Below are 55,190 nucleotides of genomic sequence, written 5' to 3'. Positions count from 1 at the left end.
GCAGCCGGACCGGCCGGGGGTCGGGCCTGCCGCCGATCCAGTCCTGAACGGCGCGGCGCGGCCGGGCCCAGCGGCGGTCGTGGTGGTAGGCCCGCAGCGCGGCCCTGGCGCGGGCACGGGGGCGGCGGCCGTAGAAGCGGCGGGCCCACAGCGAGCCGGGGCGGGCCAGCCGGACCGCGCCGAAGAGCGCCACCAGCGGCACGACGGCCCCGAAGATCGCGATCCGGGCCTTGCCCTTGCCCAGGGCGACGAGCGCGAAGAGGAAGTTCACGGCGATGGTGCCGAGGGCGCCGCCGCGGTCCTGCAGTTCGTCCTGGGTCAGGTCGTTCACCCCGAACGGCGAGAAGCCGGCCAGCAGCAGCCCGACCAGGGCGACGGTGAGCACGACGACCTCGACGCTCTTGCGGCCCTCCTCGCTCCAGTAGACGTCGTCCAGGTGCAGGATCAGCGCGAACTCGTCCATGACGAGACCCGCGCCCATGCCGAAGACGACGGCGGCGATCGCCCCGCCGGCGCCGTGCCGGTCGCTGGCGACCGCGCCGAAGCCGCCGACGACGGTGAGGATGACCCCGGGGACGACGTGGTGGATGTGCAGGCCGCCCGCCTTGACGTTGCCGAACGGGCCCTTGCCGGCCCGGATCAGACGGGTGATGACCCGGGTGACGACGAAGGCCAGCACGAAGGCGCTGAGGGCGAGCAGCAGCGGGAGCTTGCCCGGTTCGACGATGTTCCGCTCCCACCAGTGCCCCATATGCGCACTTTAGCCCTGGGGGCGGGAGGCGGCCTCGTGAGCGCCGGGTAACCTGCGCCGGTGCTCAAGTCCTCCCCTCTCGACGGTCTCCGCTTCGCCTTCGGCACGCTCACCGTGCTGCCCGTCCGGGTGCGCCGGTGGGACCGGGGGGCGGCGCGCGGCGGCATGCTCGCCGCCCCGGTGGCCGGTCTGGTCGTCGGCGGCTGCGCGGCCGGGCTGGGGGTGCTGCTGCTGTTCCTGGGCGCCGGTGCGCCGCTCGCCGCCGTCGCCTCCGTCGCCGTACCGGCCGCGCTGACCCGCGGGCTGCACCTGGACGGGCTCGCCGACACCGCCGACGGGCTGGGCAGCGGCAAGCCGGCCGAGGACGCGCTCAGGATCATGAAGCAGTCGGACATCGGACCGTTCGGGGTGCTCACCCTCGTACTGGTGCTGCTGGCCCAGGCGGCCGTGCTGGGCCGGCTCTACGACGTCTCGTGGGCACGGGGCGCGCTGGCCGCCGTCGTCTCGGCGACCGCCGCCCGTCTCGTGCTCACCCTGGCCGCGCGCCCCGGGGTACCGGCCGCGCGTCCGGAGGGGCTGGGTGCGGCGGTGGCCGGGGTGGTGCCGAGGGGTGCGGCAGCGGTCGTGGCGATCGTGGTGGTGGCGGCGGCCGGGGCGGCGGGCGCGGGGCTGGGCGCGTACGACGGCGCGCGCGCCGCTCTCGCGGTGGTCGCCGCCGTCGCCGTCGCCGAACTGCTGCTGCGCCGCTGCGTCCGGCGCTTCGGCGGGGTCACCGGCGATGTGTTCGGCGCGCTGGCGGAGACGGCGGCGACGGCCGTGCTCGTGGTGCTCTCCCTGGGCCGCTAGGTCTCGCACCACCGGCCGTCCCGGCGTCTCACGCCGGCCGGCCGCTCAGCCCGGGCGGGGGCGGTCGGCGGTGGTGTCCAGGCCGTGGGGCAGCGTGCCCCAGGGGTGGGCGCCCGTGCCCGGCACCGCGCAGTGCACGGCGGCGCCCCGCTCGCGCGCCGCGGCCGCCACGTCGGCGCCGGCCGGGGCGCCGTACACCAGGTGGCACTGGCGGACCCCGGGCGGATGGGGGTGGGGCCGTGCGGGTGTGCGACGGTACGCCGACCAGGGGCCCTCGAAGGTGACCGACAGGTCGGCGAGCGGAGCGTACGCGGGATGCGGCGAGGTGCCGTGGTTCAGGGCGAGCGTGCCGCAGCCGAGCAGACGGGCGACGGCGGCCAGCCGCTTGTAGTGCCCGAACTCTGCGATCCCGGTGCTCACTTGGTCCAGGAAGGCACCCTGGGTGCCGTACCAGGCGCGGTGCCGGGTCAGGTCGCTCACGACGTCCGCGTAGGGCCTGCGCGCGTAACCGGTGTCGACGTAGCCGAGCACGGTCACGCCCGCCGTCCGCAGCCGGGCGGCCGCCTCGGCGAAGGCCGGGTCCGGGCGGTCGCCCGGGCCGCTCGCGGGGTTCAGGACGACGCCGTACACCCGGGGCGCGGCGGCGAGGACGGCCGCCCAGGCGGCGGGGCGGGCGGCCGGGTGCTCGTAGAACGGGATCAGCAGGTTCCTCATCGGTGGGCGGTGGCCTTTCCCAGGGTCACGCGGACCAGCACGGTCTGGGCCACGGCCGCCACCGCGCAGACGACGAGGGCGACCGTGTGCGGGTGGCCCGTGTGGGCGAGCAGCGCGAGGGTCTGGGCGAGGGCGGCGGCGCAGCACACGGCGGTGGCGCCGAGCACGGCCCCGAAGCACTGCAGCAGCAGCCCGGTCCACAGCACGACGCCGAGCGCGAGCAGCCCGGCCAGGCGTACGGCGCCCGGGGTGGGGGCGCCCGGCCAGAGCGCGGTGGTGGCCGGCACGAGGGCGAGCAGGGCCGCCAGGTAGCCGGTGAGGCAGCGGGCCAGGGTACGGGCGGTGGCCCGGCGGAAGTCCCGCGATGTGCCGCTGGACCGCAGGGCGGCCAGGCTGCCGCCGCGGAAGCGGTACAGCAGCCACTCGGCGGGACCCATGCTGAGTGTCAGCGCCACGGCGGCCGGAGCGGCGAGCGTGCCGCGCCCGGCACCGGCGAGGACGTCTCCGAGCGCCACGAACAGCACCAGCACCCCGCTGCCGAGCCCGAACACGGCGTAGGGCAGGGAGGCGGCCAGCCGGGGCCCGGCGGCCGGCGCCGTGCCGGGGCCGACGCCGAGCCGGGTGGCGAGCCGTGGTGACCGGGGCTTCGTGAGGGCGGTGGGCGCGGCCGGGTGCGGGGAGCGGTGTGCGCGGCCGGGCACGGCTCGCAGGCGGTGGACCGCACAGCCGGCGAGCCGTCGGAGGCCTTGGCGGCCGGTGAGGTCCTTCAGCGCCGGGGCGACTTCGAGGAGGGCCAGGATCGTGACCGCGGTGAGCGAGGCCGACAGCAGGAGCAGGCGGGCCGGCGCGGGGAGCGGGTGGAGCGGCACGAGGAGGGCGCCGGCGGTCATCGGCAGCAGGGCGGCGAACAGCAGGCGCTCGCGGCCCATCACCAGCAGGGCACCGGACGCGCCCAGATAGCAGGACTGGCCGGCCGCGAACGCCACGGCCGCCGGGTGTCCGGGGCCGGTGACGGCGAGCGCGACCAGGGTGCCGAGCAGCATGCCTGCGGGGGTGCCGGTCAGCAGGCAGCGGCGGGCCGCCGAGCGGTCGCCGAGGCCCAGCCAGGAGTAGGCGCGGTGGGCGAGTCCCTGGTTCCAGGCCCAGCCGAACAAGGCGCCCGCCAGCAGGGTGCGGGTGCCGGCCGGTAGCCCGGAGGCGCCCGGCGGCCCGCCCGGGAGCGGGGCGCCGAGCACGTAGGCGAAGCCCGGCAGCGCGAAGACGAGCCCGCGCAGGAGACAGCCGGCGAGGTTGGCCCGCCACGGGTCGGGCGGTGGACCGACCGGTTCGGGGTGGCGGCGCGGGGTGCGGTCGTAGAGGCGTTCGGCGAGCGCGAAGGAGTCCGGGACGCCGTACCGTTCGCGTATCTGTTCGTCGGAGAGGCCGTCGGACTCCAGCAGGGCGGCTATCTCGTCGGGGTGGACGGCGGCGGCCACGAACTCGTCCAGTTCGCGGGCGAGTTCGTCGATCGGGCCGGGCTGGGCCCAGCCGGGCCGGTGACGCTGGAGCGGGATGCCGGGCAGGACGCGGACGTCGTCGGGGGTGTGGTCGCTCACCAGTCGGTCCCGTCCGTCGCGACGGCCGCGTACCACGGGTCGCGCAGCTCCACGGTCCAGTCGGCGACCGTCTCCACCGTGGGCTCGTAGCGCTCGGGCCGGCCGGCGAGTTCCTGGTAGATGGTGCGGAAGTTGTCGACCGAGCGGCGCAGGGTGAACCGGTCGACGACCCGCTGCCGGGCCGACTCCCCCAGCGCCAGGCGCCGTTCGTCGTCCCTGAGCAGGGTGAGCGCGGCGGCGGCCATCTTCTCCGGTTCGCGGGGCGGTACGACCAGGCCCGTGTCGCCGACGGCCTCGCGCACGCCGCCGACGTCCGTGGAGACCGTCGGGCGGCCGCAGGACATGGCCTCGATGATGGAGAACGGGAAGCCCTCGGAGATGGAGGAGAGCATCACGAGGTGCCCGGCCGCGTAGGCGCGCCAGACCTCGGTGATGCGGCCCTCGAAGGTGAGGCCGTCGGTGACGCCCAGTTCGGCGGCGAGTTTCTCCAGGCGGGTCCGGTAGGCCTCGCCGCCGGGCGGGACCGGGCCGAAGAGCCGCAGCCTGGTCTCGGGGAGTTCGGCGCGGACGAGGGCGTAGGCGCGCAGCAGGGTCTCCAGGTCCTTGATGGGATCGACGCGGCCGCACCAGGTGAGGGTCGGGGTGTCGGGTTCGGGGCCGGCGTGCGGGAAGGCGTGCGGGTCGACGCCGTTGTAGACCGTGCGGATGCGGCCGGTGTCGGCGCCGCCGCGCTCCTCCCAGCGCCGGTTGTACTGGTTGCACGGCGTGATCAGATCGGCCGAGCGATACCCGTGTGCGTTCAGTTCCCGGTAGAAGCCGAGCAGGAAGGCCTTCACCGGCCAGCGATGCGGCTGGCCCCGGTGCCCGAGGTAGCGTTCGCGCAGATAGATACCGTGCTCGGTGAGCAGGAACGGCACTCCGTCGAGACGGTGGGCGGCGAGCGCGGGCAGGGTCGCCAGACCACTGCTGACGGCGTGCGCCACCGAGTTCCCGGGGATGCGCACACCCAGCGGGCGCAGGGCGTGTTCCAGCAGGTCGGTGGCGGTCAGCGCGTCATGCACGGTGGGTCCGGCGGCCGCGGTCGGCAGATGCGGCATGGTCCAGATCCACTGGAGCGAGCGCAGGGCGGTCTCGGTGCGCAGGGCCGCCGTCAGCCACCCCTCGCGGGCGATGACGGTCAGTTCGTCCAGGGCCTCGCCGAAGTCGCAGCGGGCCGCCGGATCGAGGAAGGACAGCAGCAGACGCTCGTAGGCGTCGGTGAAGCGGCGCCTGGCCCTGCCGTGCGGGGCGCGGGCTCGGCCGGGGCGCGGGCCCCAGGTGGGCACGGTCAGGTGCCGGCGGACGTTCGGCGGCAGTTCCCAGGCCACGGGTTCGCGGCCGCTGCCGGTGAGCGAGACGAGATGGAAGTCGACCTCCGGCATGCCCTTGACGAGTTGGTCGCACCAGGTGCTGACCCCGCCGTGGACATGCGGATAGGTGCCTTCGGTGAGCATGGTGACGTGACGGCCGGTGCGCATCGCCGCGCGGTACCCCCCTGTTGTGCGGACACGTGGGGGAACTGCGTCCCCGGACCCGGCTTCGGGTCGGCCTGGCCGGTCGCGCAGTTCCCCGCGCCCCTCGGGGCGCTGTTCCCCCCTTGTTCGAGGGGCGTCCCGCTACGGCAGCTTCAGCGTGAGCGCGGACTGGAGCAGGCCCGGTGCCCCCCAGGCCGCGCGCTCACCGGCGTAGGCCGTGCCGAACGTGGTCGTGCCCAGCAGCTGTTGCTGCCGCGTCCCCTCCGGTGCCGTCACCGGGATCTGGGTGCCGTACGGGGCGTTGACCGTCACGGTGTTGCCGATCCGGTAGGCGGTGACCCGGCCGCCGTCGAGCGCGGTCTGCCACTTGGCCCGGTTCTGCAGCTCGGCGCCGATGGCGCTCTGCCGCAGGTTGACGATCGGGGTGTTGTCGGCGAACAGGTCCTGGTAGTCGGCCAGTACGCGCTCCAGGACCGGGTAGAGGTTGCGGTCCTCGGCCAGGTTGGACTGGTGGGCGTAGTGCGGGCGCGGGTCGTTGCCCAGCACGTGCCCGAGGTCGGTGTGCGCCTCGGCGGGCACGATCCGGTCGGTGAACCCGGTGGCCGTGTCCAGCGGCTGGGCCAGACAGGTCGAGGTCGGGTTGTCCTCGCAGATCCCGCTGCCACCGTCCGCCTTGGACGTGTAGATCCAGTTGTACTCGTCGGCCATCTCGGCCTTGGTACCGACGTTGTAGTACACGTTCATCGGATAGCGCGGCACGGTGAGCGTGCTGCTGCCCACGGTCCGCTGCACGGACTCGCGGGAGTTGTCCGAGGCCGTCCACTTCACGCCGTTCGCGGCCAGGGCGGGCCCGAGGCCGGGGTTGTCCTGCGGCTGCTGCGGCAGGGTCTTCAGACCCGAGTGCTCACCGGTGACCAGCTCGCCGCGGTCGAGCGACAGCCCGTGCGTCAGCCCCCAGTTGTAGTTGTCGGAAACCTCCTTGGAGATGTCGGAGCGGCTCACCCACCTGGTCGAACCGTCGGCGTTCTTCGCGCAGCTCCACGGCACCGTCGAGGTGTCCTGGACGCACCCGAGGAAGAGGTGGGTGTAGGTGTGGTTCACCCAGCGGTACTTGGCCCTGTCCTGAAGGAGCTGGTCGGCCATCGGGTCCTGGCCGCCGTTCTCGCTCTTCCACTCCTCACCGGCGCCCGCGTTGTAGACCATGTCCAGCGTGAAGCCGTGGCTCTGCTCCCACTGGGCGGCGTACTGCGCGTCGGCCTGCGTCATGCGGATCGGCGTCTCGGTGTCGCCGCCGCCGCCCGCGCAGTCGATGTCGCCGGGGGTGCAGTTGCGCTCGCTGTCCCAGCGGGCGTCCGGCGCGAAGACGTCGTCGACGTGCACGGCGAAGTAGTTGCGGGCCTGGCCCAGGTGCACGCCCTGGGTCAGCCACTCGACCATGCCGCGGGCCAGCACCCGGAACTGCTGCTGGTACTCGTTGTAGGCGAAGGTCACCACCAGCTCGCGGCGGCCGTCGTGCGTGTACTCGCCGAGCAGGCTCCCGGTCCCGGTGCCGCCGGGCACCGGGGTGTCGACATAGCTGGTGAAGCCGGTGCGCGGCTGGGCGACGAAGCCGTAACTCTCGTCGACGGACGGCGAGTTGTCCTCGAAGGAGAAGCCCCCCTTCAGATACCCGAACGCACCCGCCCGGCCGGCCTCGCTGACGGTGGCCGCGCGCCCGTCGAGGGGGCCGGCGTAGCCGTTGCCGTCGGTGTAGTCCAGGCCCACCTCGGGGTGGGCCCAGGTGTAGGCGTCCAACTGCGGGATGCCGTAGGTCTTCTCGTACGCCTCCAGTGCCGTCTGCTCGGCCGACCCCGCCCCGAAGGGAGCCTCGTTCGGCAGGACCACGCCCTGGAACTTCGCGCGCGGCCGGCCGCCGACGGTGTCGCTCAGGAAGGCCGCGGTGATCGCGGGACGCCCGGAGTCGTCCAGTTTCACGGTCGTGTACGGAACGCCCTCGCTCCTGAGCTGGGCGGTGATCGCACCGACCGGCCCGGCGCCGTCGTCGACGACCAGGACCCGTAGGTCGACGCGCGGATCGGTTGCGGCCGACGCGCCCGGCGCGGCCAGTCCCAGCGTGATCATTCCCGCGGCCGTCGCGGTGACCGCGGCCGCTCTCCAGCGATGTGCTCGATGGGCCATGACAGGTTCCTCCCCCCAAAAGATCCCCGATGTCCGGATCCGTGACGGATACGTGGAGGATCAGTGGCAATCATGCGAATCGGTGGACACGCGGCCCACCGGAACTCGACGAGTGTGGCTCAGGTCACCGGCGTCCAGGGGGCGAAATCGGCCATGAAGCCACGTTCAGGTGAACGCCCGCAGGAATGAGCGAACAGCCGCACCCGCGTAGTCTCGTGCCGGGTGTTCGCCGACGGGGTGAAGGCCCCGGTTGCCGCCTGCTCCCAGGACTGGGCCTAGGGTCGGCTCTCGGGCCCGGTCGACCCACCCGCATCGGCCACAGGAACTTCACATCGGAAGCGAGATCTCACCACCGTGACTGCTCTGACTCTCAGCACCGCCGCGGCGCCCGGCCTGCGGGCCGACGCGATCGTGATCGGTGTCGCCAAGGGCACCAAGGGCCCCGTCGTCGCGCCGGGCGCCGAAGCCGTGGACAAGGCGTACGACGGCAAGCTGGCCGGCGTCCTGGAGACCCTCGGCGCCTCGGGTGCCGAGGGCGAGCTGACGAAGCTGCCCGCCCCGGCCGGATTCAAGGCCCCGCTCGTGCTGGCGGTGGGCCTGGGCGCGGAGCCCGACGCCTCCGGCACCGCGGACGCCGGCTACGGCGCCGAGGCGCTGCGCAGGGCCGCCGGCGTGGCGGCCCGCGCGCTCGCCGGGACCAGGAAGGCCGCGTTCGCGCTGCCCGTCGACGGCCCCGGTGCCCTGGAGGCGATCGGCGAGGGCGCCCTGCTCGGCGCCTACTCCTTCGACACCTACAAGGAGAACGGCCGCCCGAGCGCCAAGGCGAAGAACGGCAAGGCGCCGCTGGCCGAGGCCGTGCTGCTCGGCGGCAAGCCGCGCGACGCGGCCCACAAGGGTGCGGTCGCCCGCGCCGTCGCGGTCTGCGAGGAGCTGAACCGCTCCCGCGACCTGATCAACATGCCGCCGAACGACCTCACCCCCGCGATCTTCGCCGGCATCGCGCAGGCCGCCGCCAAGGAGCACGGCCTGAAGGTGCAGGTGCTCGACGAGAAGGCCCTGGCCAAGGGCGGCTACGGCGGCATCCTCGGCGTCGGCGGCGGCTCGGCCGCGACCCCGCGCCTGGTGAAGCTGTCGTACACGCACCCCAAGGCGGACAAGCACCTGGCCTACGTGGGCAAGGGCATCACCTACGACTCGGGCGGCATCTCGCTGAAGCCGGCCGGTCACAACGAGACGATGAAGTGCGACATGAGCGGTGCCGCCGCCGTGTTCGCCGCCGTCGTCGCCGCCGCCCGCCTCGGCCTCCAGGTCAACGTCACCGGATGGCTGGCACTGGCCGAGAACATGCCCTCCGGCTCCGCCGTGCGCCCGGGTGACGTGCTGCGCATGTACAGCGGCAAGACCGTCGAGGTGCTGAACACCGACGCCGAGGGCCGGCTGGTGCTCGCCGACGCGCTGTGGGCGGCCTCGCAGGAGAAGCCGGACGCGATCGTGGACGTCGCCACCCTGACCGGCGCGATGATGCTGGCGCTGGGCAGCCGGACGTTCGGCGTCATGGCCAACGACGAGGCGTTCCGCTCCGCGCTGCACGAGGCGGCGGACGAGGTCGGCGAGCCGGCCTGGCCGATGCCGCTGCCGGAGCACCTGCGCAAGGGCATGGAGTCCTCCGTCGCCGACATCGCGAACATGGGCGAGCGGATGGGCGGCGGTCTGGTCGCCGGTCTGTTCCTGCGCGAGTTCGTGGGCGAGGGGATCACCTGGGCCCATCTCGACATCGCCGGTCCTGCGTTCAACGAGGGCGGCCCGTTCGGGTACACGCCGAAGGGCGGCACCGGGTCCGCGGTGCGGACGCTGGTCCGCCTCGCCGAGCTGACCGCCGCGGGTGACCTGGGCTGAGGCGCCCGGCGGCGCGGTCGCTTCCGTGGCAGGGCGACCGCAGGGGCGTGGGGGCCGTACGCGCGGTTCCCCGCGCCCCTTGTACGTGTGCGCCGCCAGGTGCGGGTGTACGTGGGGTGTCTCACACCGAGGCCCCGCGTCTCGTACGCCTCGAACAAGTGCAAAGATGGAGCCCGGCAGGACAGGGCCCCCACCGAAGGGCCGAAGCATCAAGCGGCCGGACACCAGCCGACCGACCGGTCACCTCCCGAAGGGGCAAGGGTGCCCGGCGCACGGCGCACATGCATGGAGGACGTGACGTGGCGAACGACGCCAGCACCGTTTTCGACCTAGTGATCCTCGGCGGTGGCAGCGGTGGTTACGCCGCGGCGCTGCGCGGGGCGCAGCTGGGCCTGGACGTCGCCCTGATCGAGAAGGACAAGGTCGGCGGCACCTGCCTGCACCGGGGCTGCATCCCCACCAAGGCCCTGCTGCACGCGGGCGAGATCGCCGACCAGGCCCGCGAGAGCGAGCAGTTCGGTGTGAAGGCCACGTTCGAGGGCATCGACGTCCCGGCCGTCCACAAGTACAAGGACGGCGTCATCGCCGGCCTGTACAAGGGCCTGCAGGGCCTGATCGCCTCTCGCAAGGTGACCTACATCGAGGGTACGGGCCGGCTGTCCTCCCCCACCTCCGTCGACGTGAACGGCCAGCGTGTCCAGGGCCGCCACATCCTGCTGGCGACCGGCTCCGTGCCGAAGTCGCTGCCGGGCCTGGAGATCGACGGCAACCGGATCATCTCCTCCGACCACGCCCTCGTCCTGGACCGCGTACCGAAGTCCGCGATCATCCTGGGCGGCGGTGTCATCGGTGTCGAGTTCGCCTCGGCGTGGAAGTCCTTCGGCTCGGACGTCACCGTCATCGAGGGCCTGAAGCACCTCGTCCCGGTCGAGGACGAGAACAGCTCGAAGCTCCTCGAGCGCGCGTTCCGCAAGCGCGGCATCAAGTTCAGCCTCGGCACCTTCTTCCAGAAGGCCGAGTACACCCAGGACGGCGTCAAGGTCACCCTCGCCGACGGCAAGGAGTTCGAGGCCGAGGTCCTCCTCGTCGCCGTCGGCCGTGGCCCGGTCTCCCAGGGCCTGGGCTACGAGGAGCAGGGTGTCGCCATGGACCGTGGCTACGTCCTGGTCGACGAGTACATGCGCACCAACGTTCCGACCGTCTCCGCCGTCGGTGACCTCGTCCCGACCCTCCAGCTCGCGCACGTCGGCTTCGCCGAGGGCATCCTGGTGGCGGAGCGTCTGGCCGGCCTGAAGACCGTTCCGATCGACTACGACGGTGTCCCGCGGGTGACGTACTGCCACCCGGAGGTCGCCTCCGTGGGTATCACCGAGGCCAAGGCCAAGGAGATCTACGGCGCGGACAAGGTCGTCGCTCTGAAGTACAACCTGGCGGGCAACGGAAAGAGCAAGATCCTCAACACCGCGGGCGAGATCAAGCTCGTCCAGGTGAAGGACGGTGCCGTCGTCGGCGTCCACATGGTCGGCGACCGCATGGGCGAGCAGGTCGGCGAAGCCCAGCTGATCTACAACTGGGAGGCGCTGCCGGCCGAGGTCGCCCAGCTCATCCACGCCCACCCGACGCAGAACGAGGCGATGGGCGAGGCTCACCTGGCGCTCGCCGGCAAGCCGCTGCACTCCCACGACTGAGCCTTCGGTCAACGGGCGCGACGACACAGACTTCCGCAATTCGTTAGGAGCAACCGAAACCATGGCGGTTTCCGTAACCCTTCCGGCGCTCGGTGAGAGCGTCACCGAGGGCACTGTCACCCGCTGGCTGAAGGCCGAGGGCGAGCGCGTCGAGGCCGACGAGCCGCTGCTGGAGGTGTCGACCGACAAGGTCGACACCGAGATCCCCTCGCCCGCCGCCGGTGTGCTGGCCTCCATCAAGGTCGCCGAGGACGAGACCGTCGAGGTCGGCGCCGAGCTGGCCGTGATCGACGACGGCACGGGTGCGCCCGCTGCCGCTCCGGCCGCCGAGGCCGAGGCCGCTCCGGCCCCGGCCGAGACGGCCGCCCCGGCCGAGACGGCCGCCCCGGCCGCCCAGACCCCGGCCGCCCCCTCCACCGAGCAGGCCGCCCCCGCCCCGGCCCCGACCGCCGAGGCCGCTTCCGGCGACTCCTCCGCCGAGGGCACCGACGTGGTCCTGCCCGCTCTCGGCGAGTCCGTCACCGAGGGCACCGTCACCCGCTGGCTGAAGTCGGTCGGCGACTCCGTCGAGGCCGACGAGCCGCTGCTCGAGGTCTCCACGGACAAGGTCGACACCGAGATCCCGGCGCCCGCCTCCGGCGTGCTGCTGGAGATCGTGGTGAACGAGGACGAGACCGCCGAGGTCGGCGCCAAGCTCGCCGTCATCGGTGCCCCGGGTGCCGCCCCGGCCGCCGCCCCCGCGCAGGCCGCCCCGGCGCCCGCCGCCGCTCCGGCCGCCCCCGAGGCTCCGGCCCCCGCGGCTCCGGCCCCCGCGGCTCCGGCGCCCGCCGCCCCCGCTCCGGCCGCCCCGCAGGCGCCGACGGCCCCGGCTCCGCAGCAGGAGACGACGCCGGCTCCCGAGCCGGTCCCGTCGGCCCCGGCGCCCGCCCCGGCCGCGGTCACCCCGGCCACCGCGCCCACCTCGCCGACCGCCACCCAGGCGACCGACGAGGGCGCCTACGTGACCCCGCTGGTGCGCAAGCTCGCCGCCGAGAACGGCGTCGACCTGGCCACCGTCAAGGGCACCGGCGTCGGCGGCCGCATCCGCAAGCAGGACGTCATCGCCGCCGCCGAGGCCGCGAAGGCCGCCGCCCCGGCTCCGGCCGCCGCCGCTGCCGCGCCCGCCGCGAAGAAGGCCCCCGCCCTGGAGGTCTCCCCGCTGCGTGGCCAGACCGTCAAGATGCCCCGCATCCGCAAGGTCATCGGCGACAACATGGTCAAGGCGCTGCACGAGCAGGCCCAGCTGTCGTCGGTCGTCGAGGTCGACGTCACGCGTCTGATGAAGCTCCGCGCCAGGGCGAAGGACTCCTTCGCGGCCCGCGAGGGCGTCAAGCTCTCCCCGATGCCGTTCTTCGTCAAGGCCGCCGCGCAGGCGCTGAAGGCCCACCCGGTCGTCAACGCCAAGATCAACGAGGCCGAGGGCACGATCACCTACTTCGACTCCGAGAACGTCGGAATCGCGGTGGACTCCGAGAAGGGCCTGATGACCCCGGTCATCAAGCGCGCCGGCGACCTCAACATCGCGGGCATCGCCAAGGCCACCGCGGAGCTGGCCGGCAAGGTCCGCGCCAACAAGATCACCCCGGACGAGCTGTCCGGCGCGACCTTCACCATCTCCAACACCGGTTCGCGCGGCGCGCTGTTCGACACGATCATCGTGCCGCCGGGCCAGGTCGCGATCCTCGGCATCGGTGCCACGGTCAAGCGTCCGGCCGTCATCGAGACCGAGGAGGGCACGGTCATCGGCGTCCGCGACATGACCTACCTGACCCTCTCCTACGACCACCGCCTGGTCGACGGCGCCGACGCGGCCCGTTACCTGACGGCGGTCAAGGCGATCCTGGAGGCCGGCGAGTTCGAGGTCGAGCTGGGCCTGTAGGGCTCGAAAGCGCCCCGGCAACACGAGCGGAGCCCCCGCCCGGAGACCCTCTCCGGACGGGGGCTCCGCTCGTTCGTCCCCAACGGCCCCGCAGGACAACGGCGTTGTGACCGCGTTCAGGAGCGGCGGGCCGGCGGAGCGGGCATACCGGCGCAACCGGGCGGGCAGTGCTCTGTAACCGGCGTCACCTGTGGCGAGAGCAACCGTGCCCCATCTGTGCGGGGCCGCGGCCGTATTGTCTAAGGGTCCCGCCGACCCGCCGGGTCCGCACTGCCGAGGAGCCCCCCATGACCGCGCCCGTCGTCCACTCGCTGCGCGAACAGATCCGCGAGCACATCGTGGAGGGGATCGTCAGCGGGCGCTGGCAGCCGGGTGAGCGGATCGTGGAGCGCCGGATCGCCACCGAGCTGGAGGTCAGCCAGACGCCGGTCCGTGAGGCGCTGCGCGAGCTGGAGTCGCTGCGGCTGATCGAGTCCGCGCCGAACAAGGGCGTGCGCGTGCGGAACCTGACCGCGGCCGACCTGGAGGAGAGCTACCCCGTCCGGGCCGGCCTGGAGGCCATCGCGGCGGAGCTGGCGGCGGAGCGCCTCGCGACGGACTGCTCGGCGCTGGAACCGCATGTGCTGGCCCTGTACGAGGCCGACCGCGACGCCGACGGCACGGGCCAGGTCCGCCACACGGTCGGCTTCCACCGCGAGCTGGTCCGCGCGGCGGACAACTCGGTGCTGCTGCACACCTGGGAGGGCCTGGGCATCGAGGTCTTCACGGCCCTGTCCATCCGGTGGCTCGGGACGGTCCAGCAGTCGTACGCCGAGGAGCACGAGGAGCTGGTGCAGGCGTTCAAGCGCCGGGACCCGCGGATCGCGGAGCTGGTGAAGGCGCACGTCCTGGGCTGCGCGCCGCGCGCCTGACGCACGCGAGCACACCCCCGCTCACCTGCAAAAACCTCGGTTCATCACGGCACCGCGTGCCCGTTTCAAAGGCACCCGGTGCCTACTTTCTCGTAATCGAGAGGTTTTGGCCCTCAACCCTTTGATCGATCATCGATCAGGGAGTTACAGTCACCGACGGACTTCCACCGAAGTCCTCTGCCCTGTCCTGCCAAAGACCTAGGGCACCCCCGAACCCTTACCGATGAGGGAACCCCCTTCGACTGAGGAAGGCGGCGACATGACCGACCCCAACGCCATCCAGCCGAGCGCGCTCGACCAGCTCCCGGACCGCGACCCGGAGGAGACCGCCGAATGGCGGGCCTCCCTCGACGCCGTCGCACGGGAGGCCGGGCCGCACCGCGCCGCGTACCTGATGCGGCGCACGCTGGAGCGCGCCGAGGCGGGCGGCATCGCGCTGCCGAAGCTCCTCGAGACGGACTACGTCAACACCATCCCCACCTCCGCCGAGCCGGGCCTGCCCGGCGACCCGGAGATGGAAGCCCGGATCACCGCCTGGAACCGCTGGAACGCGGCCGCCATGGTGACCCGCGGCGCGAAGCACGGCGTCGGCGGCCACATCGCCACCTTCGCCTCCGCGGCCTGGCTGTACGAGACCGGCTTCAACCACTTCTTCAAGGGCAAGGAATCCCAGGAGGCCGCCGGTTCCGGCGACCAGCTGTACATCCAGGGCCACGCCTCCCCCGGTATCTACGCCCGCGCCTTCCTCGACGGCCGGCTGAACGAGGCGCACCTCGACAACTTCCGCCAGGAGGCGGGCGGCAACGGCCTCCCGTCGTACCCGCACCCGCGCCGGCTGCCCTGGCTGTGGGAGTTCCCGACGGTGTCCATGGGCCTCGGCCCGCTGTCGGCGATCTACCAGGCGCGGTTCAACCGCTACCTGACCAACCGCAGCATCAAGGACGTCTCCGCCTCCCACGTCTGGGCCTTCCTGGGCGACGGCGAGATGGACGAGCCGGAGTCGACGGCGGCCCTCGCGCTCGCCGCCCGTGAGGAGCTGGACAACCTCACCTTCGTCATCAACTGCAACCTGCAGCGCCTGGACGGCCCGGTCCGCGCCAACTTCAAGATCGTGCAGGAGCTGGAGGCCCAGTTCCGCGGCGCCGGCTGGAACGTCGTCAAGACGCTCTGGGGCACCGCCTGGGACGAGCTGTTCGCCCTCGACACCACCGGCGCACTGGTACGCCGGCTGCGCCAGGTACCGGACGCGCAGATCCAGACGTACCAGACCCGCGACGCCGCCTACATCCGCCAGGACTTCTTCGGCGCCGACCCGGCGCTCGCGGAGATGGCGAAGCTGCTGAGCGACGACAAGATCTTCGAGTGCTTCCACCTCTCGCGCGGCGGTCACGAGGCCCGCAAGGTCTACGCCGCGTACAAGGCCGCCGTCGAGCACAAGGGCGCGCCGACCGTGATCCTGGCCCAGACGGTCAAGGGCCACACCCTCGGCGACGGCTTCGCGTCGAAGAACGCCAACCACCAGATGAAGAAGCTCTCGGTGGACGAGTTCAAGGCGATGCGCGACCTGCTGGAGCTGCCGATCAAGGACAGCGACTTCACCGACGGCCAGGTCCCCTACGGCCACCCCGGCGCCGACTCCCCCGAGGTCCGCTACCTCCAGGAGCGCCGCGCGGCCCTCGGCGGCCCGGCCCCGGCCCGCCGCACGCACGCGCTGGCCCCGCTGCCGGCCCCCGCCGAGAAGGCCTTCACCTCCTTCGACAAGGGCTCCGGCTCGCAGAACGTGGCCACCACCATGGCCTTCGTCCGCCTGGTCAAGGACCTGGTCCGCGACAAGGAGACGGGCAAGCGCTGGGTGCCGATCGTCCCCGACGAGGCACGCACCTTCGGCATGGAGTCGCTCTTCCCGTCGCTCGGGATCTACTCCCCCAAGGGCCAGACGTACGAGCCGGTCGACCGCGACCAGCTGATGTACTACAAGGAGGCCGAGAACGGCCAGATCCTGAACGAGGGGATCACCGAGGCCGGTTCGATGGCCGACTTCATCGCCGCGTCCACCGCGTACGCGACGCACGGCGAGGCGATGATCCCGTTCTACATCTTCTACTCGATGTTCGGCTGGCAGCGCACGGCCGACCAGATGTGGCAGCTCGGCGACCAGCTCGGCCGCGGCTTCCTCGTCGGCGCCACGGCGGGCCGTACCACGCTGACGGGCGAGGGCCTGCAGCACGCCGACGGCCACTCCCCGGTCATCGCCGCGACCAACCCGGCGGCGCTGACCTATGACCCCGCGTTCGCCTACGAGGTCGCGGTCGTCGTCCGGGAGGGTCTGCGCCGGATGTACGGCGAGGCCAAGCCGGGCGAGGACCAGAACGTCTTCTACTACCTCACGGTCTACAACGAGCCGCTGCCGCAGCCGGCCAAGCCGCAGGGCCTGGGCATCGACGAGGGCATCGTCAAGGGCCTGTACCGCTTCAACACGGCTGAGTCCGCGGGCGTGACCGCACCGGCCGACGCCCCGCGCGTCCAGCTGCTGGGCTCCGGTACGGCGATCCACTGGACCCTCCAGGCGCAGCGGCTGCTCGCCGAGGAGTGGGGCGTGGCCGCCGACGTGTGGTCCGCGACCTCCTGGTCCGAGCTGCGCCGGGACGCGCTGGAGGCCGACGCGGCGCTGCTGCGCGGCGAGGAGCGGGTGCCGTACGTGCGTCAGGCGCTGCAGGGCGCCGAGGGCCCGGTGCTGGCCGTCTCGGACTACATGCGCCAGGTCCCGGACCAGATCGCGCAGTGGGTCGAGCAGGACTGGTCCTCGCTGGGCGCCGACGGCTTCGGTCTGTCGGACACCCGCGAGGCCGCCCGGCGCCACTTCGGCGTCGACGCCGAGTCGATCGTCGTCGCGGCCCTGGCCCAGCTGGCCAGGCGCGGCGAGGTCCAGGCGACGGCGGTGAAGGAGGCCCGGGAGAAGTACGGGCTGTAGTCCGCCGGCGCGGGTGGTGACGGGCGGTTCGGTACCGCCGGTCACCACCGCCGTGGCGAGACGCCGTCGCGGCGGACCGGGGTGCACGCACTCCGGTCCGCCGCCTCCGTCTTTCCCGCCGCGCCTGACCTCCCGCCGCGACGGCGCCCAGCCCCACGGCGGTGACCTGCGGCGCCGAAACCTGCGCGGCCCCCGCTGTCGGTGGCCCCCGGCATCATGAGGGGCATGCGCGCTGCTCGTCTCATCAAGATGGTCCTCCTGCTGCAGTCCCGGCCCGCCATGACCGCCGCCGAGCTGGCGCGGGAGCTGGAGGTGTCGGAGCGGACCGTCACCCGCGACGCGCAGGCGCTGTCGGAGGCGGGTGTGCCGGTGTACGCCGATCGCGGCCGGGCCGGGGGGTACCGGCTGATCGGCGGTTACCGGACGCGGCTGACCGGGCTGGCCCGCGGCGAGGCCGAGGCGCTGTTCCTCAGCGGGGTGCCGGCGGCGCTGAGACAGATGGGCCTCGAGGACGCCGCCTCGGCGGCCCGGCTGAAGGTGTCGGCGGCGCTGCTGCCCTCGCTGCGGGACGCCCCGGACAGCGCCGCGCAGCGGTTCCATCTGGACGCGCCCGCCTGGTTCCGGGAGCCGGAGACGCCCGCGCCGCTGCCTGCGCTGGCCAGGGCGGTGTGGGCGGACAGCCCGGTCCTCGCCCGCTACCGGCGCGGGGACGGCGAGGTGGAGCGGCGCCTGGAGCCGTACGGGCTCGTGCTGAAGGCGGGCGTCTGGTACCTGTGCGCGCGGGTGGCACCGAGCGGGGTCTTCCGGACGTACCGGATCGACCGGTTCACCGCCGTGGAGCCGCTGGGCGAGCGGTTCGACCGCGATCCGGACTTCGGCCTGCCCGGCTTCTGGGCGGGCCAGGCCGAGCGGTTCGCGCGCTCGATCCTGCGCGCCGAGGTCGTCGTACGGCTGTCCCCGCAGGGCGTGCGCAGGCTGCCGCACGCCGTCGATCCGCTGTCCGCGCGCGAGGCGCTCGGTGCGGTGGGCGAGCCGGACGCCGAGGGCTGGGTGACGGTGACCTTGCCGGTGGAGTCGGAGGAGGTCGCGCACGGCCAGCTGACCGCGCTCGGCCCGGAGGCCGAGGTGCTGGCGCCGGCGAGCCTGCGGGGCCGGTTCGCCGCGGACGCGGCCCGCGCGGCGGCCCTGTACGGGGGCGCCGGGCCCGGGTAACGATCCGTGGTACTCCGCGTGCGGCCCACCGGCTCAGGCCCGATGCTGGTGGCGTGATGGACGAGACGGAGTTCTGGGAGCTGATCGACGCCACCCGCGCGGTGGCCGAGGGCGACCCCGAGGAGCAGGCGGACGCGCTCGTGGAGCGGCTGCTCCGGCTGGACCCCGAGCTGGTCGTGGACTTCGCCCGTCACTTCGAGGCCCGCTACAACCGCGCCTACCGCTGGGATCTGTGGGGCGCCGCCTGGGTGCTGCTGGACGGCTGCAGCGACGACGCGTTCGACTTCTTCCGGTGCTGGCTGATCGGCCAGGGCCGGGAGGTCTTCGAGGGCGCCCTGCACGATCCGGACTCGCTGGCCGGTCTGCTGGAGGACTTCGACGAGGAGATCGACGGCGACGGCGAGGAGCTGGGCTACGCGGCGGACGAGGCCTACGAGCAGCTGACCGGCTCCGTCGCACCCGATCTCGGTATCTCCCCGGCGCCCGCCGAGCCGGCGGGCCGGCCGGTGGACTTCGAGAACGAAGAGACGCTCGCCCAGCTGTATCCCCGGCTGTGGGAGCGCTTCAAGGAGTGACACCCGCCGCGGGAGCGGCCGGCGTGTCCTCCCCGTCGACGCCGGCGCCCGTCCCACCCCTGGCGGCGTGACCGCTGTCGGCTTCCGGTGCCGCCTGCTGCCGGCTCGTCGTCCGACATGGCACTACCGGGACGGGAACAACCGGCCGGACCGCCGGAGCCGCATTCTCGTCACCATGATGTGTGCGCCGGGTCAGCCCGGGATGGCTACCTCATCGAGGTCGGCCGGTCCACGGGCCTGCTCAAGGGGCTCACGCTGGCCCACGACGAAGAGCCGGCCCGGCGTCGGCACCTGCGAGCCCCCCGTCCGGGCACAGAGCGAGGCTAGGGGGTCACCGTGGGCGTCCGGCCCTGCAGCCGGGCCGCCGTCGCCCGGATCTCCGGGAGGCGGGCGGTGAGGGCGGCGCCGGGGCAACTCGTCATGAAGCCGTCCTTGTGGGCCGCCAGGGCGGGCATGGTGGTGGGGGTGCCCGTCTTGTAACGGCTGCGGCCGTTGCTGGAGACCAGCAGGACCCGGCTCTGCGGATCGACGCCGGCGAGCCCGAGCTTCCAGGCGGCCACGGCGGCGATGGCGTCGGTCATGGCCCGCGGCACCGGCACACCGGCGGTGAAGGTGCCGATGGCGGCGATACCGGCCGTGCGGTGGTTGAAGCCCTGGCTGTGGGCGCCGGTGACCGGCCGGTCGACGCCTCCGGCGCGGCCCTCGTAGACGGTGCCGCAGCGGTCGACCAGGAAGTTGTAGCCGATGTCGTCCCAGCTGCGGTCGCCCGTCTGGCCGGCGTACAGGTGCCGGATGACGCGGGGCGCGTCGGCGCAGTCGTAGTCGTTGGGCGAGTCGGTGTGGTGGAGGAAGACGGCGACGACCCGGTCGTCGTAGCGCGGGGGCGGCTGGGAGCGCGCGGTGGCACGGTCCAGCCAGGCCGTGCGCGGCACGATCGGGGGCCGCGTGGCACGGTGGGCGGCCGGTGGCCGGACCGGTGCGGGGCGTTCCCGGCTCTCGGTGGCGAAGTGCTCGATGCCGTGGGCGCACAGGGCCAGCGCGAGGACGGCCAGCATGCCCGGCAGCCAGCCGAGCGGCACCCGGCGCAGGCGGCCGGATGTCAGGGGGCCGCGCCGCAGGGCCTCCCGCGTTCTTCGGACGACACGCATGGTGCCACTCTCGGTGCCTTCGCCCGTGCCCGCGATGTGCGCTATGCCACCTGGTGGAACCATCGTCCCGGTCCGGGACGTTTCCGGGGGTACACGCATACGTGGCCGGTTCGCCGTCCGGTGGCCGCGCGGGTGCGCGTGACTGATCAGCGGACCCGCCCCGTCCGTACTGAGGGGTCCGAGAGAAAGGCGGCTCCGTGGACCTGCTCGACCTGGTGCTTGTGCTGGTGATCCTTCTCTACGCGGTGCCGGGTTACCGGCGCGGGCTGGTTGCCGGATGCGTGTCCCTGGCCGGGTTCGTCGGCGGTGCCGTCGTCGGCGTGTGGCTGCTGCCGTGGGTGACCGGCCTGGCGGAGCGCGCCTCGGCGCAGGCGACGGTGCTGGCCGTGCTGACGGTGCTGGTGCCGGCGGTGGTGGGGCACGAGCTGGCGGGCCGGCTGGCGCTGCGGCTGCGGGGCGAGCTGGACCGGGGTCCGCTGCGGGTGGCGGACGGGGTGGGGGGCGCCGCGGCCAACTCGGTCGCGGTGCTGATCGTGGCCTGGGTGGCGGCGAGCGTGCTGGGCGCGGCCCCGTCGCAGACCCTGACGACGGCGATACGGAACTCGACGCTGCTGGGCGCGGTGCAGGAGGCGATGCCGCAGACCACGCCGGCTTGGTTCTCGCGGGCCACGTCCGCGCTGACGGAGGCGGGCTTCCCGCAGGTCTTCAACCCGTTCGAGAACGAGTCGACGGCCCGGGTGCCGCGGCCCACCGGTGACAGCGTCACCCCGGCCGCCGCGAGCGCCGCCAAGCTGAGCACGGTGAAGATCGAGGGCGTCGCGGGCGCCGAGGGCCGGGAGGGCAGCGGCTTCGTCTTCTCCGCCCGGCATGTGATGACCAACGCGCACGTGGTGGCGGGCATCGACCGTCCGGGCGTGCGGGTGGGCGGGATCGGTCCGTCGTACGAGGCCCGGGTGGTGCTCTTCGACCCCGCCCGGGACGTGGCCGTGCTGTACGTGCCGGACCTGGCCGCCCCGCGCCTGCGCTTCGACACCGCGGCCGTGCGCGGGGACTCGGCGGTGGTGGCGGGCTACCCGCAGGACGGCAGCCTGAACCTGCAGGCGGCGACGGTGGCGAACCGGGTGCAGGCGACCGGCCGGGACATCTACAACGACCGCGCGGTCACCCGGGAGATCTACTCGATCCGGTCCTCGGTGCGGCCGGGCAACTCCGGAGGCCCGCTGCTGACCACGGACGGCAGGGTGTTCGGGGTGGTCTTCGCCCGTTCCACCGCGGACACCGAGACGGGTTACGTGCTGACGGCGGCGGAGGTGGCGGCCGACGCCCGGCTGGCGGCCACGGCGACGGCACCGGTGGACACGGGCGAACTGGTCGACTCCTAGGGTTTGTCCGGCAATGCGCGTCGCCGCCCGAAGGGCCGCCGCGCGGCGGCGGGCCGGACGGCGCCGCCGACGGCAGGGGCCGTGGGCCGGATGTCACAGGCGGCGGCCCATGAGGACGTCGTCGACGTACTCGCCGTCCAGCCGGAACTCGCCGGGCAGCACGCCCTCGACGGCGAAGCCCTCGGACGCGTAGAGGGTGCGGGCCGGGGTGTTGTGCCCGAGCACGCGCAGGGTGAGACGCCGCGCGCCGCGTCTGCGCGCCTCCTCGACGGCGGCCCGGATCAGCGCCCGCCCGACGCCCCGCCCGCGTGCCTGCTCGGCGACGGCGAAGCCCTGGATCGCGAGGACGTGCGCGTTCGCGGCGAGGGGTGTCGGGTGGGTGAGCCGGATGTAGCCGACGACGCGCCCGTCGAGTTCGGCGACGAGATGGTCGTGCGGCCGGTGGCGCTCGTCGAAGAAGGGGGCGTACGGCGGCTCGGGCGCGGGCGTGACCGCGTGCAGGGTGGACCAGGTGGCCCGGTCGAGGGCGGACAGTTCCCCGTCGTCGCCGAGGCGGGCGACGCGTATGTTCGGCTCCGGCATGGCGATCACCCTACGGCGGCCGCCCGGGGCACCCCACCGGGGCCCGGACCGGCCACGCCGGCCGTGCCGATCGCGCCGGTCGTGCCGGGGGCCGGGGAGCGTCATGCTGGGGGCCATGGAACGTTCGCGAATCGCGGTGACCGGCGCGTCCGGTCTGATCGGCAGCGCCCTCGTGCGGTCCCTGACCGCGGACGGGCACGAGGTGGTGCGTCTGGTGCGCGGGACGCCCCGGGGCCCCGACGAGGTCCGCTGGGACCCGGCCCGGCAGTACGTGGACGCGGCCGGGCTCATCGGCTGCGACGTGGTGGTCAACCTGGCCGGGGCCGGGGTGGGCGACCGGCGCTGGTCCGAGGAGTACAAGCGGCTGATCCGGGACAGCAGGGTGCTGGGCACCACCACCCTGGCGGAGGCGGCGGCCGCGCTGCCCCGGCCGCCGCGGGTGTTCCTGAACGGCAGCGCGATCGGCTTCTACGGCGAGACCGGCGACCGGGTGGTGGACGAGAGCGCCCCGCCCGGCGACGGTTTCCTGCCCCGGCTGTGCGTGGAGTGGGAGGAGGCGGCGGCGCCCGTCGAGGAGGCGGGCGTGCGGACGGTCTTCCTGCGCACGGGGCTGGTCGTGGCGCGCGGCGGCGGGGCCTGGGGACGGCTGTTCCCGCTGTTCCGGGCGGGGCTCGGGGGCCGCCTGGGCGACGGGCGGCAGTACTGGTCGTACATCGCGCTGCACGACGAGGTGGCGGCGATCCGGCACCTCATCGACGGCGAGGCGTTGTCGGGGCCGTTCAATCTGACGGCGCCCCAGCCGCTGACGAACCGTGAGATCACCGAGGCGATGGCGCGGGTGCTGCACCGGCCGGCGCTGTTCCCGGTGCCCGCGCCGGTACTGCGGACGGCGCTGGGCGAGATGGCCGGGGATGTGCTGGGCAGCCAGCGGGTGGTGCCGAAGCGGCTGACGGAGTCGGGGTTCCGGTTCGCCTTCCCCGGTATCGACGAGGCGATCCGTGCGGCCTGACATAACGGCAGGGATGTCCTGCGACCTCTTGTGACCGAATGCGACCTCCATGCGACCGTGCTCTGTCGATGCGCGACTGCTCCTGACCGATTGCCGCCCTACCCTCGATCCGAACTCGGGTATTGCTCAAGCCAGTTGGGGGCATGACGTCTCCACCGGCAGCGCAACCACAGGAGGGGCCTCGTGCTTGAGCCCGCGTACCAGGTGGACGTCGTCATCGTGGGAGCCGGCATCGCCGGACTCTCGGCGGCTCATCGGCTGACCAGCGCAGGAGTCACGACCGCGGTCCTGGAGGCCGCCCCTTACGTCGGCGGCCGCATGTCGACGGAGAAGGTCGACGGCTTCCGGCTCGACCGCATCGGACAACTGCTGTCCACGTCCTATCCCGAACTCCGGCTGACGCCGGGGCTGGACTCCCTTGCCCTGCGCCGGTTCGCGCCGGGCGTGCTGCTGCACCGCGACGGACGCATCCAGCGCGCGGGCCTGCCGGCGCTCGGAGGGAGCACAAGGGGCGCACTGCATGCGGTGCGCGCCTTGGCGAGCGCCCCCAGGGGGCCGGCCACCACACCCGGCCGGGGCGGCGCACCGGTCGGCGGTGCGGTCGACCAGGCCCGGCTGGGCGCCGCGCTCGGCCGGATCGCCACGGTCCCGGTCGAGCGTCTGCTGGCCCGGCCCGAACTGCCCGCCGCGCAGGCCCTGGCCCGGCGTGGGGTGCCGGCCCGCACCATCGACGGCTTTCTGCGCCCGCTGCTCGCAGCGCTGCTGTGCGACCCGGACCTGACCACGTCCAGCCGGTGTGCCGACCTGGCGCTGCGCGCCTTCGCCGGCGGGCGGCTCGGTGTGCCGGAGGGTGGCGCGGAGATGCCGCCGGAGCTGCTGGCGCGGACGCTGCCGGTGGGCACCGTGCACACCGGGGTGCGGGTCACCTCCGTCTCCACGACCTCGGTGACCACCGCCGAGCACGGGGAGGTCCGGTGCCGGGCGGTGCTGCTGGCGACCGACGCGCGCGCGGCGGCCGGCCTGCTGCCGGGGCTCAGGGTGCCGGACTTCCATCCGGTGACCGTGGTGCACCACACCACCGACGACCCGGCGGCGGCCTTCTCGACCGGCACCTCGCTGCTGCTGGACGCCGACCGGGGCGGTCCGGTGGCGCACACCGCCGTGCTCAGCAACGTGGATCCGAGCCGGGCACCGGGCGGCCGGGTGCTGGTCTCCTCGACGGTGCTGGGCACTCCGCCCGAGGGCGTCGACACCGCCGTCCGCATCCATCTCTCCCGGCTCTACGGCACCTCGACGCGCCGGTGGGAGACGCTGGCCGTGCACCACACTCCGGAAGCGGTTCCGGCGATGCGCCCGCCGCACGACCTGCGCCGGCCGGTACGGCTGCTGGCGGGCCTGTACGTCTGCGGCGACCACCGGGACACCAGCACCGTCCAGGGCGCCCTGCACTCGGCCCACCGGGCCGCTGCGGCGATCCTGGCCGACCTGGGCGCGACCGGCTCGATCCACACCGCCGACCCGGCCCCGAGGCTGCCACGTGCGGCCTAGACCGAGCCGGGCGGGGCGGCGCCGGCACCGCCGGCCACCACCGTCGCGAGGAGCGAGCCGAGCGGCGTCGCGGCGGGAAGAGATCACCGGTGACCAGGCTCCGCCGGACATCCGTCTGCGCCGCGACGGCGTTCGGCCACGACGAACGTAACCGGCGGTGCCGGACCCGCCCGGCACCACGACCGCGCACAGCGGCGCCGGGCCGTGCTCACCCGCCGGCCACCACCGTCGCGGCCGAGCGGCCTCCGGTGGAGATCGGTCACCGGTGATCGATCTCCGCCGCCGCGCGTCTCGGAGCGCGCTCAGCCCAGGGCCGCGACCTTCTCGCGGTAGCCCCGCGCGGGGGCCGCGTCGCGGTACGGCTCCAGGCGGCGTTCGAAGTCCTTCACGTACTCGATCGCGCGTGCGCTGCGCATCTCCGCGGCCTGGCCGGCGGCCTCCGCGGCGAGCGCGCAGGCCTGGTCGAGTTCGCCGAGGCCGAGGCGGGCGGTGGCGAGGACGACCCGGCAGAAGAGCCTGCTGCGGGCGTAGGAGGCGGCGCGCAGCTGCAGGGAGCGCTCGGCGTGCTGCGCGGCGGCCCGGAACTGCTGCAGGTCCCGGTGGCAGTGCCCCAGCTCGTCGGCGAGCTGGGCCTCGTCGAAGAACCTGGCCCAGTACGGCACCTCGTCCCCGGGCCGGGCCGCCTCCAGTCCACGCTCGGCCCGGACCAGCGCCGCGGTGCAGGCCCGCACCTCGCCGAGGACGCCGTGCGCCCGCGCCTCGGACGCGTGCAGCAGCGCCTGGACGACCGGCGGCGCACTGGTGCCGACCCCCTGCTGGGCGACCCGGGCCAGCTGCACGGCCTCCCGGCCGTGACCCAGGTAGACCGCCTGGCGGCTCATGGTGACCAGCACGTAGGAGCCGTAGGCCCGGTCACCGGCCGCCTGGGCGAGCCGCAGGGCCTGGACGAAGTAGCGCTGGGCGAGTCCGTGTGCCGCGATGTCGTACGACGTCCAGCCCGCGAGGCGGGTCAGGTCGGCGGCGGCGGCGAACAGCCGGCGGCCGGTCTGCTCGTCGTAGCCGCCGCGCAGCATCGGTTCGCACTCGTGCTCCAGATAGCGCACCAGCGCCTGGCGGGCGTGACCGCCGCCGAACCGGTCGTCGAGCGTGCGGAACAGCTCGCCGACCGAGCGCAGCGCGGCGATGTCGCCGCCGGTGACCTTGTGCCCGGGGGCGCGCTCGGCGTGCCCGCGGATCCGCGGCGGTCCGGCCGGCCGGACCCGGCCCGCACCCGGCCGGGCCTGCGGAGGCACCCGGGGGACCGCTTCCCGGGCCACCCTGTCGTCCGCCTTGCCGATCAGCCAGTCCCGGCTGGGCACGACGAGCCCCGCCGGGGTGAAGGCGATCCTGCGCAGCTCGGCGTGGCTGCCGGAGTCCTTGCGCCACAGCCCGCTGACGATGTCGACGGCCTCCTCCGGGGTGCCCGCGAACTCCAGGCCGGCGTACACCGGCGCACAGGCGTCCAGGCCGAGGTCCTGGGCGGTGAGCCGGCGTCCGAGGCGGCGGGTGAAGACCTCGGCGATCAGCGCCGGGGTCGTACCGCGCGGCTGCTGTCCGCGCAGCCAGCGGGTGACCGAGGTCTTGTCGTATCTGAGATCCAGCCCGTGCTCCAGACCGAGCTGGTCGACGCGTCGGGCCAGACCTGCGTTGGAGAACCCCGCTTCTGCGATGAGCGCGGCGAGCTGGCGGTTGGGGGTGCGCTGCGCGGGTCGGTCCGTCATCTGCGGTGCGGTCTCCTGCCTTCCGGGCCTCTGAAGTGCCCGGATTGCCTTTGAGCAGCCCTTATGGCCTCACGAACGGCGCGAATGTAGCGGAGAGTGAGCAGGCGATCACACGCTTTGACGTGTATTCATCCGATCGTGTGAGGAACGCCCGCACGGCTGACGTAGGCCGGACGGACGTACAGTGACGTGGGCGCGTTACGTGCCTGACACACCGGTTCGCTGAGGGAGGCGCTTGCCGTGAGTGAGTTGCGGTTCGTCCGAATGGGGTTCGGCGCGGATGCCGTCGACTACCAGGAGGCCTGGGACGAGCAGCGCCGGGTGCACGCGGCCCGGTTCGCCGACGAGGTCCCGGACACCGTCATCCTCCTGGAGCACCCCCCGGTGTACACGGCCGGCCGGCGCACCGAGGAGAGCGAGCGCCCGCTGGACGGCACCCCGGTCATCGACGTGGACCGCGGCGGCAAGATCACCTGGCACGGCCCGGGCCAGCTGGTGGGCTACCCGATCCAGAAGCTGCCGCGGCCGGTGGACGTGGTCGCGCACGTACGGCGGCTGGAGGAGGCGATCATCCGCGTCTGCGCCGAGTTCGGCCTGGAGACCACCCGGGTCGAGGGCCGCAGCGGGGTGTGGGTCCTCGGCGATCCGGTGGAGCAGCGGCTGGCCCTCGGGGGACTGTCGCTGGACTTCGATCCGCGGCTGGCCGACGAGGAGTTCGACCCCCGCCTCAACGGCCCGGAGTACGCCCCCTCCAACGCGGGCCAGCGGCGCGAGGACCGCAAGATCGCGGCCATCGGCATCCGGGTCGCCAAGGGCGTCACGATGCACGGCTTCGCGCTCAACGTGAACCCGGACAACAAGTGGTTCGACCGGATCATCCCGTGCGGGATCAGGGACGCCGGGGTCGCCTCCCTGGCGGGCGAGCTGGGCCGGGACGTCACGATCGACGAGGTGCTGCCGGTGATCGAGAAGCACCTGGCGGACGTCCTGGAGAACGCGGACCTCAGGCCCCGCGTGATCGAGAAGGCCACCGCCTGACCCGAAGGCCGCCGGGAATGCGCCCTGCATCCGCGAGGTTGGTCTCCCCGGCAGGGCGCAATGAGCACGGGCGTACCCTGGTGTACGCCGAAGAATCGAAGTCACAGGGAGCCGGTCGTGTCCGCAGTCGCACCCGACGGACGCAAGATGCTGCGCCTGGAGGTCCGCAACAGCCAGACCCCCATCGAGCGCAAGCCCGAGTGGATCAAGACCCGGGCGAAAATGGGCCCCGAGTACACGAAGATGCAGAACCTCGTGAAGAGCGAGGGGCTGCACACGGTCTGCCAGGAAGCCGGCTGCCCGAACATCTACGAGTGCTGGGAGGATCGCGAGGCGACCTTCCTGATCGGCGGCGACCAGTGCACCCGGCGCTGCGACTTCTGCCAGATCGACACCGGCAGGCCCGAGGCGCTGGACCGGGACGAGCCGCGCCGCGTGGGTGAGTCCGTGGTCACCATGGACCTGAACTACGCCACCATCACCGGCGTCGCCCGCGACGACCTGGAGGACGGCGGAGCCTGGCTGTACGCCGAGACCGTGCGCCAGATCCACGCCCAGACGGCGGAGCGGGAGGGCGGCCGCACCAAGGTGGAGCTGCTGGCTCCCGACTTCAACGCGGTCCCCGAGCAGCTCGCCGAGGTCTTCTCCGCCCGCCCGGAGGTCTTCGCGCACAACGTCGAGACGGTCCCCCGGATCTTCAAGCGGATCCGCCCCGGGTTCCGCTACGAGCGCTCCCTGAAGGTCATCACCGAGGCCCGCGACTTCGGCCTGGTCACCAAGTCCAACCTGATCCTCGGCATGGGCGAGACCCGCGAGGAGGTCGGCGAGGCGCTGCGGCAGCTGCACGACGCGGGCTGCGAGCTGGTCACCATCACCCAGTACCTGCGCCCCTCCGTGCGGCACCACCCGGTGGAGCGCTGGGTGAAGCCGCACGAGTTCGTGGAGCTGAAGGAGGAGGCCGAGCAGATCGGCTTCTCCGGCGTGATGTCCGGGCCGCTGGTGCGCTCCTCCTACCGCGCCGGGCGGCTCTACCGGATGGCCGTCGAGAAGCGTGGCACCTACATCGCCGTCCAGGCGGTGTGAGCCAACCGTGTGAATTCGCGCACAAGTAACTACTGGCCAGTAATGGCCGATACGACGCGGTCCCGACCGTCCTCGCTGCTGAGGGCACCGTCGGGGCCGCGTCGGCGTTCGCGAACCCCGCATCGAGGTTTCACCGGCGTTTGACCGGTGGGACACGCCCTGGTAACACCAATCAGTGACTCTGGTATCACACCCCGTACACCACCCGCCCCGAAGGGGGACCTCGATCATGCAGGCCGCGCCCGTTCGCGCCACCGCCATCCCGTCCTTCACCGACGCGCTCCGCGCCGTCGAGTCCCTGCTCATGAGCGGCGGTCAGCGCACCGCCCGCCGCAACGCCTGGACCTCCGTCCTGGAGGACCGCGCCCGGGCCAAGGACCGGGTCGAGGCGCAGCGTGTCCTGGAGCAGGCCGCCACCCGCTCCTGACGCCCTTCCCGCCGGGCACCGCCGTCGTCGGCGCTCCCGGAGCCACGTAGACTTCGTGGCATGGCGAGGAAGGAACCCGCGGCGGACGCCGCGAACGCAGGGCGGCTGAAGCAGATCGCCCTCACGTACAAGATGACCCGCAAGGCCGACAAGAAGATCGGCCTCGTGCTCGCGGCCGTCGGCATCGGCACCTTCGGTGTCCTCCTCGCGGTCGGCTTCTTGATCGGCCACCCGTTCTATCTGGGCGTCTTCGGCGTGCTGATCGCCCTGCTGGCGTCGGCCATCGTGTTCGGCCGGCGGGCCGAGCGGGCCGCCTTCGGCCAGATGGAGGGCCAGCCGGGGGCCGCGGCCGCCGTGCTGGACAACGTCGGCCGGGGCTGGACGACCACTCCGGCCGTGGCGATGAACCGCAACCAGGACGTGGTGCACCGGGCGGTCGGGAAGGCCGGCATCGTGCTGGTCGCCGAGGGCAACCCGAACCGGGTGAAGAGCCTGCTGGCCGCCGAGAAGAAGAAGATGAACCGCATCGTCGCGGACGTGCCGGTGCACGACCTGATCGTCGGCGAGGGCGAGGGCCAGGTCGGGCTGAAGAAGCTGCGCACGACCATGCTGAAGCTCCCGCGGGTGCTGACCGGCCCCCAGGTGACGGCCACCAACGACCGACTGCGCGCCCTGGGCGACCTGATGAGCAACATGCCGCTGCCCAAGGGCCCCATGCCGAAGGGCATGCGGATGCCGAAGGGCCGCTGACGCGACGGCGCCGTCCGGCAGGACTTCCCGGCCCCCGCGCGGTGTGGACGACCACACCGCGCGGGGGCCGTCGTGTTACCCCCCTGTCCGGATGACACGCCGCCGAACGGAGCATCCGGCGGGTTATCGGCTCATGCGCTTCTAGCCTCGGCTCGTGACAAAACGCCATATTACGTATCTCGCCTGCACGACGGTGCTCCTCGGCGGGCTCGCCGGGACCACCCCGGCCTCGGCCGCCCACCGGCTCCATGTGGTGCGGCCGGGTGAGTCGATCCAGAAGGCGGTGGACGCCGCCCGGTCCGGCGACACGGTGCTCGTCATGGGCGGCACCTACCACGAGAGCGTCACGGTGAGGACGCCGGGACTGACCCTGCGCGGCATGGGGCGGAACACGATGATCCGGCCGGCCCAGAAGGGCGCGACGGCCTCCACCCGCTGCCTGGAGGGCGGCGACGGCATCTGTGTGGTCGGCGCGAAGGACAAGCCCCTGACGGATGTCACCGTCGCCGACCTGTCGGTCGGCGGCTTCGCCAGGACCGGTCTGTGGTCGACGGGGACCGACCGGCTGACCGTGCGGCGGGTGACCGCCGACGGCAACGGACAGTGGGGCATCGCCGAAGAGCACTCCACCCGCGGTGTGTTCCGGGAGAACACCGCCCGCCGCAACGGTGACGCGGGCCTCTTCCTCGCCAACAGCGTCACCGCCGAACAGGGCGCTGCGGACACCGGGGGCACGGTGCTCGCCCGCAACCACCTGGCGGACAACCGCATCGGCATCACCGTCCGCCGGCTGCGCGACCTGACCGTCACCCGCAACGAGGTCACCGGCAACTGCGCCGGTGTGTTCGTCGTCGGCGACGAGAACGAGCCGCGCGCCGGCGCCCTGACGATCAGCGGCAACCGCGTCGAGCGGAACAACAAGTACTGCGCGAAGACCGCCCGGCTGCCCGCTCTGCAGGGCTCGGGCATCGTGCTGACCGGTACCGAGAGGACCCTGGTCACCCGGAACACGGTCACCGGCCACTCGGGTACGTCCCCGCTGTCGGGCGGCATCGTGCTGTTCAAGAGCTTCGTGGGCGCCCGGAGCGAGCAGAACCGGATCACCGGAAACCACGTGGAGGACAACTCCCCGGCGGACCTCGTCGACCAGGAAGCCGCCAAGAGCGGCAACGCCTTCGACGGCAACGCCTGCCGGGTCTCCCGGCCCGCGGGGCTGTGCTGACCGGACGCCCCCGCACCGTCACCCACGCGGCCCCGGCGCACCCCACGCGGCCCCACCGCGCCACCCATGGCCTCACTCCACCCACGCAAGGAAGGAAGGCGGCACATGACCGCACCATCCCCCGAGCTCTCGGCTCCGAGCGAGCAGGGGGCACCCCCTCCCCCGCCGTCGATGCGGCTGCGGGAACTCGTGTTCGGGGCGGCATGTGCCGCCGCCGTCCGCGCGGCCGCCCGGCTGGCCGTCGCCGACGCCCTCGGGGACGCCCCCATGACCGTGGAGAGCCTCGCGGCCGCGGTGAGGACCGAGCCGAAGCCGCTGCGCCGGCTGCTGCGCGCGCTGTCCTGCTACGGCGTCTTCGCCGAGCGTCCCGACGGGACGTTCGCCCACACCGAGATGTCCCGGCTGCTGCGCGAGGACGACCCGAACAGCCTTAGGTACATCTCCCTGTGGTGCACCGAACCGTGGACCTGGGACGCCTGGCCGAAGCTGGACCAGGCGGTGCGCAGCGGCCGGAACGTCGTCGAGGACCTCTACGGCAAGGAGTTCTTCGCCTACCTGAACGAGGACGCCCCGGAGTCGGCCGACGTCTTCAACCGCGCCATGACGACCTCCAGCGAACAGTCGGCGCGCGACGTGGCCGCCCTGCTGGACCTGTCCGGCGCCTCCTCGGTCGCGGACCTCGGCGGCGGCCAGGGCCACGTGGTGGCGAGCCTGCTCGACAAGTACCCGGCGATGCGGGGCTTCCTGCTGGATCTGCCGCAGGTCGTGGAGAAGGCCGTGCCGCGGCTGCGGCCGGGCGGCGACCTCGCCGGCCGCGCGCAGATCGTGCCCGGTGACGTCCGGGCGTCCGTCCCGGTCAAGGCCGACGTCTACGTCATCAAGAACATCCTGGAGTGGGACGACGAGTCCACCGCCAGGCTGCTGCGTAACGTCGTCGAGGCGGGCGGCCCCGGCACCCGGGTCGTGGTCATCGAGAACCTCGTCGACGACACCCCGTCGATGCGCTTCAGCACGGCCATGGACCTGCTGCTGCTCCTGAACGTCGGCGGTGCCAAGCACACCACCGCCAGCATGGTCGGACGGCTGGAGGCCGGGGGCCTGACCGTCGGCGACATCCGGCCGGTCAACCCCTACCTGCACGCCTTCGAGTGCACGGTGCCCGCGTGAGCGGATCCCCGCCGCGAAGACACCGGTGCCGGGCCCGCGTCCGACGCGGGCCCGGCACCGGTGGCCGGACGGGATCAACCGCGGGCGTCGCGCTCCCACACGTAGAAGCGCTGGGCCATCGCGTCCTTCGGTGACCGCCAGGTCTCCGGGTCGTACGCACTGACGTACGCCGTGAGCCGCTCGCTGACCTCCTTGAACTCGGGGTGCGAGGTGACCTTGGCGATGGCCGGTCCAGGCTCCCGCTCGGACTCGATGAGGTGCATGTACACATCGCCGAACTGGAAGAGGCTGCGCCGGACGACGCCGACGAGGTGCGGCAGCTCTCCCCGGTCGGACTCCGCGAACACCTTGGCGATGTCGGGGGCGGAGCCCGGGGCCATGCGGGCGACGATCAAGGCCTGGTGCACGGTCTTCTCCTGTCGTCCGGCTCAGTCGGCCAGGGCCGGGGCGGGCCGCTGACCGGCGGCGGCCTTCTCGATCTTGTCCCGGATCAGGGCCATCTGGACCTTGGAGTTCTTGTTGATGTTGTCCGTCATCCAGTCGTCGTCGACGGGCGCGTCCGGCTTCATCGCGAAGTCCTGCGTCCAGACCATCCTGGTGCCGGCGGGCACCTCCTCGTACTGCCAGTGGATGTCCATGTGGGCGAACGGCCCGGTCTCGACCCGCCGGGCCAGGACGGTGAGGCTGTCGCGGTCCGGCTCGCGCTCGGAGACCCAGCTCCAGACCGTGCCGTTGTCGTCCGGGTGCATGGTCAGCCGGAACGTCGTCCGGTTGCCCTTCCGTTCGAGGACCTCGACCGACGCGTACTCGCTGAACAGCTGCGGCCACCGCTCCAGGTCGTTGGTCATGTCCCAGACCAGGTCCAGCGGGGCGGCGATGGTGATCTCGTTCTGAGTGTGTCCTGCCATGTCAGGCTCCTGCCATCAGGGTGGTGTTGACCAGGTTCAGGAACTGCTGGGGCGTCTTGCAGCGCTCCGCGTCCACGGGCATCGGGGTGCCGTGCGCGTTCTCCAGCTCGCCGACGATGCCGAGCAGTCCGAGCGAGTCGACACCGAGGACGTCAAAACCCGTCTCCGGCTTGTCCTGGAGCTGCTGCGGGCTGACGGTGACCCCGGCGGCCTTCTTCATCAGCGCGGCGAGTTCTTCCACGGTGATCTGGGACATGTCTGTTCCTCCTTTGCTGTACTCACTGCGCGGCGCCGTGCCGCAGCACCAGCGCCGAGTTCGACCCCATGAGTCCGCGGCTGAGGATCAGCGCCGTCCGCAGTTCGGCGACACGGGCACGGCCGGTCACGAGGTCGAGGTCATGGCAGACGTCGAAGACGTTCGGCGTCGGTGGGATCAGGCCGTGCTCCATCGCGAGCACGGCGGCTGCGGTGTCCAGCACGGGGGCCGCGCAGTAGCCGCGGCCGATTCCGGTCTTCGGTGCCGTGACCGGAACCCGGGTGCCGTGCTTGCCGAGGGCGTCGGCGAGCGCCAGCGCCTCGGCGCGGTCCGCCTCGGGCACCCCGAGGGCATCGGCGAAGACCACGTCGATCTCCTCGGGCGCGCAGTCGGCCTCCCGCAGGGCCTGCCGGATCGCCTGGGCGAGGCCCTCGCGGGACTCCGCCCAGCGGGAGGCACCGGTGAAGGTGGCGGCGTGCCCCGCGACGACGGCCCGGACGCCGACGCCGCGTTCCCGGGCGGCGCCCGCCGACTCCACCACGAGCATGGCGCCGCCCTCCCCGGGCACGAACCCGCACGCGCCGTCGGTGAACGGCCGGTACGCCCGGGACGGGTCCGTCTCCCGGCTCAGTTCCTCGTAGCCGAGCTGGCAGACCATCGAGTACGGCGCGAGCGGCGCCTCGGTGGAGCCGGCCACGATCACGTCGGTTCCGCGCCGCACGGCCCGTGCCGCGTGGGCGAGGGCGTCCAGGCCGCCGGCCTCGTCGGAGGCGACGACCGAGCAGGGCCCCTTGAAGCCCCGGCGGATGGAGACCTGGCCGGTGCTCGCGGCGTAGAACCAGGCGATGGACTGGTAGGGGCCCACGAACCGGCTGCCCTTGCCCCACAGTCGCTGCAGTTCGCGCTGGCCGAACTCGCCGCCGCCGGACCCGGCGGCGGTGACCACGCCGATGGAGTACGGCGATCCGGCGGTGCCGGCCTGCCCGAGGCCGGCGTCCTCCAGCGCGAAGTCGGCCGCGGCCATGGCGTAGTGCGTGAACCGGTCGGTCTGGACGAGGAAACGCTCCTCGATCGTCGCCGCCGGGTCGAAGGCGCGGACCTGACCGGCCACCTTGAGGGGAAGGTGCTCACAGCCCTCGCGGGTGACCCGGTCGAGGACGCTGAGGCCCTCCTGGGTGGACTTCCAGAAGGTGTCGGTGCTGGTGCCGTTGGGCGCGACCACCCCGATGCCGGTGACGGCCGCACGCCGGTCCTGTGGTTCGCTCATCGTGTCCTCACTCCCTCGGCCGGGTCAGGATCACCGCGGACTGGAAACCGCCGAAACCGCTGCCCACGGACAGCACGCTGCTCAGCTCCCGTTCGCGGGCGACACGCGGGACGTAGTCCAGGTCGCACTCGGGGTCGGGGATCTCGTAGTTCGCGGTCGGTGGTACGACCTGCTTGGCCAGGGCCAGCACACAGGCGACCAGTTCGATGGCGCCGATCGCCCCGAGCGAGTGCCCCACCATGGACTTGATGGAGCTCATCGGGGTGTCGTAGGCGTGGTGGCCGAGCGCCCGCTTCACGGCCGCCGTCTCGTGGCGGTCGTTCTGCCGGGTGCCGGAGCCGTGGGCGTTGACGTAGTCGATCGCCGTCGGGTCGAGCCGGGCCTGGTCGAGGGCGGTCGATATGGCTCGTGCCATCTCCAGGCCCTCCTTGGTCAGACCGGTCATGTGGTAGGCGTTGCCGAAGGTGGAGTAGCCGCCGAACTCGCAGTACACGTGGGCACCGCGGGCCCGGGCGTGCTCCAGTTCCTCCAGCACGAGGACCGCGCCGCCCTCGCCCATGACGAAGCCGTCACGGTTGTTGTCGAAGGGCCGGGAGGCGTGCGCGGGATCGTCGTTGTTCGGGGACGTGGCCTTGATCGCGTCGAAGCAGGCCATGGTGATCGGGGAGATCGGGGAGTCCGACGCCCCCGCGATGCATATGTCCGCCCGGCCTTCCTGGACGGTGTGGAAGGCGTATCCGACGGCGTCCAGACCGGAGGTGCAGCCGGTGGAGACGGTCTGCACCGGCCCCTGGGCGCCGAAGCGTTCCGCCACCGCGGAGGCCACGGTGCTGGGCGAGAACGCCCGGTGCAGCTGTGGCTCCGCTTCGGCGTGGTCGACGTCCCAGCGCTCGCCGCGGTGGCTGACCAGGACGTAGTCGTGCTCCAGCCGGGTGGTGCCGCCGACGGCGGTGCCGAGGGACACCCCGACCCGCCAGGGGTCCTCCCGGCCGAGGTCGAGCCCGGAGTCCCGCACCGCCTCCGCGCCGGCGACCAGGGCGAACTGTATGTAGCGGTCCGCCCGTTCGACCTGTTCGGCGTCCAGGCCGTGCGCGGCGGGGTCGAAGTCGCATTCGGCGGCGATCCGGGACCTCAGCCCGGCCGGGTCGAAGAACGTGATGCCCCGCGTCGCGGTACGGCCTTCGGCGAGCAGATTCCAGAACGCCGGTACGCCGATCCCGCCCGGAGCCACGATGCCTATGCCTGTGACCGCCACGCGCCGGGTCATGACCGGACCTGACCCCGGCCGGCCACCTCGGCGACGGCGGCGGGCACCGTCTCCTCCGTGTCGACGTGGCCCAGGTTCGGGCGCGGGGCCAGCGGGCCCAGGTGGAAGACCATCCGCGCCTCCACGTTCCCCACGTTGCGGAAGCGGTGCCGCATGTTGATGGGGATCATCAGGCCCTGCTCGGGCTGGAGCGGGTGCGGTTCGCCGTCCAGGTCCACCTCGAGCTGCCCGCAGACGACGTACACGAACTCCTCGGAGTACGGGTGGTAGTGCTCCCCGATGCGGTCGCCCGGCTGCACGATGGCCAGGCCCATGAATCCGCTGGTGGCACCCACCGTGGCCGGGGTGAGCATGGCGCGCAGGTCACCGCCGCGCCGGGTGTTGGGCTCGACCTCGCTGAGGTCCACGATCTTCGGAAGGGGTTTGATCACGACGTTCCTCCGTGGGTGTGCTGCGTCTGACGGGTTCAGGCGTCCGGCGAGCGGCGGTCGGTGAGGAGCTGCATCCGGACGGGGTCGCCGCCCAGCAGGGCCTTCAGTGGGGCGGCGGGGCCCGCCTTCGGCAGGGCGGCGTCGGGACCCGAGCCGGGGACCAGGTCGATCAGCCGTACGACGACGTCGTCCCGCTGGAAGATCGTGCTGCGCACGACCGGGTCGGCGGGGTCGTCCACCGCCCGCTCGTCCTGGTGGGCGAGCAGTTCGGCCAGCTGCATCCCGCTGCCCGGCCGGGCCGGGTAGGACAGCATGTGCCGCTCGCCCTCGGGGGCGCCGTCCGCGGTGGCGTGCTGCACCGCCGGCAGCGCCGCCCGGGTGAAGAACACCCGCGCGGACTCCTGGTCGTCCAGGTCCCGGTCCTGCTCCAGGTAGGGGTTGATGGCCTCCTCGACCGCCCGCACCTCGGGCTGGCTCGCCACGTGGCGCAGCGCCGCGAGCAGGTCGCCGCGCACCTCGACGGCCCGGACCACCCGGTTGCCGTGCATGAACAGGGAGGTGCGGCACAGCCGGGTGGCCTCGTCGACCTGCGCCTGGGGCGAGTCGTAGTTCGCCAGGATCTCGGCGACCTTCTTCTCGCTGCCCGGCTTCACGGTGAAGGTGAGTGCGTGCCGGATGACACCGTCGCCGATCCGCGGGGCGGTCTGCAGCCGGCGCTGCGCGTCCGCCGCGTCCAGGTGCTGGGTCCGGGTCTCGCGGACGATGTGGAAGCGCAGCGACCTGGTGTCCCGGATGCAGCTGTGCATCGGCTGCACCATCCGCACGTGCTCCTCGCTGTTCACCCAGGCGAGGAACGGCGGAGCGCTCTCCCACTCACTGGTGATGAGCCATTGGGAGGGATTCTCGATCGACTGGCAGAGCTGGTCGCTGACGTGCCCGGGGACGGACGAGACCTGCTTGCCCATTTCCTCGTAGGCCTCCAGGAACTGCTGCTGGGCGCCGTCGTACACGTCCACCAGCAGGATGACCCGGAGGCGGGAGCCGTCGAACACGGACTGGGAGACCCGTTTCGACGCCTGCAGCGTCGACTTCTGCGAAACCTTTTCCGTCGTGGTGGTCATGCTGGGCACATCTCCTTCACAGGGGGCAGAGGCGGACGCCGGCCGCCGTTGACGCGACGTCAGCGCTTTTTGATCCTGTGCCGGTCCCCCGATGCGCGCGACTCGCGTGAACCACGTGGGTGATTGAGCACGCGGAACCCCTCCCAGAGGGCATGGAAACTCGGACAGCCCCAGCACCCCCCATCCCCGCCTCAGGAGTCCTCGGATGCAGCAGAAAGCCGATCACCGGGTCCCCGTCCTCGTCGTGGGCGGATCTCTGGTGGGCCTGTCCCTGTCCCTGTTCCTGGGCCGTCTCGGTGTACGGCACATGCTCGTCGAGCGGCATTCCGGGACCTCGGTCCACCCGCGTGGGCGAGGCAACAACGTGCGGACGATGGAGCTGTTCCGGGTGGCCGGTGTCGAGCCGGACATCAAGGCGGCGGCCTCGCTGCTGGCGGACAATCACGGCATCCTGCAGACCCCGAGCCTGGCCGGGGACGCCGGCGAGTGGCTGTTCAGGGAGATCGACCCCGGCGGCGGCCTGGCGCGTTTCAGCCCGACCGGGTGGTGTCTGTGCAGCCAGAACGACCTGGAACCGGTGCTGGTGAAGGGGGCCCGGGCGCTCGGCGGCGACCTCAGGTACTTCCATGAGCTGGAGTCCTTCGAGCAGGACCACGAAGGAGTGACGGGATTCGTCCGGGACCGTGACAGCGACCGGCTCTACACGGTCCGCGCGGACTACCTGGTCGCGGCCGACGGCCCGCGCAGCCCCGTCCGCGGCCGGCTCGGCATCGGGCACGGCGGACCCGGTGACCTGTTCGCCAACGTGAGCGTCACCTTCCGGTCCAAGCTCCTCGCGGACGCCGTCGGCGAGCGGCGTTTCATCTGCTGCTACCTCACCGCCCCCGGGGCCGACGGCGCGCTGCTGCCGGTCGACAACGAGGAGAACTGGGTCTTCCACGCCCCCTGGCACCCGGAGACCGGCGAGACGCTGGCGGAGTTCACCGAGGAGCGGCTCCAGCGGCACATCCGCCACGCCGTCGGCGTCCCCGATCTCGACGTCGAGATCACCGGAAAGGCGTCCTGGCGTGCCGCCGAACGCGTCGCCGAGCGGTACGCGTCCGACCGGGTGTTCCTGGCCGGTGACTCCGCCCACGAGATGTCACCGACGGGCGCGTTCGGCTCCAACACCGGCATCCAGGACGCCCACAACCTGGCGTGGAAGCTGGCCGCGGTCCTCGGCGGCTGGGCCGGGCCGGGGCTGCTGGAGACCTACGACGCCGAGCGCCGTCCGGTCGCCGTGGCCACCAGTGCCCGCGCCTCGGCCCGCTCCGTGGAGCACAGCCACCCCGGTTTCGCCCCGGCCCCGGGTGTCGGCGGCGGCAAACGTGGCGGCATCCTCGACGTCGTCCTCGCCTACCGCTATCCGCAGGGCGCCGTCGTGGGCGCCGACCCGTCCCAGCCGGTGGCACCCGAAGGGCTGCGGCTGACCGGGGAGCCGGGCAGCCGGGCCCCGCACATGTGGCTGCGCCGCGCGGGCGAACGGCTCTCCACGATCGATCTCTACGAGCGTTCGATGGTGCTGCTCAGCGACGCGGGGTCGAGCGCGGGGGCTGCCTGGCACTCCGCCGCCCGGCGTATCGCCGACACGGACGGCGTACGGCTGGACACGTACCGGATCGGTACCGGGACGGACGCGGAGCTGGTCTGCGACGCGGAGGGCGCGGACTGGGCGGCGGTCCACGGGACGACGGCCGACGGGGCGGTGCTGGTGCGGCCGGACGGGTTCGTCGCCTGGCGCGCGGCCGGCGCGGCGGCGGATCCGGAGGCCGAGCTGCGGGAGGTCCTGGCCACGGTCCTGCGGAGACGCTGAGATCCCGGCCACGGCCCGGCGCCTTCGGGCCTCTTCCCTTCGCGCCTCTTCCCTTCGGCCCTCTTCTCTTCGGGCCCTTTTCCGAGGTCCTCAGATCCGTACTTCGACCGTCTTGGCGAGCCGGTCGTGCAGCCCGCGGCCGTCCCGGTCCCAGACCAGGGCCGGGATCGCGAGGCAGAGCAGGACCGTGCGCAGCAGGGCGCGCAGCGGGCTGACCGTGCCCGTCTCCAGGGCCACGACCCGGACGCCGAAGAGCCGCTTGCCCGGGGTGAAGCCGATCGTGCCGACGGTCAGGGCGCTCATGACGAAGAAGACGCCGAGCGCCCAGTTGCTCGTGGCGGGGTCGTATCCCTGCGTGATCAGGCCGTATGCGATCAGGACGCACAGCGCCCAGTCCACGGCCAGCGCGCCGAGCCGCCGGCCGGGCCGGGCGATCGAGTTCGGCCCCTCCTCCGGCAGACCCAGCTCCTCGCCCCGGTACCCGAAGTCGGCGCCGGCGTCCTCCATGGCCGCGCGCGGCCCGGAGAGCCACGATCCGATTGCCCGCCTGTTATCCACCCGACCACGGTACTGTGCCCGGTTCCGGGCAGTACACCGAGGGGTGGGTCCGGGCTACGGTGGACACGTGGCCGGTTAACTTCTGCGAAACAAACGGGTCACGCCCGAGAAATCACCCGTCCCTAGGGTCGAGACCAGCGTGTGCCACCGCACTGGCGCACGAACGATCTACCACCCCGGCGCCGACGGTCGGGAGTAGGAGGAGCTGGATGTTCCAGAACGCCGACGAGGCCAAGAAGTACATCGCGGACGAGGAGGTCAAGTTCGTCGACGTCCGCTTCTGCGACCTGCCGGGCGTCATGCAGCACTTCACGGTGCCCGTCGAGGCGTTCGACCCGGACGAGGAGCTTGCCTTCGACGGATCGTCGATCCGCGGTTTCCAGGCGATCCACGAGTCCGACATGGCTCTGCGTGCCGACCTGTCCACGTCCCGTGTCGACCCGTTCCGCCGGGACAAGACGCTCAACATCAACTTCTTCATCCACGACCCGATCACGGGCGAGCAGTACTCCCGTGACCCGCGCAACGTGGCGAAGAAGGCGGAGGCCTACCTCGCCTCGACCGGTATCGCGGACACCGCGTACTTCGGTCCCGAGGCCGAGTTCTACGTCTTCGACTCCGTGCGCTTCGCGACCGGCGCGAACGAGTCCTTCTACCACATCGACTCCGAGGCGGGCGCCTGGAACACCGGCGCCCTGGAGAACAACCGTGGGTACAAGGTCCGCTACAAGGGCGGCTACTTCCCGGTGCCGCCGGTCGACCACTTCGCCGACCTGCGTGCCGAGATCTCCCTGGAGCTGGACAAGCAGGGCCTGAAGGTCGAGCGCCAGCACCACGAGGTGGGCACCGCCGGCCAGGCGGAGATCAACTACAAGTTCAACACCCTGCTGGCCGCCGCCGACGACCTGCAGCTCTTCAAGTACATCGTGAAGAACGTCGCCTGGCGCAACGGCAAGACCGCGACCTTCATGCCGAAGCCGATCTTCGGTGACAACGGCTCGGGCATGCACGTGCACCAGTCGCTGTGGACCAACGGCGACCCGCTGTTCTACGACGAGGCCGGCTACGCGGGCCTGTCGGACACCGCTCGCTACTACATCGGCGGCATCCTCAAGCACGCCCCGGCGCTGCTGGCCTTCACCAACCCGACCGTGAACTCGTACCACCGTCTGGTGCCGGGCTTCGAGGCGCCGATCAACCTGGTGTACTCGCAGCGCAACCGCTCCGCGGCCATGCGTATCCCGATCACCGGGTCCAACCCGAAGGCCAAGCGCGTCGAGTTCCGCGCCCCGGACTCCTCCGGCAACCCCTACCTGGCCTTCTCCGCCCTGCTCCTGGCGGGTCTGGACGGCATCAAGAACAAGATCGAGCCGGCCGAGCCGATCGACAAGGACCTCTACGAGCTGGCTCCCGAGGAGCACGCGAACGTGGCCCAGGTCCCGACCTCGCTGAACGCCGTCCTGGACGCGCTCGAGGCCGACCACGAGTTCCTCCTCCAGGGTGACGTCTTCACGTCCGACCTGATCGAGACCTGGGTCGACTTCAAGCGCACCAACGAGATCGCCCCCCTGCAGCTCCGCCCGCACCCGCACGAGTTCGAGCTGTACTTCGACGTGTGATATCGCCCCAGGTCAGAGCGGGTAACCGCTCTCCTGGGCCGCCTGTGGGCCGTCGGCCGTGTCCTTCCCGCGTGGAAGGGCACGGCCGACGGCCCGTTTCGGGCCCCGGCACCCCGGGGTTCCGGAGCCGTCGGCCCCTCGGCGGTCTCCCGCTTCGGTGGGGAGCCGCCGGGGGGCCGTCAGCGCGCTGGGGGCGAGGGGGTCGGCGACGGGGAGCCGGGGAGCAGGTCCGTGACGACCTTGGTCATCTCGGTCTCGGTCACCGGGCCCATCCGGGACGCCGCGATCTTCCCCTGGGGGTCCACGACGACGGTGAAGGGCAGGGACTGCGGGTTGACCAGGCCGCGCGGAAGCCGCAGGGTCTGGCGTCCGGCGGGGTCGTGCAGGGACGGGTAACCGAGGTGGTGATCCGTCTGGAACGCGCGGCCGTCGCCCTTGTCGTCATCGTGGTTGAGGCCGAGCACGCGCACTCCGCGGCCCGCCCACTTCCGCTGGAACTCCCTCAGCTCCGGCGCCTCGGCGCGGCACGGGCCGCACCAGGACGCCCACACGTTGACGAGCACCACCTTGCCCCGGTAGTCGGAGAGGCGGACGGTGCGGCCGTCCAGGGTGGTGCCGGCCAGGTCGGGCGCCGCGGGGCGCCTGCCCTCGCGGTAGCTGTGGGTGAGCGGGTCGCCCGGGCTGGTGTCGCCGATGGGGGTCGCCGGAGTGCCACAGCTCGCGAGCAGCGCGCAGGCCGCGAGGATCCCCGCTGCCATCGCGTGGCGGCGCGGTTGTGCCGTCGGTGTCATCGCGTGGCCGCCCGCACGGCGGTGGGCCTGGTGGCCGCGCGGGTGAGGACGGTGTCCAGGTGCCTGCCGCGCCAGGCGCTCAGTACCCATGCGGTGGGCAGCTGGAGCGTGAACATCGCGAGGACGGCCGACACGAACGCGGTGTCGGCCGGGGCCTCGTCTCCGGCCGACCAGGCGGACAGGCCCGCGCAGACCAGGAGAACGACCAGGTAGGCGGATCCGTCGATCAGCGGCACCCGCCACCTGGGCAGCGGGTCCGTCAGGCGGCGGGCGAGGGTGAGGCTGATCGTCGCCGCGGCCGCGAAGACGCCGTTCCACGGGTTCTTCGCCCAGGTGGTGACCCAGCCGCCGAGATCGCCGGATGCGGCCTGCCAGGCGAGGTCGACCGCGGCCGCGGTCAGCAGGGACAGCACCGTGACGGTGAGTGCGTAGGAGACGGCTGCGCGCCAGGTGACGGTCATGTCACGCTCCCCCTTGTCGGTAGCGGGCCACCGGACGGCGGCCCGCCGTGACGATCATTGTCCTCCCGGCCCGCCGGGGGCCGGGAGCCGGGGTCAGTAGCCGCCGCTGTTGCCGATCGTGCCCCGCTCGCAGGCGGGCTGGGACAGGCACATCAGGCTGCTCATCCGCGACTGGTGCACGGTCTTGGTGGTGTGCCTGCCGCCGCTGGTGTAGCCGTACAGGTACATCTCGTGGTCCGGCGCCTTCCGGTACTTGCCGGAGACGTAGAAGTCGCCGTTGCGGGCCAGGCGCGCGTCGTAGAAGACGCCGATCCCGGCGCGGCGGATCCCACCGGAGGGGCAGAACGGGTCGGTGGCCTCGATCTGTCCGTGGACGGCGCGGGTCTTGCCGTCGAAGCGGGTCTTGGTGCGGAAGTCGATGCCCTTGGTGGAGGCCTTGCGCCGGTCCACCTCCACGCCGTGCTTGTTGTAGACCCGTGTGACACCGGTCTGGGGGAACAGGTCGTACGACGACTTCGTCCAGTAGACGACGCCGCGCAGGCCGGCCCGGAACGACGGCCCGGTGACCTTGCTGGAGAAGCCGTGGTCGTCGCCGCGGTACTTGAAGCCCTTGGTGTACTTGCAGCCGGATACGCCGCGCAGCGCCGTGGGGATGGTGGCCCACTTCTGCCGGATGAACGACCGCCACACGACGGCGGTCTTCGTGTACCTGCGCGCCCGCGCCTCCACCCGCTGCGCCGTCCTGGCGAGGGTGGCGGTGTCGTCGCCGCTCGGGACGGTCGCGGTCAGCCCCCAGGTGTGGCCGAGCCCGGAGGCCTCGCCGGTGATCCGGTAGTCGACCTCGCCGCCCGCGCGCACGGCGGTGTCGCGCAGGCTGTGCCCGGTGGTGTCGGCGATCTTCACGCCGTCGCGGTACACGGTGTACCGGCCGGAGCCGAGGTCGGGCCAGGACAGGTCGACGAAGTGCGAGGAGGCCGCCCAGGCGGCGCGTTCGTCCTTCGCGGGAGAGCCGGCGAGGGTGATGTCGGCGATGACCTTCTGCCCGCCGGCGGCGAGCACCTGGGTGTCGGTGGCCTCGCCCAGATAGGTGGCGACCTGCTTGACCGCGGCTCCGTGGCCGGTCAGGGACGGCTTGTTCGAGGCGAAACGCCCGCTGCCGGAGTCGAGGACGAACACGGCCTTGCCCGGCGGCGGCGAGCCGGCTTCACCGGCGTGGGCGGGGGTGAGCGAGGACGCCAGGAGAACGGCGGGGACCGCCGCCGCCGCGAGCGCGCGCGGCACGGAACGCTGCCAGTGCATCAGAACTTCCTTACGAGAGCCGGGACTTGACGGATGAACGGGTGTCAGGACAGGCCCCACTCCTGACGGACCCGGCCGGCGCTGCCGTCGAGGTCCGTCTTCTCCAGGTACGGCTTGGAGCCGGCTCGCGTCGACTTCGAGGCGATCGCCTTGTTCTTCGAGACGCTGATGAGGTGGGAAGAGGCCAGCCGCCACTGGTGGTTCTTGGAGGACGGCTTGCAGGTGGTCTGGACGAGGTGGTTGTGGGAGCCCACGGCCAGGCACTTGCCCGACTTGTCGTTCTTGACGGTGAAGACCGACCCGTGCAGCCGCTTCAGCGTCCAGCGCTGCGTCTTGTCGCTCCGGGAGCACCTGCCCACGACGAGGGCCGCGTTGTTCCGCTTGCTGCCGCCCATCGACAGGCAGGTGTGGGGCGCCCACACGCGCTCCAGCCGGGTGTGCGCGTAGGGGTCCCGGGCCTGCGGGGCGGCGCCCGCGGGGGCCGCGGTGGCGGTCACGGTGCCGGCTGCCACGGCGGCGAGCACGAACGAGGCTGCTGACTTGCGCATCTCATCTCCTGGTCGGATCGTCTGCTTCGACGGCCGAACGTAGGCGCGAACTAGCGCCTCTGACCAGGTCTGTTGGGGAGGTGTACGAAGGGGCATCGCCCGAAGGGGCAGGGTGCCGGGGCCGGTTCGAGCCCGGCCGCGGGGGTGGCCTAACGTGCTCGTGTATCCGCCCGCCCGCATCGGAAAGAAGACCCGCACCCGTGCCTTCCACTCGCCGGATCCGGCTCGTACTCGCCGCAGGGGTGTGCGTTCTCGCCTCGGCGGCCGCCGTCACCGTTCACGCCCTGAACGACCGCGACCCCGGGGTGCCCGCCGCCAAGGGCGCCGGGGCCACGCAGTGCCGGCGCATCGCCGAGTCCGCTCCCGGCTCCATGGGCGGTTTCCCGCGCTGGGACAGCGACGCCCGTGGGGTTGCCGTGTGGGGAGACCGGGACATCGTCCTGCGATGCGGGGTGACGGAGCCCGGACCGTCCAACGACCCCTGTTTCGCGGTCGACGGGGTGGACTGGGTGATCGATGTGCGGCAGTCCACGGGTACGCGCAAGGTCATCGTCACCTATGGCCGGTCCCCCGCCACGCAGGTCGTGTTCGACAGCGGGGGCAAGACCGATGCCGCTCTGGTCGATCTGTCCCGGCTGGTGGCGCCGATCCGGCAGAAGTCGCACTGTCTGGAGTCCTCCTGAGCCTTCGGCGCCACCGTGCCGGTCAAGGCCCCGTCCCCCGGCAGGGCTTGGCGCCCCGTTATGGATGTGCTCATGTCGGTCGCCCCCGATAGGTTGGGAATCGACCGCAGCTGCACCTGGGCCACGGGGGTCTGCTGGGAAAGCCGGGGTCAGGAAGGACCACCATGACCGCACCGTCCGATGCGGCGAATCGGCTCTGCTCGCACCGGCGCACGGGACACGATCCCGTGACGGGAGTATGGAGACTGGAGAGCCTGACGGGACGCGAGAGAGAAGTGCTGCTGCTGCTGGGAACAGGCCTGGGCAACCGTGAACTGGCCCGGGAGCTGGGCATCGCGGAGCGCACGGTGAAGGCGCACATCGCGAACATCGTGGACAAGACCGGGCAGCAGACCCGGACCCAGGCCGCGATCATCTCTGCTCTGGCGCACGAGGCGCTGTGCTCCGACACGCACTGCACACGGCACCTGGCGAACGCGCCGGGACACCGACGCCGGGCATCGGTCGCCTGACGGCCGCTCCCCCGCCCCGACCGTCCGTGCCCGCCCCGACCAGGCGGGCGCGGAATCGCCCGGGGCACCCCGCCGGGAGACACCGCCCGGGGCCTCCCACCGGGAGACACCCAGGGTGTGGATGCCGCGCCGCGGCCTGCTCGAAGGTGAGGTCGGACAGTACGCGCACCCGGGCCGAGGTGGTGACGGGGTCCAGGGTCTCGGCGGCCAGGACGACGTGACAGCCGGTGGCGTCGCCGGTACCGCGGCGCAGCAGGGCCAACACCCAGGGCGGGCCGGTGACGTCGAGCAGGTCGACACCTGAAGGGCAGCACGCCGATGAACCGGTGGACGTCGCTCGCCTGGGCCTCGGTCCCGCCGGATGTCCGGATCTGCAAGTTACACGACATTGCCGCCATGCGGTGGCCGCTCATAGCGTTGCAGCCATGGCTACGACAACTCTGCGTGAACTCAACGGCTTTGATCAGACCCCCGCCTCGCTCGCGGACTCGACGCTGATCCTGATCGACTACCAGAACACCTACACCCAGGGCGTCATGGAGCTGACCGGCTGGGAGCCGGCGCTCGACGCCGGCGCCGAACTGCTCGCACGGGCCCGTGCCGCGGGCACGACGGTCATCCACGTCGTGAACGACGGTGGCGAGGGCACGCCGTACGACATCCGCGCGGAGATCGGCGGGATCCACCCGAAGGTCGCGCCCGTCGAGGGCGAGGCCGTGGTCGTCAAGCAGGTCCCGAACGCGTTCCTCGACACCGACCTGGCCGACCGGGTGGACGCCGCCGGGCACAAGGACGTGATCATCGCCGGTTTCATGACCCACATGTGCGTCGCCTTCACGGCCCAGGGCGCCTTCCTGCGGGGCAACCGGCCCACCGTGGTGGCCGACGCCAGCGCCACCCGGCCACTGCGGACGGCCGTCGCCGAGGTCTCCGCGGAGCAGGTCCACCACAGCGCGCTCGCGACGATCGAGGACCTGTACGGCATCGTCGTACCGTCCGCCGCCGCACTCGGCTAGGACCGGCCGTCACGACCGGCCGGCCGATGGACCGGGCCTGCCGGTCCTCCCGGATCCGCCGTGCAACCTTTCCCGCTTCCCGGTCCTCCTATTGCCGGGGGGGATCATCTTGTCGGAGGGATCGTCTCCTTGACTCTGCCGGACGAGAGAGGTTGAACGGGGATGGCGGAACAGAACGACTGGAAGCACGATTTCGATCACGCCTGGGCGAACTCGGCCGAGCACAAGGAGCCCTCCGCCCGGGCCCGGATGCTCGCCGCCCGCTGGCGGGAGAACCCGCCGGATCCGGCTCCGTTCCGCGCGGACCCGGGCCCGGCGACACCGCGCCGGTCGCCGTGGGCGTCGACGGCCGTGGTGATCGGCTGCGTGGCCGCGGTCATGATCCTGATCGGCTGCCTGCAGATGCGCTCCGCCTGACGCCGCACGGGAGGCTTTGCCGCCCGTAGGACGGATCGCGACCTCCTCATGGCCGTCGGCAGGTGCACACTGGACACCGGGACGAGTGCCTGACTGCGGGGTGATGCAAGATGCAGAGCCGCTTCCGGAGCGATCGGCGGCTGACCGTGCGCATGGGTCTGACGCTGTTCCTGCTCGGACTGCTGTACGTCGGGTTCGTCGCCGCCTTGATCGTGCTGCTGAAGTCCTGGCTGCTGGTCGTCGTCCTGATCGGGGCGATGTTCGTGGCGCAGTTCTGGTTCTCCGACCGGATCGCCATGTTCGCGATGCGCGGGCGGGTGGTGGAGCGGGAGGAGTATCCGGAGCTGCACGCGGTGGTCGACCGGCTGTGTGCGATCGCGGACATGCCCAAGCCGGTGGTCGCCGTATCCGAGATGGACATGCCGAACGCGTTCGCCACCGGGCGCAATCCCGATCACGCCGTGGTCTGTGTGACCACGGGGCTGCTGCGCCGGCTGGAGCCGGCCGAGCTGGAGGGCGTGCTCGCGCACGAGCTGTCGCACGTGGCGCACAAGGACGTCGCCGTGATCACGATCGCGTCGTTCCTCGGTGTGGTCGCCGGGCTGATCGTGCGGTTCGCCTTCTACTCGCAGCTGCTCGGTGGGGGCCGTAGGGACCAGAACACCGCGGCCGTCCTCGCCGTCGTCATCGGTGTCTCGGCGGCCGTGTACGCGATCAGCTTCCTGCTGATCCGGGCGCTGTCCCGGTACCGGGAGCTGGCGGCCGACCGGGCCGCCGCGCACCTGACCGGGCGGCCCTCGGCACTGGCGTCGGCGCTCACCAAGGTCTCCGGGGACATCGCCCGGATCCCGACCAAGGATCTGCGCACGGCCCAGGCGTTCAACGCGTTCTACTTCACCCCGGCGACCGGCAAGGAGCCCGGCGTCGAGCGGTTCTTCTCCACCCACCCGCCCCTGCGGCAGCGGCTGGACCAGCTGGGCCGGATCTCGGCGGAGCTGGGCGAAGCCGCCGTTCCCGGGACGGCACCCCGCGAGCCGGCGGACTGAGACCGGCCGGGGGGAGGGACGGCGGGCCGAGGGCCGGGGAACAGGGCGCACCGGGCCTCGGGACAGGGGGCGGCCCCGGGCACGGGACGGAACGACGTCGGCGGCCCGAGGGGTGCGGAGTCGCATCGGCGGACGCAGAGCCGCCGCGGACGGGGCAGGGCACTGCGTGCGGAAGGCGGGCTGAGCGTTGGGGCTGCTGGACATTCTGCTGGGGCGTACGAAACCGGTCGCGCCCGATCTCGATCGGCTCTTCGCGCTGCCCTCGGCGGCCGTCACCCTGCAGGCGGCGGCCGGTTTCACGCCGACCGGGGACGGTGCGGTGTGCTTCGCCACGGTGGAGGGCGCGGCCTTCCGGCAGACCCACCAGGAGGTACAGGCGCTGCTCGACGCGGACACCGACCGCACCGGGCCGCCGGTGGAACTGCGCCAGGACGACTACGGCTACTCGTGGCTGGTCTCCCGGCGGTCCCCGGACCAGCTGCCGCAACTGGTCAACGACCTGCACGCGGTGAACAGCTCGCTGGAGGCCAACGGCTTCGGCCCGCAGCTGCTGTGCTCGCTGGCCGGGTTCACGGACGAAGCCGGCCGGCGGCTGGCGCTCGTCTACCTCTACAAGCGCGGCACCTTCTACCCGTTCGCTCCGCTGCCGGGTGGCTCCGGGCGGCGGGACAACGCGCTGGAGCTGCGGGTGAAGGCGGCGCTCGGGGACGACCTGCGGATCGAGCAGGACCTGAGCCGCTGGTTCCCGGTATGGGGCGCCCCCGGCCTGTGACCGGGGCGCCCGCCCCGCTCTTGGCCGAGGGCGCCCCGGCTCACCCGTTCCTGCCCTGACGCCGGGCCTCGAAGGGGCGCTCGCGCCGGTAGCGGCGCTCCCACTTCGCCTGCCGGTCCCGGCGGTCGCGGTAGGCGCGGTAGCTGTCGGGGGCGGCACCCGTGCCGGCGGTCGGAGCCGGCGCGCGGGGCGACGAAGGCGTGCCAGGCGAACCGCGTCCGTGCGTCGCGTACAGATAGAGCAGGGCGACGGCGGCGAGCCACCACAGGCGGTTCCCGAGTCCGAGGATCACCAGGACGATGGTCCCGGCAGCGACGGTGCCACGCATTTCGGACCTCCGTAGGGTGATCGGGGCAGGGCCGGCACGGACGCCCGGGCGCATGCCAAGGGCGGGGTGTGCAGGCGGGGTGTGTCGGCTTCGCGCCGTTTGTTCAGCGTACGGAGGCCGTTCCCAACCCCGCATCCCGTTTTCGGGCGCGGATCCCTGCTGCGGTGCCCCGCGGAACCCGGTGCGTCCGGGTGCCGGGGGTGCCGGGTGCCCTCGACCGAACAGGGCGCCCGGCACCGGGCTCACCGGCTGTAGCGCATGAACGCCCGCACCATGTGGCACGTGGTGTCGGAGGGCGGACGCATGCCGATCTCCTCCGCCGCGCCGCGGATGGTTTCGTTCCGGGCCTGGTCCGGCAGATACACCCCGGAGTCGAGCAGGGCTATGGCGAGGCGCATGGCCTTCAGGCGCCGGTTGTGCGTGACGTACCACTCGCGCGGACGGCCGGCCGGCAGCGGCAGCTTCGCCACGGGCTCGTACGGCGAGTCGAACAGCACGGGACGCTTGACGGTGGACTGGGTCGGCGACGGCTTCGTCTTCAGGGCGGCAGCGGGCACGGGCATCCTCCTGTCGCGGTCAGGACACCACCGGGCGAGTCCGGCGGCATCCTCGAACACTGCTTCCAGTCTACTGCCCCCCACTGACATCCAGGCAGTTCACAGGCAGCGATAAAAGGCCTGGTGAGCGCGGGAATTGACGTCATGTCACACCAGGTTCGGGAGATGCGCGAGAGACACCGATCAATCGAACAGCGGCTGGACGCGCACCACGCGCCGCGCCCTCTCCCGCGGGGCCGTCGCACACGCCGGCGGAGGTGCCCGCGTACCGTGTCCCGCATGGAAATCTGGATCAATCCGGCCTGCTCCAAGTGCCGCAGCGCGATCAGCATGCTCGATGCCGAGGGGGCCGAGTACACCGTCCGCCGGTACCTGGAGGACGTGCCGAGCGAGGACGAGATCAGGGCCGTGCTCGATCGGCTGGGTCTCGAGCCCTGGGACATCACCCGCACACAGGAGCCCGCGGCCAAGGAGCTGGGGCTCGCGGAGTGGCCGCGGGACGACAGCGGGCGGGACCGGTGGATCAGCGCGCTCGCCGGGCACCCGAGGCTCATCCAGCGCCCGATCATCACCGCCGACGACGGAACGGCCCTGGTGGGCCGCACCGAGGAGGCCGTACAGGAGGCCCTCGCCCGCAACAAGGGCTGAGAAGCGTTCAACTCCTCTGTGACCGAGGTTACTTCGGCGAGTTCGGCGGCGGCTGAGCAACCGTGTTCGATATCTCGTACCTAGCGACGTACGTTCCCCTACCTCTTCAGGAGGCGCGCATGTCGCGCAGGCGAACTCTCGGCACGAAGAAGAAGATCGCGCTGCTCGTCAGCGCCGCGGCGGTGGCGGGCGGCGGGGCCTTCGCGCTGGCCACCACCTCGAACGCCGCGCAGAGCCCGCAGCACGCGAAGACACTGTCCGCCGGTGATTCCACCACCTGTCAGGGGCTGGCCACGGCCCTCGGCAACAACGAGCAGTTCATCGCGGGCCAGAAGGCGAATCCGGACGCCCAGTCGGCCGCCCGCATCGCGAACCGCGAGGCGGTCATCGCCCAGATCAAGGTCCAGCAGAAGGCCGCGGGCTGCACCGTCGGGGAGTCGGCTCAGGACTCCCAGGGGGCGCAGGGCGCGGACCAGCAGGGCGACATGGGCCAGGGCGGCGCGGACCAGCAGGGCGACATGGGCCAGGGCGGCGCGGACCAGCAGGCCGGCGCAGACCAGAGCGGCGCGGACCAGCAGGCCGGCGCAGACCAGAGCGGCGCGGACCAGCAGGCCGGAGGCGCACAGCAGGGCGGTGAGCAGGCCGGCGCCGGGAACGGTGACGGCGGCGGGGCCGCGGCCTCCGGTCAGCAGGTGTGCAAGGGCTCCACGGTGACGCTCTCCGGCGAGGGCGGCGCCCCCGCCGCCTCCAGCGGCCAGTTCCCGGCGGGTACGACCCTGAAGGTCACCAACCTGGACAACGACAAGTCCACGACGGTGAAGGTGACGTCGACCTCCGGCAGTTGCGTCCTGCTCAACAACGCCGCCTTCGAGCAGGTCCGGGAGCCCGGCAAGTTCCTCATCCGGCGTGCCGTGATCGAGAAGGTGGGGTGAGGCTCAGGCACCGGACAGGAAAGCGGTGAGACGCCGGGCCAGGCCGTCCGGCGCCGCCTGCGGCAGCGCGTGGTGCGAGACGTCGGGCAGGACGGCGGTCTCCACGCGCGGCAGCAGCGCGGCGGCGCGGGCCGCCACCCGCCCGGGGTCATGGGTCCTGCTGTTCGCGGCCACGAGCAGCAGGACCGGCACCTCCAGGGCGCGCAGCGCGGCCGGATCCGGCCGGGGGCCGGTCACCGGTCTCCCGGCCGGGAAGCCCGCGGCCGCCTCCTGGAGGCTCAGCCAGTCGGGGTCCAGGGGCGCGCCCCCGGTCTCCCAGGCGAGGAACGCGCGGACCCTGCGGGGCGTGGGACGCAGCAGCATCGGCAGGGCGTGCAGCAGGTACGCCGCCTTGAACCCGGCGAAGCATCCGGTCGGGTCCAGGAGGAACAGGCGGCGCACCCGGGCCGGCGCGCGCAGGGCGTGGTGCAGCGCGATCCAGCCGCCGTAGGAATGCCCGGCCAGGTCGGCGGAGGTGACGCCGAGACCGTCCAGTACGGCGTCCACCCAGCAGGACAGGTCGGCGACCGTCCGGGGACGACGGTCGCCGGCCGATGCGCTCGGGCCGGGACCCGCGGGCGATGCGCTCAGGCCACGGTCGTCCGCCGGTGCGCTCAGGCCGGGAGCGCCGATCAGATCGGCGGCGTACACCCGGCGGATCCGGGCCAGGGCGGCGACCTGGGCGTACCAGGAGGCGGAGGTGGCTCCGCCGCCGCCCGGCAGCAGGAGCAGCGGGGGCGCGTCGCTCGGGCCGCAGACGTTGACACGCGTCCGGCCGAAGGGGGTGGGCACCGTGCGGGCCTCCCGGTCGCCGGGCCACTTCGCCATGACTTTGTCGTACGCAACCCGGAACGCGGCGCGGTCGCACCCGGCCATGGAATCCCCCTATTATCTCGTTGAGCGAGATGTTTGCCGAGCGAGATAATAGCCCGGAGGGCCTTCATGTCCACCCCGTCCGAACCCGATCCGGCGCCCGAGCTGGAGATCGTCCACCTGCTGCGGGCCACCACCGTCGAACTCGGTCTGCACAGTGCCCGGTTCGCGCAGCGGCACGGCATGCACCCGACGGACGTGCGCGCCCTGATCGCACTCATGGACGCCCGGCGGGCGGGTGAGGAGCTGAGCGCCGGACGGCTCGGGGCCGTGCTGGGGCTCAATTCGGCGGGTACGACCGCGCTCGTCGACCGGCTGGAACGGGAAGGGCTGGTCCGCCGGGTGCGCGGCGCCCGTGACCGGCGCAGGGTCGTCGTGGAGGTGGAGGAGCGTGCCGTCCAGCTCGGCTGGGCGTCCTTCGGGCCGCTGATCGAACGCTCCGTGGAGCTGTTGCGCGGTTACGACGAGCACCAGCGGTCCGCGATCCGGGACTTCCTGCGGGGGGTCCGGGAGGCCGCGGCCGGCGGGGAATGAACGGCCATATCCCCCTCGCCCCCGCCCCACAAGGTGAGCCGTGCCACATGATGGCCAGGTAACACGGGGTTCACATACGGGCAATGGACGGGAAACGGCCTGTTGACAGGCTGCCCGGCAGATCGAGCGGCGCCCCGGTGCCGCAGCGCCGCGGCATCCGCGAGTGCGCCCGACCCACCCCGAAGGATGTGGCCCCGTGGCCTTCAAGGCTGAGTACATCTGGATCGACGGCACCGCGCCGACGGCCAAGCTCCGTTCCAAGACGAAGATCATCACGGGTGCCCCGGCAGGTCTCGACACGCTGCCGGTCTGGGGCTTCGACGGCTCCTCCACCAACCAGGCCGAGGGCCACTCCTCGGACTGCGTGCTCAGGCCGGTCTTCAGCTGCCCGGACCCGATCCGCGGCGGCGACGACATCCTGGTGCTGTGCGAGGTCCTGGACACGGACATGACCCCGCACCCGTCCAACACGCGCGCCGCGCTGGCCGAGGTCGCCGAGCGGTTCGCCGCGCAGGAGCCGATCTTCGGCATCGAGCAGGAGTACACCTTCTTCGACGGCACCCGCCCGCTCGGTTTCCCCGAGAACGGCTTCCCGGCGCCGCAGGGCGGTTACTACTGCGGTGTCGGCGCCGACGAGATCTTCGGCCGCGAGATCGTCGAGGCCCACCTGGACAACTGCCTGAAGGCGGGTCTCGGCATCTCGGGCATCAACGCCGAGGTCATGCCGGGCCAGTGGGAGTTCCAGGTCGGCCCGCTCGCCCCGCTGGAGGTCTCCGACCAGCTGTGGGTGGCCCGTTGGCTGCTGTACCGCACGGCCGAGGACTTCGGCGTCTCGGCGACCCTCGACCCCAAGCCGGTCAAGGGCGACTGGAACGGCGCGGGCGCGCACACCAACTTCTCCACCAAGGCCATGCGTGAGGGATCCGAGGGCTATGCCGCGATCATCACCGCGTGCGAGTCGCTCGGCGAGGGTTCCAAGCCGCTCGACCACGTCAAGAACTACGGTGCCGGCATCGACGAGCGCCTGACGGGTCTGCACGAGACGGCCCCGTGGGACGAGTACACGTACGGCGTCTCCGACCGCGGTGCCTCCGTCCGCATCCCGTGGCAGGTCGAGAAGGACGGCAAGGGCTACCTCGAGGACCGCCGCCCGAACGCCAACGTCGACCCGTACGTCGTCACCCGTCTGCTGGTGGACACCTGCTGTGCCGCGCTGGAGAAGGCCGGCCAGGCCTGATCCCCGCTCCGCGAGGGGCGTCCGCCACCGGGCGGGCGCCCCTCGCGCATGCCCGCTCCCCGGGCGTCCGGCGGAGGTACGACCGCCGCACCGACCGCCGCAACGCCGACTTCACGCCGATGAAGCGTCCAGGAAGTGAGAGGAGGGTCCTGTCCGGGACCCATCTCTGCTTGAATAGGGCCATGGCCAGCTTCCAGAAGCACATCGCGACGGGTCGTCACGACCTCGAGCCCTTCTGGCCTTCCCGCCAGCATCACGACTTCGACCGGGTGTGTTGCCGCGCGATGAACGCGCGGGCCCTCTAAAGCCGTACACCCCGGCCTTCGGCCAGCGCGAAACGAAGTACGTCCCCGGCGCCGCCGCGACCACGCATCACGGCCGCCGTGTCCCTCGACGAACTCCTCGCGCGAAAGAGCTGATCTCCCATGGCGACCACTCGTTCCCTCTCCACCGCCGCCCTGACCGTTCCCGCCCCCACCGCCCACGGCACCCGGAACCGGCTGCGCGCCGTCGACCGGGACGAGGTGGCCGACGTCGCGGGCTTCCTGCCGCCGGGCGCCACCTGGCTGCCCGCGCCGCAGCACTCCCTGCCCAGCCTGCCCGGTCACCCGCCGATGGTCGGCTACCTGGTGCTGGTCCCGGCCGACCAGCGGCCGCCGTTCCCGCCGGTCGCGGTGCCGGACCCGGCGGAGGTCGCGCCGGCCGCGCCGACCGGACCGGCGGCGGCCACCGAACCGCTGGTGCGGATCGACCCCGTGCGGCGCACCGCCGGCGTCGACGGCCACGATCTCGACCTCACCTACCTGGAGTTCGAGCTGCTCGCGCACCTGGTGGCCCACCCGCACCGGGTGCACACCCGCGACCAGCTCGTCACCACCGTGTGGGGCTACGGCCACGTCGGCGACGGCCGCACGGTCGACGTGCACGTCGCCCGGCTGCGCCGCAAGCTGGGCCCCGGCCACCGCCAGGCGATCCAGACGGTGCGCCGGGTCGGCTACAAGTACATCCCCCCGACCGGCCGCTGACCCATCCGCTCCGCCCTCGGCAGAGTCCGTGCCGCCGCGCGCCCGGACCGGGCACGATCGGCGGCATGAGACTTCTGGTGCTGGGCGGTACGGAGTTCGTCGGGCGGGCCGTGGTGGAGGCCGCGCGGGACCGCGGCTGGCAGGTGACCGTCTTCCACCGCGGGCGGCACCGGCCGCCCGCCGGCGTGCGGTCGCGGGGGGGCGGCCGCCCCCCCCCCCCCCCCCCCCCCCGCCCCCCCGCCGCGGCCCCGGGCGGGGGGGGCCGGCGGGGGCCAGCGGCGGGGGGGGGGGGCGGCGCGGGCGGCGCG

At 72.5% G+C, this 55,190-nt stretch carries 54 protein-coding genes and 1 pseudogene (2 of these 55 cut by a window edge); 31 read left to right on the top strand and 24 right to left on the bottom strand.

Translation table 11 applies throughout. From position 1 onward, the window contains the following. Window positions 1-47 carry the 3' portion of a hypothetical protein gene (locus ACGFT2_RS30800; RefSeq protein ID WP_393284573.1) on the top strand. It extends 727 nt beyond the left edge of the window, so 47 of the gene's 774 nt are visible here — the last part of the coding sequence; its start codon lies beyond the left edge, outside the window; it ends in the stop codon at window positions 45-47. On the opposite strand, the gene ACGFT2_RS30795 is transcribed toward ACGFT2_RS30800, so the two are convergent. Further along, window positions 1-751, bottom strand: partial view of a hypothetical protein gene (locus ACGFT2_RS30795; RefSeq protein WP_393284570.1) — the 5' portion only. Its footprint begins 14 nt before the window's first position; 751 of the gene's 765 nt are visible here — the first part of the coding sequence; the start codon lies at window positions 749-751; the stop codon falls past the left edge of the window. The two genes, ACGFT2_RS30800 and ACGFT2_RS30795, sit on opposite strands and share 61 nt — an antisense overlap. Window positions 752-811: 60 nt before the next feature. Between ACGFT2_RS30795 and ACGFT2_RS30790 the strand changes: the two genes are divergently transcribed. Further along, the gene (locus ACGFT2_RS30790) at window positions 812-1,597 is read left to right on the top strand and encodes an adenosylcobinamide-GDP ribazoletransferase (RefSeq protein WP_393284567.1); all 786 of its coding nucleotides are present in this window, start codon (window positions 812-814) and stop codon (window positions 1,595-1,597) included. A 45-nt stretch (window positions 1,598-1,642) separates the two neighbouring features. On the opposite strand, the gene ACGFT2_RS30785 is transcribed toward ACGFT2_RS30790, so the two are convergent. The 4 genes from ACGFT2_RS30785 to ACGFT2_RS30770 form a co-directional block, all read right to left on the bottom strand. Next, window positions 1,643-2,311 carry a spherulation-specific family 4 protein gene (locus ACGFT2_RS30785; RefSeq protein ID WP_393284565.1) on the bottom strand — a complete coding sequence of 223 codons (669 nt, stop codon included), beginning with the start codon at window positions 2,309-2,311 and terminating at the stop codon, window positions 1,643-1,645. Beyond that, the gene (locus tag ACGFT2_RS30780) at window positions 2,308-3,906 is read right to left on the bottom strand and encodes a hypothetical protein (protein ID WP_393284562.1); all 1,599 of its coding nucleotides are present in this window, start codon (window positions 3,904-3,906) and stop codon (window positions 2,308-2,310) included. Before ACGFT2_RS30780 ends, ACGFT2_RS30785 begins: the two co-directional genes overlap by 4 nt. Beyond that, the gene (gene pelF, locus ACGFT2_RS30775; protein WP_393284559.1) at window positions 3,903-5,423 is read right to left on the bottom strand and encodes a GT4 family glycosyltransferase PelF; all 1,521 of its coding nucleotides are present in this window, start codon (window positions 5,421-5,423) and stop codon (window positions 3,903-3,905) included. The genes ACGFT2_RS30780 and pelF overlap by 4 nt, the downstream gene beginning before the upstream one ends. Window positions 5,424-5,561: 138 nt before the next feature. Beyond that, a complete protein-coding gene (locus ACGFT2_RS30770; protein ID WP_393284556.1) occupies window positions 5,562-7,598 on the bottom strand; it encodes a hypothetical protein in 2,037 nt (678 codons plus the stop codon). Between the two features lie 354 nt (window positions 7,599-7,952). Between ACGFT2_RS30770 and ACGFT2_RS30765 the strand changes: the two genes are divergently transcribed. The 7 genes from ACGFT2_RS30765 to ACGFT2_RS30735 all read left to right on the top strand — a co-directional run bounded on the left by ACGFT2_RS30765 (window position 7,953) and on the right by ACGFT2_RS30735 (window position 18,769). Next, on the top strand, window positions 7,953-9,494 hold the full coding sequence (locus ACGFT2_RS30765) for a leucyl aminopeptidase (protein ID WP_393284553.1): 1,542 nt from the start codon (window positions 7,953-7,955) through the stop codon (window positions 9,492-9,494). Window positions 9,495-9,793: 299 nt separating this feature from the next. Then, the gene (lpdA, locus tag ACGFT2_RS30760; protein ID WP_393284550.1) at window positions 9,794-11,182 is read left to right on the top strand and encodes a dihydrolipoyl dehydrogenase; all 1,389 of its coding nucleotides are present in this window, start codon (window positions 9,794-9,796) and stop codon (window positions 11,180-11,182) included. Between the two features lie 61 nt (window positions 11,183-11,243). Next, a complete protein-coding gene (gene sucB / locus ACGFT2_RS30755) occupies window positions 11,244-13,100 on the top strand; it encodes a 2-oxoglutarate dehydrogenase, E2 component, dihydrolipoamide succinyltransferase (RefSeq protein ID WP_393284547.1) in 1,857 nt (618 codons plus the stop codon). A 287-nt stretch (window positions 13,101-13,387) separates the two neighbouring features. Beyond that, complete coding sequence (locus tag ACGFT2_RS30750; RefSeq protein WP_393284544.1) at window positions 13,388-14,011, top strand: GntR family transcriptional regulator; 624 nt, start codon at window positions 13,388-13,390, stop codon at window positions 14,009-14,011. Window positions 14,012-14,270: 259 nt separating this feature from the next. Further along, complete coding sequence (gene aceE, locus ACGFT2_RS30745; protein ID WP_393284541.1) at window positions 14,271-16,982, top strand: pyruvate dehydrogenase (acetyl-transferring), homodimeric type; 2,712 nt, start codon at window positions 14,271-14,273, stop codon at window positions 16,980-16,982. Window positions 16,983-17,207: 225 nt separating this feature from the next. Continuing rightward, window positions 17,208-18,194 carry a helix-turn-helix transcriptional regulator gene (locus ACGFT2_RS30740; RefSeq protein WP_393284537.1) on the top strand — a complete coding sequence of 329 codons (987 nt, stop codon included), beginning with the start codon at window positions 17,208-17,210 and terminating at the stop codon, window positions 18,192-18,194. 56 nt (window positions 18,195-18,250) lie between these two features. Continuing rightward, a complete protein-coding gene (locus tag ACGFT2_RS30735; RefSeq protein ID WP_393284651.1) occupies window positions 18,251-18,769 on the top strand; it encodes a DUF4240 domain-containing protein in 519 nt (172 codons plus the stop codon). A 323-nt stretch (window positions 18,770-19,092) separates the two neighbouring features. Here ACGFT2_RS30735 and ACGFT2_RS30730 read toward each other — a convergent pair whose 3' ends face one another. After that, a complete protein-coding gene (locus ACGFT2_RS30730) occupies window positions 19,093-19,917 on the bottom strand; it encodes a peptidoglycan recognition protein (protein WP_393284535.1) in 825 nt (274 codons plus the stop codon). 197 nt (window positions 19,918-20,114) lie between these two features. On the opposite strand from ACGFT2_RS30730, the gene ACGFT2_RS30725 reads away from it, so the two are divergent. Beyond that, complete coding sequence (locus ACGFT2_RS30725; RefSeq protein ID WP_393284532.1) at window positions 20,115-21,299, top strand: MarP family serine protease; 1,185 nt, start codon at window positions 20,115-20,117, stop codon at window positions 21,297-21,299. A 93-nt stretch (window positions 21,300-21,392) separates the two neighbouring features. Here ACGFT2_RS30725 and ACGFT2_RS30720 read toward each other — a convergent pair whose 3' ends face one another. Then, entirely contained in the window at window positions 21,393-21,881 is a 489-nt protein-coding gene (locus tag ACGFT2_RS30720; protein ID WP_393284530.1) for a GNAT family N-acetyltransferase, read from the bottom strand. A gap of 115 nt (window positions 21,882-21,996) precedes the next feature. Here ACGFT2_RS30720 and ACGFT2_RS30715 point away from each other — a divergent pair, with 115 nt between their 5' ends. Together ACGFT2_RS30715 and ACGFT2_RS30710 are read left to right on the top strand one after the other, a co-directional pair. Beyond that, window positions 21,997-22,890 (top strand): TIGR01777 family oxidoreductase, encoded by an 894-nt coding sequence (locus ACGFT2_RS30715; protein WP_393284528.1) that lies wholly within the window; start codon window positions 21,997-21,999, stop codon window positions 22,888-22,890. Between the two features lie 183 nt (window positions 22,891-23,073). Continuing rightward, on the top strand, window positions 23,074-24,438 hold the full coding sequence (locus tag ACGFT2_RS30710) for an NAD(P)/FAD-dependent oxidoreductase (protein ID WP_393284526.1): 1,365 nt from the start codon (window positions 23,074-23,076) through the stop codon (window positions 24,436-24,438). A 302-nt stretch (window positions 24,439-24,740) separates the two neighbouring features. Here the strand turns inward: ACGFT2_RS30710 and ACGFT2_RS30705 are convergent, their stop codons facing one another. Continuing rightward, window positions 24,741-26,198, bottom strand: coding sequence for a regulator (locus ACGFT2_RS30705; RefSeq protein ID WP_393284523.1), 1,458 nt, complete (start codon window positions 26,196-26,198; stop codon window positions 24,741-24,743). A 240-nt stretch (window positions 26,199-26,438) separates the two neighbouring features. Between ACGFT2_RS30705 and lipB the strand changes: the two genes are divergently transcribed. The 6 genes from lipB to ACGFT2_RS30675 all read left to right on the top strand — a co-directional run bounded on the left by lipB (window position 26,439) and on the right by ACGFT2_RS30675 (window position 31,885). Then, window positions 26,439-27,236, top strand: a complete 798-nt coding sequence (gene lipB / locus ACGFT2_RS30700) for a lipoyl(octanoyl) transferase LipB (protein WP_393284521.1) — start codon at window positions 26,439-26,441, stop codon at window positions 27,234-27,236. A gap of 117 nt (window positions 27,237-27,353) precedes the next feature. Continuing rightward, window positions 27,354-28,319, top strand: coding sequence for a lipoyl synthase (gene lipA, locus ACGFT2_RS30695; protein WP_393284519.1), 966 nt, complete (start codon window positions 27,354-27,356; stop codon window positions 28,317-28,319). 229 nt (window positions 28,320-28,548) lie between these two features. Next, window positions 28,549-28,746 (top strand): hypothetical protein, encoded by a 198-nt coding sequence (locus ACGFT2_RS30690; RefSeq protein WP_393284516.1) that lies wholly within the window; start codon window positions 28,549-28,551, stop codon window positions 28,744-28,746. Window positions 28,747-28,806: 60 nt separating this feature from the next. Then, window positions 28,807-29,496 carry a DUF4191 domain-containing protein gene (locus ACGFT2_RS30685; protein ID WP_393284513.1) on the top strand — a complete coding sequence of 230 codons (690 nt, stop codon included), beginning with the start codon at window positions 28,807-28,809 and terminating at the stop codon, window positions 29,494-29,496. A gap of 154 nt (window positions 29,497-29,650) precedes the next feature. Beyond that, on the top strand, window positions 29,651-30,718 hold the full coding sequence (locus ACGFT2_RS30680; RefSeq protein WP_393284510.1) for a nitrous oxide reductase family maturation protein NosD: 1,068 nt from the start codon (window positions 29,651-29,653) through the stop codon (window positions 30,716-30,718). Window positions 30,719-30,889: 171 nt separating this feature from the next. After that, the gene (locus tag ACGFT2_RS30675) at window positions 30,890-31,885 is read left to right on the top strand and encodes a methyltransferase (protein WP_393284649.1); all 996 of its coding nucleotides are present in this window, start codon (window positions 30,890-30,892) and stop codon (window positions 31,883-31,885) included. 74 nt (window positions 31,886-31,959) lie between these two features. On the opposite strand, the gene ACGFT2_RS30670 is transcribed toward ACGFT2_RS30675, so the two are convergent. The 7 genes from ACGFT2_RS30670 to ACGFT2_RS30640 are packed head-to-tail and all read right to left on the bottom strand — an operon-like array spanning window position 31,960 to window position 37,135. Then, a complete protein-coding gene (locus ACGFT2_RS30670) occupies window positions 31,960-32,292 on the bottom strand; it encodes a TcmI family type II polyketide cyclase (RefSeq protein ID WP_353602140.1) in 333 nt (110 codons plus the stop codon). A 21-nt stretch (window positions 32,293-32,313) separates the two neighbouring features. Beyond that, a complete protein-coding gene (locus ACGFT2_RS30665) occupies window positions 32,314-32,793 on the bottom strand; it encodes an SRPBCC family protein (RefSeq protein ID WP_393284507.1) in 480 nt (159 codons plus the stop codon). A 1-nt stretch (window position 32,794) separates the two neighbouring features. Beyond that, the gene (locus tag ACGFT2_RS30660) at window positions 32,795-33,049 is read right to left on the bottom strand and encodes an acyl carrier protein (protein WP_393284504.1); all 255 of its coding nucleotides are present in this window, start codon (window positions 33,047-33,049) and stop codon (window positions 32,795-32,797) included. 22 nt (window positions 33,050-33,071) lie between these two features. After that, complete coding sequence (locus tag ACGFT2_RS30655; RefSeq protein WP_393284502.1) at window positions 33,072-34,316, bottom strand: ketosynthase chain-length factor; 1,245 nt, start codon at window positions 34,314-34,316, stop codon at window positions 33,072-33,074. 7 nt (window positions 34,317-34,323) lie between these two features. After that, entirely contained in the window at window positions 34,324-35,583 is a 1,260-nt protein-coding gene (locus tag ACGFT2_RS30650; protein ID WP_393284499.1) for a beta-ketoacyl-[acyl-carrier-protein] synthase family protein, read from the bottom strand. Next, complete coding sequence (locus tag ACGFT2_RS30645) at window positions 35,580-35,990, bottom strand: cupin domain-containing protein (protein ID WP_393284646.1); 411 nt, start codon at window positions 35,988-35,990, stop codon at window positions 35,580-35,582. The genes ACGFT2_RS30650 and ACGFT2_RS30645 overlap by 4 nt, the downstream gene beginning before the upstream one ends. Before the next feature lie 59 nt (window positions 35,991-36,049). Continuing rightward, entirely contained in the window at window positions 36,050-37,135 is a 1,086-nt protein-coding gene (locus tag ACGFT2_RS30640) for a SchA/CurD-like domain-containing protein (RefSeq protein ID WP_393284496.1), read from the bottom strand. Window positions 37,136-37,340: 205 nt separating this feature from the next. Here ACGFT2_RS30640 and ACGFT2_RS30635 point away from each other — a divergent pair, with 205 nt between their 5' ends. Then, a complete protein-coding gene (locus tag ACGFT2_RS30635) occupies window positions 37,341-38,987 on the top strand; it encodes an FAD-dependent oxidoreductase (protein WP_393284494.1) in 1,647 nt (548 codons plus the stop codon). Window positions 38,988-39,077: 90 nt separating this feature from the next. On the opposite strand, the gene ACGFT2_RS30630 is transcribed toward ACGFT2_RS30635, so the two are convergent. Then, complete coding sequence (locus ACGFT2_RS30630) at window positions 39,078-39,545, bottom strand: RDD family protein (protein WP_393284492.1); 468 nt, start codon at window positions 39,543-39,545, stop codon at window positions 39,078-39,080. A 209-nt stretch (window positions 39,546-39,754) separates the two neighbouring features. Here ACGFT2_RS30630 and glnA point away from each other — a divergent pair, with 209 nt between their 5' ends. Further along, a complete protein-coding gene (gene glnA / locus ACGFT2_RS30625) occupies window positions 39,755-41,164 on the top strand; it encodes a type I glutamate--ammonia ligase (protein WP_393284490.1) in 1,410 nt (469 codons plus the stop codon). Window positions 41,165-41,343: 179 nt separating this feature from the next. Here the strand turns inward: glnA and ACGFT2_RS30620 are convergent, their stop codons facing one another. The 4 genes from ACGFT2_RS30620 to ACGFT2_RS30605 all read right to left on the bottom strand — a co-directional run bounded on the left by ACGFT2_RS30620 (window position 41,344) and on the right by ACGFT2_RS30605 (window position 44,263). After that, entirely contained in the window at window positions 41,344-41,922 is a 579-nt protein-coding gene (locus ACGFT2_RS30620) for a TlpA family protein disulfide reductase (protein ID WP_393284487.1), read from the bottom strand. A 29-nt stretch (window positions 41,923-41,951) separates the two neighbouring features. Further along, entirely contained in the window at window positions 41,952-42,416 is a 465-nt protein-coding gene (locus tag ACGFT2_RS30615) for a hypothetical protein (protein WP_393284484.1), read from the bottom strand. Between the two features lie 93 nt (window positions 42,417-42,509). Then, window positions 42,510-43,715, bottom strand: a complete 1,206-nt coding sequence (locus ACGFT2_RS30610; protein WP_393284481.1) for a hypothetical protein — start codon at window positions 43,713-43,715, stop codon at window positions 42,510-42,512. A 44-nt stretch (window positions 43,716-43,759) separates the two neighbouring features. Then, window positions 43,760-44,263: an RICIN domain-containing protein gene (locus tag ACGFT2_RS30605; RefSeq protein ID WP_393284480.1), complete on the bottom strand. Its 504-nt coding sequence runs from the start codon at window positions 44,261-44,263 to the stop codon at window positions 43,760-43,762. Window positions 44,264-44,463: 200 nt separating this feature from the next. Here ACGFT2_RS30605 and ACGFT2_RS30600 point away from each other — a divergent pair, with 200 nt between their 5' ends. Both ACGFT2_RS30600 and ACGFT2_RS30595 read left to right on the top strand, forming a co-directional pair. Next, complete coding sequence (locus ACGFT2_RS30600) at window positions 44,464-44,946, top strand: DUF3515 family protein (RefSeq protein ID WP_393284478.1); 483 nt, start codon at window positions 44,464-44,466, stop codon at window positions 44,944-44,946. Window positions 44,947-45,173: 227 nt separating this feature from the next. Further along, window positions 45,174-45,458 (top strand): LuxR C-terminal-related transcriptional regulator, encoded by a 285-nt coding sequence (locus ACGFT2_RS30595; RefSeq protein ID WP_393284475.1) that lies wholly within the window; start codon window positions 45,174-45,176, stop codon window positions 45,456-45,458. A gap of 124 nt (window positions 45,459-45,582) precedes the next feature. On the opposite strand, the pseudogene ACGFT2_RS30590 reads toward ACGFT2_RS30595, so the two are convergent. Beyond that, a pseudogene (locus tag ACGFT2_RS30590) lies at window positions 45,583-45,750 on the bottom strand (AraC family transcriptional regulator); the annotation flags it as partial. Between the two features lie 133 nt (window positions 45,751-45,883). On the opposite strand from ACGFT2_RS30590, the gene ACGFT2_RS30585 reads away from it, so the two are divergent. From ACGFT2_RS30585 to ACGFT2_RS30570, 4 genes are all read left to right on the top strand, one after another. Further along, window positions 45,884-46,474 carry an isochorismatase family protein gene (locus ACGFT2_RS30585; RefSeq protein WP_393284473.1) on the top strand — a complete coding sequence of 197 codons (591 nt, stop codon included), beginning with the start codon at window positions 45,884-45,886 and terminating at the stop codon, window positions 46,472-46,474. Window positions 46,475-46,636: 162 nt separating this feature from the next. After that, on the top strand, window positions 46,637-46,891 hold the full coding sequence (locus ACGFT2_RS30580; protein WP_393284471.1) for a hypothetical protein: 255 nt from the start codon (window positions 46,637-46,639) through the stop codon (window positions 46,889-46,891). A 110-nt stretch (window positions 46,892-47,001) separates the two neighbouring features. Continuing rightward, on the top strand, window positions 47,002-47,937 hold the full coding sequence (htpX, locus tag ACGFT2_RS30575; RefSeq protein WP_393284468.1) for a zinc metalloprotease HtpX: 936 nt from the start codon (window positions 47,002-47,004) through the stop codon (window positions 47,935-47,937). A gap of 187 nt (window positions 47,938-48,124) precedes the next feature. Continuing rightward, the gene (locus ACGFT2_RS30570) at window positions 48,125-48,709 is read left to right on the top strand and encodes a hypothetical protein (RefSeq protein WP_393284465.1); all 585 of its coding nucleotides are present in this window, start codon (window positions 48,125-48,127) and stop codon (window positions 48,707-48,709) included. 40 nt (window positions 48,710-48,749) lie between these two features. On the opposite strand, the gene ACGFT2_RS30565 is transcribed toward ACGFT2_RS30570, so the two are convergent. After that, entirely contained in the window at window positions 48,750-49,037 is a 288-nt protein-coding gene (locus ACGFT2_RS30565; protein WP_393284462.1) for a hypothetical protein, read from the bottom strand. 242 nt (window positions 49,038-49,279) lie between these two features. Beyond that, on the bottom strand, window positions 49,280-49,594 hold the full coding sequence (locus ACGFT2_RS30560) for a hypothetical protein (RefSeq protein ID WP_393284459.1): 315 nt from the start codon (window positions 49,592-49,594) through the stop codon (window positions 49,280-49,282). 279 nt (window positions 49,595-49,873) lie between these two features. Between ACGFT2_RS30560 and ACGFT2_RS30555 the strand changes: the two genes are divergently transcribed. Both ACGFT2_RS30555 and ACGFT2_RS30550 read left to right on the top strand, forming a co-directional pair. Then, window positions 49,874-50,242, top strand: a complete 369-nt coding sequence (locus tag ACGFT2_RS30555) for an arsenate reductase family protein (RefSeq protein ID WP_393284456.1) — start codon at window positions 49,874-49,876, stop codon at window positions 50,240-50,242. 119 nt (window positions 50,243-50,361) lie between these two features. Continuing rightward, window positions 50,362-51,174, top strand: a complete 813-nt coding sequence (locus ACGFT2_RS30550) for a hypothetical protein (RefSeq protein WP_393284453.1) — start codon at window positions 50,362-50,364, stop codon at window positions 51,172-51,174. A gap of 3 nt (window positions 51,175-51,177) precedes the next feature. On the opposite strand, the gene ACGFT2_RS30545 is transcribed toward ACGFT2_RS30550, so the two are convergent. Further along, window positions 51,178-52,089, bottom strand: coding sequence for an alpha/beta fold hydrolase (locus ACGFT2_RS30545; protein WP_393284452.1), 912 nt, complete (start codon window positions 52,087-52,089; stop codon window positions 51,178-51,180). 66 nt (window positions 52,090-52,155) lie between these two features. On the opposite strand from ACGFT2_RS30545, the gene ACGFT2_RS30540 reads away from it, so the two are divergent. The 3 genes from ACGFT2_RS30540 (at window position 52,156) to ACGFT2_RS30530 (ending at window position 54,882) form a co-directional block, all read left to right on the top strand. After that, a complete protein-coding gene (locus ACGFT2_RS30540; RefSeq protein WP_393284449.1) occupies window positions 52,156-52,620 on the top strand; it encodes a MarR family transcriptional regulator in 465 nt (154 codons plus the stop codon). 196 nt (window positions 52,621-52,816) lie between these two features. Beyond that, on the top strand, window positions 52,817-53,857 hold the full coding sequence (gene glnII, locus ACGFT2_RS30535) for a glutamine synthetase (RefSeq protein ID WP_393284447.1): 1,041 nt from the start codon (window positions 52,817-52,819) through the stop codon (window positions 53,855-53,857). A 425-nt stretch (window positions 53,858-54,282) separates the two neighbouring features. Then, on the top strand, window positions 54,283-54,882 hold the full coding sequence (locus ACGFT2_RS30530; protein WP_393284444.1) for a winged helix-turn-helix domain-containing protein: 600 nt from the start codon (window positions 54,283-54,285) through the stop codon (window positions 54,880-54,882). The last annotated feature ends 308 nt before the right edge of the window (window positions 54,883-55,190 follow it).

The sequence above is a fragment of the Streptomyces sp. NPDC048514 genome (genome assembly GCF_043199955.1).
Classification (GTDB): domain Bacteria; phylum Actinomycetota; class Actinomycetes; order Streptomycetales; family Streptomycetaceae; genus Streptomyces.
This window is presented reverse-complemented; position numbering and strand designations above follow the sequence as displayed.

What these genes read in the sequence shown, in the direction of transcription:
- ACGFT2_RS30770 (WP_393284556.1), bottom strand. Translation starts at nt 7,598, where the DNA reads ATGGCCCATCGAGCACATCGCTGGAGAGCGGCCGCGGTCACCGCGACG.
- ACGFT2_RS30720 (WP_393284530.1), bottom strand. Translation starts at nt 21,881, where the DNA reads ATGCCGGAGCCGAACATACGCGTCGCCCGCCTCGGCGACGACGGGGAA.
- ACGFT2_RS30735 (WP_393284651.1), top strand. Translation starts at nt 18,251, where the DNA reads ATGGACGAGACGGAGTTCTGGGAGCTGATCGACGCCACCCGCGCGGTG.
- ACGFT2_RS30635 (WP_393284494.1), top strand. Translation starts at nt 37,341, where the DNA reads ATGCAGCAGAAAGCCGATCACCGGGTCCCCGTCCTCGTCGTGGGCGGA.
- ACGFT2_RS30655 (WP_393284502.1), bottom strand. Translation starts at nt 34,316, where the DNA reads ATGAGCGAACCACAGGACCGGCGTGCGGCCGTCACCGGCATCGGGGTG.
- ACGFT2_RS30585 (WP_393284473.1), top strand. Translation starts at nt 45,884, where the DNA reads ATGGCTACGACAACTCTGCGTGAACTCAACGGCTTTGATCAGACCCCC.
- ACGFT2_RS30685 (WP_393284513.1), top strand. Translation starts at nt 28,807, where the DNA reads ATGGCGAGGAAGGAACCCGCGGCGGACGCCGCGAACGCAGGGCGGCTG.
- htpX (WP_393284468.1), top strand. Translation starts at nt 47,002, where the DNA reads ATGCAGAGCCGCTTCCGGAGCGATCGGCGGCTGACCGTGCGCATGGGT.
- ACGFT2_RS30640 (WP_393284496.1), bottom strand. Translation starts at nt 37,135, where the DNA reads ATGACCACCACGACGGAAAAGGTTTCGCAGAAGTCGACGCTGCAGGCG.
- ACGFT2_RS30740 (WP_393284537.1), top strand. Translation starts at nt 17,208, where the DNA reads ATGCGCGCTGCTCGTCTCATCAAGATGGTCCTCCTGCTGCAGTCCCGG.
- ACGFT2_RS30545 (WP_393284452.1), bottom strand. Translation starts at nt 52,089, where the DNA reads ATGGCCGGGTGCGACCGCGCCGCGTTCCGGGTTGCGTACGACAAAGTC.
- glnA (WP_393284490.1), top strand. Translation starts at nt 39,755, where the DNA reads ATGTTCCAGAACGCCGACGAGGCCAAGAAGTACATCGCGGACGAGGAG.
- pelF (WP_393284559.1), bottom strand. Translation starts at nt 5,423, where the DNA reads ATGCGCACCGGCCGTCACGTCACCATGCTCACCGAAGGCACCTATCCG.
- ACGFT2_RS30660 (WP_393284504.1), bottom strand. Translation starts at nt 33,049, where the DNA reads ATGTCCCAGATCACCGTGGAAGAACTCGCCGCGCTGATGAAGAAGGCC.
- sucB (WP_393284547.1), top strand. Translation starts at nt 11,244, where the DNA reads ATGGCGGTTTCCGTAACCCTTCCGGCGCTCGGTGAGAGCGTCACCGAG.
- ACGFT2_RS30605 (WP_393284480.1), bottom strand. Translation starts at nt 44,263, where the DNA reads ATGCGCAAGTCAGCAGCCTCGTTCGTGCTCGCCGCCGTGGCAGCCGGC.
- ACGFT2_RS30565 (WP_393284462.1), bottom strand. Translation starts at nt 49,037, where the DNA reads ATGCGTGGCACCGTCGCTGCCGGGACCATCGTCCTGGTGATCCTCGGA.
- ACGFT2_RS30620 (WP_393284487.1), bottom strand. Translation starts at nt 41,922, where the DNA reads ATGGCAGCGGGGATCCTCGCGGCCTGCGCGCTGCTCGCGAGCTGTGGC.
- ACGFT2_RS30750 (WP_393284544.1), top strand. Translation starts at nt 13,388, where the DNA reads ATGACCGCGCCCGTCGTCCACTCGCTGCGCGAACAGATCCGCGAGCAC.
- ACGFT2_RS30705 (WP_393284523.1), bottom strand. Translation starts at nt 26,198, where the DNA reads ATGACGGACCGACCCGCGCAGCGCACCCCCAACCGCCAGCTCGCCGCG.
- aceE (WP_393284541.1), top strand. Translation starts at nt 14,271, where the DNA reads ATGACCGACCCCAACGCCATCCAGCCGAGCGCGCTCGACCAGCTCCCG.
- ACGFT2_RS30580 (WP_393284471.1), top strand. Translation starts at nt 46,637, where the DNA reads ATGGCGGAACAGAACGACTGGAAGCACGATTTCGATCACGCCTGGGCG.
- ACGFT2_RS30555 (WP_393284456.1), top strand. Translation starts at nt 49,874, where the DNA reads ATGGAAATCTGGATCAATCCGGCCTGCTCCAAGTGCCGCAGCGCGATC.
- ACGFT2_RS30610 (WP_393284481.1), bottom strand. Translation starts at nt 43,715, where the DNA reads ATGCACTGGCAGCGTTCCGTGCCGCGCGCGCTCGCGGCGGCGGCGGTC.
- ACGFT2_RS30690 (WP_393284516.1), top strand. Translation starts at nt 28,549, where the DNA reads ATGCAGGCCGCGCCCGTTCGCGCCACCGCCATCCCGTCCTTCACCGAC.
- ACGFT2_RS30550 (WP_393284453.1), top strand. Translation starts at nt 50,362, where the DNA reads ATGTCGCGCAGGCGAACTCTCGGCACGAAGAAGAAGATCGCGCTGCTC.
- ACGFT2_RS30730 (WP_393284535.1), bottom strand. Translation starts at nt 19,917, where the DNA reads ATGCGTGTCGTCCGAAGAACGCGGGAGGCCCTGCGGCGCGGCCCCCTG.
- ACGFT2_RS30675 (WP_393284649.1), top strand. Translation starts at nt 30,890, where the DNA reads ATGCGGCTGCGGGAACTCGTGTTCGGGGCGGCATGTGCCGCCGCCGTC.
- ACGFT2_RS30530 (WP_393284444.1), top strand. Translation starts at nt 54,283, where the DNA reads ATGGCGACCACTCGTTCCCTCTCCACCGCCGCCCTGACCGTTCCCGCC.
- ACGFT2_RS30650 (WP_393284499.1), bottom strand. Translation starts at nt 35,583, where the DNA reads ATGACCCGGCGCGTGGCGGTCACAGGCATAGGCATCGTGGCTCCGGGC.
- ACGFT2_RS30615 (WP_393284484.1), bottom strand. Translation starts at nt 42,416, where the DNA reads ATGACCGTCACCTGGCGCGCAGCCGTCTCCTACGCACTCACCGTCACG.
- ACGFT2_RS30540 (WP_393284449.1), top strand. Translation starts at nt 52,156, where the DNA reads ATGTCCACCCCGTCCGAACCCGATCCGGCGCCCGAGCTGGAGATCGTC.
- ACGFT2_RS30715 (WP_393284528.1), top strand. Translation starts at nt 21,997, where the DNA reads ATGGAACGTTCGCGAATCGCGGTGACCGGCGCGTCCGGTCTGATCGGC.
- ACGFT2_RS30665 (WP_393284507.1), bottom strand. Translation starts at nt 32,793, where the DNA reads ATGGCAGGACACACTCAGAACGAGATCACCATCGCCGCCCCGCTGGAC.
- ACGFT2_RS30785 (WP_393284565.1), bottom strand. Translation starts at nt 2,311, where the DNA reads ATGAGGAACCTGCTGATCCCGTTCTACGAGCACCCGGCCGCCCGCCCC.